Source organism: Fictibacillus gelatini DSM 15865 (assembly GCF_000430745.1).
In the GTDB taxonomy this organism is placed as follows: domain Bacteria; phylum Bacillota; class Bacilli; order Bacillales; family Fictibacillaceae; genus Fictibacillus_A; species Fictibacillus_A gelatini.
Genome location: NZ_KE387233.1, coordinates 31,870 through 89,540 on the forward strand (window position 1 = coordinate 31,870; position 57,671 = coordinate 89,540).

60 protein-coding genes, 1 pseudogene and 2 riboswitches (1 of these 63 running past the window's edge) are annotated in these 57,671 nt (G+C 42.4%); of the genes and pseudogenes, 46 read left to right on the top strand and 15 right to left on the bottom strand.

Features of this window, described 5'->3' with window-relative positions:
- Window positions 1-582 precede the first annotated feature (582 nt).
- A complete protein-coding gene (locus tag H538_RS0121200; protein WP_026679283.1) occupies window positions 583-2,721 on the top strand; it encodes an ATP-dependent Clp protease ATP-binding subunit in 2,139 nt (712 codons plus the stop codon).
- A gap of 89 nt (window positions 2,722-2,810) precedes the next feature.
- Window positions 2,811-4,073 (top strand): ATP-binding protein, encoded by a 1,263-nt coding sequence (locus H538_RS24730; RefSeq protein ID WP_051291611.1) that lies wholly within the window; start codon window positions 2,811-2,813, stop codon window positions 4,071-4,073.
- A 93-nt stretch (window positions 4,074-4,166) separates the two neighbouring features.
- Here H538_RS24730 and H538_RS27190 read toward each other — a convergent pair whose 3' ends face one another.
- Together H538_RS27190 and H538_RS0121210 are read right to left on the bottom strand one after the other, a co-directional pair.
- Window positions 4,167-4,250 (bottom strand): putative holin-like toxin, encoded by an 84-nt coding sequence (locus H538_RS27190; RefSeq protein WP_407636418.1) that lies wholly within the window; start codon window positions 4,248-4,250, stop codon window positions 4,167-4,169.
- A 270-nt stretch (window positions 4,251-4,520) separates the two neighbouring features.
- A complete protein-coding gene (locus tag H538_RS0121210) occupies window positions 4,521-5,336 on the bottom strand; it encodes a GDSL-type esterase/lipase family protein (RefSeq protein ID WP_161627226.1) in 816 nt (271 codons plus the stop codon).
- Window positions 5,337-5,544: 208 nt separating this feature from the next.
- On the opposite strand from H538_RS0121210, the gene H538_RS0121215 reads away from it, so the two are divergent.
- From H538_RS0121215 to H538_RS0121240, 6 genes are all read left to right on the top strand, one after another.
- On the top strand, window positions 5,545-5,847 hold the full coding sequence (locus tag H538_RS0121215) for an LSm family protein (protein WP_026679285.1): 303 nt from the start codon (window positions 5,545-5,547) through the stop codon (window positions 5,845-5,847).
- Between the two features lie 135 nt (window positions 5,848-5,982).
- Window positions 5,983-7,215 (top strand): GNAT family N-acetyltransferase, encoded by a 1,233-nt coding sequence (locus H538_RS0121220; RefSeq protein ID WP_026679286.1) that lies wholly within the window; start codon window positions 5,983-5,985, stop codon window positions 7,213-7,215.
- Between the two features lie 352 nt (window positions 7,216-7,567).
- Window positions 7,568-8,866, top strand: a complete 1,299-nt coding sequence (locus H538_RS0121225) for a histidine--tRNA ligase (RefSeq protein ID WP_026679287.1) — start codon at window positions 7,568-7,570, stop codon at window positions 8,864-8,866.
- A gap of 60 nt (window positions 8,867-8,926) precedes the next feature.
- Window positions 8,927-9,484 (top strand): biotin transporter BioY, encoded by a 558-nt coding sequence (locus H538_RS0121230; RefSeq protein ID WP_026679288.1) that lies wholly within the window; start codon window positions 8,927-8,929, stop codon window positions 9,482-9,484.
- 70 nt (window positions 9,485-9,554) lie between these two features.
- Window positions 9,555-11,048, top strand: coding sequence for an AMP-binding protein (locus H538_RS0121235; protein ID WP_051291612.1), 1,494 nt, complete (start codon window positions 9,555-9,557; stop codon window positions 11,046-11,048).
- Window positions 11,048-12,148 (top strand): acetyl-CoA C-acyltransferase, encoded by a 1,101-nt coding sequence (locus tag H538_RS0121240; protein ID WP_026679290.1) that lies wholly within the window; start codon window positions 11,048-11,050, stop codon window positions 12,146-12,148. The genes H538_RS0121235 and H538_RS0121240 overlap by 1 nt, the downstream gene beginning before the upstream one ends.
- A 72-nt stretch (window positions 12,149-12,220) precedes the next feature.
- Here H538_RS0121240 and H538_RS24735 read toward each other — a convergent pair.
- Both H538_RS24735 and H538_RS24740 read right to left on the bottom strand, forming a co-directional pair.
- Window positions 12,221-12,448, bottom strand: a pseudogene (locus tag H538_RS24735) (GNAT family N-acetyltransferase); the annotation flags it as partial.
- Between the two features lie 43 nt (window positions 12,449-12,491).
- Window positions 12,492-12,995: an MFS transporter gene (locus H538_RS24740; RefSeq protein WP_051291613.1), complete on the bottom strand. Its 504-nt coding sequence runs from the start codon at window positions 12,993-12,995 to the stop codon at window positions 12,492-12,494.
- A gap of 203 nt (window positions 12,996-13,198) precedes the next feature.
- Window positions 13,199-13,304, top strand: a riboswitch (TPP riboswitch).
- Between the two features lie 128 nt (window positions 13,305-13,432).
- On the opposite strand from H538_RS24740, the gene tenI reads away from it, so the two are divergent.
- The 18 genes from tenI to H538_RS0121340 all read left to right on the top strand — a co-directional run bounded on the left by tenI (window position 13,433) and on the right by H538_RS0121340 (window position 30,658).
- On the top strand, window positions 13,433-14,011 hold the full coding sequence (gene tenI / locus H538_RS0121255; protein ID WP_322786431.1) for a thiazole tautomerase TenI: 579 nt from the start codon (window positions 13,433-13,435) through the stop codon (window positions 14,009-14,011).
- On the top strand, window positions 14,012-15,142 hold the full coding sequence (thiO, locus tag H538_RS0121260; RefSeq protein ID WP_026679292.1) for a glycine oxidase ThiO: 1,131 nt from the start codon (window positions 14,012-14,014) through the stop codon (window positions 15,140-15,142).
- A 4-nt stretch (window positions 15,143-15,146) separates the two neighbouring features.
- On the top strand, window positions 15,147-15,350 hold the full coding sequence (gene thiS / locus H538_RS0121265; RefSeq protein WP_026679293.1) for a sulfur carrier protein ThiS: 204 nt from the start codon (window positions 15,147-15,149) through the stop codon (window positions 15,348-15,350).
- Window positions 15,351-15,352: 2 nt separating this feature from the next.
- Window positions 15,353-16,117 carry a thiazole synthase gene (locus H538_RS0121270; RefSeq protein ID WP_026679294.1) on the top strand — a complete coding sequence of 255 codons (765 nt, stop codon included), beginning with the start codon at window positions 15,353-15,355 and terminating at the stop codon, window positions 16,115-16,117.
- Window positions 16,117-17,139 carry a thiazole biosynthesis adenylyltransferase ThiF gene (locus H538_RS0121275; RefSeq protein WP_026679295.1) on the top strand — a complete coding sequence of 341 codons (1,023 nt, stop codon included), beginning with the start codon at window positions 16,117-16,119 and terminating at the stop codon, window positions 17,137-17,139. The genes H538_RS0121270 and H538_RS0121275 overlap by 1 nt, the downstream gene beginning before the upstream one ends.
- 162 nt (window positions 17,140-17,301) lie before the next feature.
- Window positions 17,302-17,407: riboswitch (TPP riboswitch) on the top strand.
- A gap of 341 nt (window positions 17,408-17,748) precedes the next feature.
- Window positions 17,749-19,041 carry an acetylornithine deacetylase gene (locus tag H538_RS0121280; RefSeq protein WP_026679296.1) on the top strand — a complete coding sequence of 431 codons (1,293 nt, stop codon included), beginning with the start codon at window positions 17,749-17,751 and terminating at the stop codon, window positions 19,039-19,041.
- The gene (gene tenA / locus H538_RS0121285; protein WP_026679297.1) at window positions 19,038-19,727 is read left to right on the top strand and encodes a thiaminase II; all 690 of its coding nucleotides are present in this window, start codon (window positions 19,038-19,040) and stop codon (window positions 19,725-19,727) included. The genes H538_RS0121280 and tenA overlap by 4 nt, the downstream gene beginning before the upstream one ends.
- Window positions 19,715-20,470, top strand: coding sequence for an ABC transporter ATP-binding protein (locus H538_RS0121290; protein WP_245595298.1), 756 nt, complete (start codon window positions 19,715-19,717; stop codon window positions 20,468-20,470). Before tenA ends, H538_RS0121290 begins: the two co-directional genes overlap by 13 nt.
- Window positions 20,463-21,236, top strand: a complete 774-nt coding sequence (locus H538_RS0121295) for an ABC transporter permease (protein ID WP_026679299.1) — start codon at window positions 20,463-20,465, stop codon at window positions 21,234-21,236. Before H538_RS0121290 ends, H538_RS0121295 begins: the two co-directional genes overlap by 8 nt.
- Window positions 21,237-21,241: 5 nt before the next feature.
- Window positions 21,242-22,249: an ABC transporter substrate-binding protein gene (locus H538_RS0121300; protein WP_026679300.1), complete on the top strand. Its 1,008-nt coding sequence runs from the start codon at window positions 21,242-21,244 to the stop codon at window positions 22,247-22,249.
- 198 nt (window positions 22,250-22,447) lie between these two features.
- The gene (gene murQ, locus H538_RS0121305; protein WP_026679301.1) at window positions 22,448-23,359 is read left to right on the top strand and encodes an N-acetylmuramic acid 6-phosphate etherase; all 912 of its coding nucleotides are present in this window, start codon (window positions 22,448-22,450) and stop codon (window positions 23,357-23,359) included.
- Between the two features lie 3 nt (window positions 23,360-23,362).
- Entirely contained in the window at window positions 23,363-24,217 is an 855-nt protein-coding gene (locus H538_RS0121310) for a MurR/RpiR family transcriptional regulator (RefSeq protein WP_026679302.1), read from the top strand.
- 40 nt (window positions 24,218-24,257) lie between these two features.
- On the top strand, window positions 24,258-25,619 hold the full coding sequence (locus tag H538_RS0121315; RefSeq protein ID WP_026679303.1) for a PTS transporter subunit EIIC: 1,362 nt from the start codon (window positions 24,258-24,260) through the stop codon (window positions 25,617-25,619).
- Window positions 25,619-26,635 (top strand): MupG family TIM beta-alpha barrel fold protein, encoded by a 1,017-nt coding sequence (locus H538_RS0121320; RefSeq protein WP_026679304.1) that lies wholly within the window; start codon window positions 25,619-25,621, stop codon window positions 26,633-26,635. The genes H538_RS0121315 and H538_RS0121320 overlap by 1 nt, the downstream gene beginning before the upstream one ends.
- A 116-nt stretch (window positions 26,636-26,751) precedes the next feature.
- On the top strand, window positions 26,752-28,020 hold the full coding sequence (gene pbp4b / locus H538_RS0121325) for a penicillin binding protein PBP4B (RefSeq protein WP_081412769.1): 1,269 nt from the start codon (window positions 26,752-26,754) through the stop codon (window positions 28,018-28,020).
- A gap of 59 nt (window positions 28,021-28,079) precedes the next feature.
- On the top strand, window positions 28,080-28,214 hold the full coding sequence (locus H538_RS27010; protein WP_281172211.1) for a hypothetical protein: 135 nt from the start codon (window positions 28,080-28,082) through the stop codon (window positions 28,212-28,214).
- Between the two features lie 120 nt (window positions 28,215-28,334).
- Window positions 28,335-29,126: an NUDIX domain-containing protein gene (locus H538_RS0121335; RefSeq protein ID WP_026679306.1), complete on the top strand. Its 792-nt coding sequence runs from the start codon at window positions 28,335-28,337 to the stop codon at window positions 29,124-29,126.
- 65 nt (window positions 29,127-29,191) lie between these two features.
- Window positions 29,192-30,658, top strand: coding sequence for a nicotinate phosphoribosyltransferase (locus H538_RS0121340; RefSeq protein WP_026679307.1), 1,467 nt, complete (start codon window positions 29,192-29,194; stop codon window positions 30,656-30,658).
- A 22-nt stretch (window positions 30,659-30,680) separates the two neighbouring features.
- Here the strand turns inward: H538_RS0121340 and H538_RS0121345 are convergent, their stop codons facing one another.
- A complete protein-coding gene (locus H538_RS0121345; RefSeq protein ID WP_026679308.1) occupies window positions 30,681-30,920 on the bottom strand; it encodes a hypothetical protein in 240 nt (79 codons plus the stop codon).
- Between the two features lie 175 nt (window positions 30,921-31,095).
- Between H538_RS0121345 and H538_RS0121350 the strand changes: the two genes are divergently transcribed.
- The 3 genes from H538_RS0121350 to H538_RS0121360 all read left to right on the top strand — a co-directional run bounded on the left by H538_RS0121350 (window position 31,096) and on the right by H538_RS0121360 (window position 34,212).
- The gene (locus H538_RS0121350) at window positions 31,096-31,350 is read left to right on the top strand and encodes an HPr family phosphocarrier protein (RefSeq protein ID WP_026679309.1); all 255 of its coding nucleotides are present in this window, start codon (window positions 31,096-31,098) and stop codon (window positions 31,348-31,350) included.
- Between the two features lie 621 nt (window positions 31,351-31,971).
- On the top strand, window positions 31,972-33,918 hold the full coding sequence (locus tag H538_RS0121355; protein ID WP_026679310.1) for an endonuclease MutS2: 1,947 nt from the start codon (window positions 31,972-31,974) through the stop codon (window positions 33,916-33,918).
- Between the two features lie 15 nt (window positions 33,919-33,933).
- The gene (locus H538_RS0121360; protein ID WP_026679311.1) at window positions 33,934-34,212 is read left to right on the top strand and encodes a hypothetical protein; all 279 of its coding nucleotides are present in this window, start codon (window positions 33,934-33,936) and stop codon (window positions 34,210-34,212) included.
- On the opposite strand, the gene corA is transcribed toward H538_RS0121360, so the two are convergent.
- Both corA and yjcZ read right to left on the bottom strand, forming a co-directional pair.
- The gene (corA, locus tag H538_RS0121365) at window positions 34,181-35,137 is read right to left on the bottom strand and encodes a magnesium/cobalt transporter CorA (protein WP_026679312.1); all 957 of its coding nucleotides are present in this window, start codon (window positions 35,135-35,137) and stop codon (window positions 34,181-34,183) included. The two genes, H538_RS0121360 and corA, sit on opposite strands and share 32 nt — an antisense overlap.
- Window positions 35,138-35,261: 124 nt before the next feature.
- Window positions 35,262-35,468, bottom strand: a complete 207-nt coding sequence (gene yjcZ, locus H538_RS0121370) for a sporulation protein YjcZ (protein WP_026679313.1) — start codon at window positions 35,466-35,468, stop codon at window positions 35,262-35,264.
- A 288-nt stretch (window positions 35,469-35,756) separates the two neighbouring features.
- Here yjcZ and H538_RS0121375 point away from each other — a divergent pair, with 288 nt between their 5' ends.
- Together H538_RS0121375 and H538_RS0121380 are read left to right on the top strand one after the other, a co-directional pair.
- Window positions 35,757-37,082: a S8 family peptidase gene (locus H538_RS0121375; protein ID WP_026679314.1), complete on the top strand. Its 1,326-nt coding sequence runs from the start codon at window positions 35,757-35,759 to the stop codon at window positions 37,080-37,082.
- A 133-nt stretch (window positions 37,083-37,215) separates the two neighbouring features.
- The gene (locus H538_RS0121380; RefSeq protein WP_026679315.1) at window positions 37,216-37,773 is read left to right on the top strand and encodes an NADPH-dependent FMN reductase; all 558 of its coding nucleotides are present in this window, start codon (window positions 37,216-37,218) and stop codon (window positions 37,771-37,773) included.
- 10 nt (window positions 37,774-37,783) lie between these two features.
- Here H538_RS0121380 and H538_RS0121385 read toward each other — a convergent pair whose 3' ends face one another.
- Window positions 37,784-39,226 carry an aminotransferase-like domain-containing protein gene (locus H538_RS0121385; protein WP_035351907.1) on the bottom strand — a complete coding sequence of 481 codons (1,443 nt, stop codon included), beginning with the start codon at window positions 39,224-39,226 and terminating at the stop codon, window positions 37,784-37,786.
- Window positions 39,227-39,340: 114 nt separating this feature from the next.
- Here H538_RS0121385 and H538_RS0121390 point away from each other — a divergent pair, with 114 nt between their 5' ends.
- Window positions 39,341-39,967 carry a LysE/ArgO family amino acid transporter gene (locus tag H538_RS0121390; protein ID WP_026679317.1) on the top strand — a complete coding sequence of 209 codons (627 nt, stop codon included), beginning with the start codon at window positions 39,341-39,343 and terminating at the stop codon, window positions 39,965-39,967.
- A 66-nt stretch (window positions 39,968-40,033) separates the two neighbouring features.
- Window positions 40,034-40,495 carry a GNAT family N-acetyltransferase gene (locus tag H538_RS0121395; RefSeq protein ID WP_026679318.1) on the top strand — a complete coding sequence of 154 codons (462 nt, stop codon included), beginning with the start codon at window positions 40,034-40,036 and terminating at the stop codon, window positions 40,493-40,495.
- 36 nt (window positions 40,496-40,531) lie between these two features.
- Here H538_RS0121395 and H538_RS0121400 read toward each other — a convergent pair whose 3' ends face one another.
- Entirely contained in the window at window positions 40,532-41,083 is a 552-nt protein-coding gene (locus H538_RS0121400; RefSeq protein ID WP_035351910.1) for a short-chain dehydrogenase, read from the bottom strand.
- A gap of 359 nt (window positions 41,084-41,442) precedes the next feature.
- Between H538_RS0121400 and H538_RS24745 the strand changes: the two genes are divergently transcribed.
- The 6 genes from H538_RS24745 (at window position 41,443) to H538_RS0121440 (ending at window position 47,540) form a co-directional block, all read left to right on the top strand.
- Window positions 41,443-41,640: a hypothetical protein gene (locus tag H538_RS24745; RefSeq protein WP_051291617.1), complete on the top strand. Its 198-nt coding sequence runs from the start codon at window positions 41,443-41,445 to the stop codon at window positions 41,638-41,640.
- Window positions 41,640-42,182, top strand: a complete 543-nt coding sequence (locus H538_RS0121410) for a GrpB family protein (protein ID WP_026679320.1) — start codon at window positions 41,640-41,642, stop codon at window positions 42,180-42,182. Before H538_RS24745 ends, H538_RS0121410 begins: the two co-directional genes overlap by 1 nt.
- Window positions 42,183-43,123: 941 nt before the next feature.
- Window positions 43,124-43,681, top strand: coding sequence for an isochorismatase family protein (locus tag H538_RS0121425; RefSeq protein WP_026679323.1), 558 nt, complete (start codon window positions 43,124-43,126; stop codon window positions 43,679-43,681).
- A gap of 443 nt (window positions 43,682-44,124) precedes the next feature.
- The gene (locus tag H538_RS0121430) at window positions 44,125-45,456 is read left to right on the top strand and encodes a hypothetical protein (RefSeq protein ID WP_026679324.1); all 1,332 of its coding nucleotides are present in this window, start codon (window positions 44,125-44,127) and stop codon (window positions 45,454-45,456) included.
- 108 nt (window positions 45,457-45,564) lie between these two features.
- Window positions 45,565-46,683 carry a mandelate racemase/muconate lactonizing enzyme family protein gene (locus H538_RS0121435; RefSeq protein WP_026679325.1) on the top strand — a complete coding sequence of 373 codons (1,119 nt, stop codon included), beginning with the start codon at window positions 45,565-45,567 and terminating at the stop codon, window positions 46,681-46,683.
- A gap of 41 nt (window positions 46,684-46,724) precedes the next feature.
- The gene (locus H538_RS0121440) at window positions 46,725-47,540 is read left to right on the top strand and encodes a GNAT family N-acetyltransferase (protein ID WP_026679326.1); all 816 of its coding nucleotides are present in this window, start codon (window positions 46,725-46,727) and stop codon (window positions 47,538-47,540) included.
- Here the strand turns inward: H538_RS0121440 and H538_RS0121445 are convergent.
- Together H538_RS0121445 and H538_RS0121450 are read right to left on the bottom strand one after the other, a co-directional pair.
- Window positions 47,531-48,946, bottom strand: a complete 1,416-nt coding sequence (locus tag H538_RS0121445; RefSeq protein WP_026679327.1) for a class III lanthionine synthetase LanKC N-terminal domain-containing protein — start codon at window positions 48,944-48,946, stop codon at window positions 47,531-47,533. The two genes, H538_RS0121440 and H538_RS0121445, sit on opposite strands and share 10 nt — an antisense overlap.
- A gap of 14 nt (window positions 48,947-48,960) precedes the next feature.
- Window positions 48,961-49,308, bottom strand: a complete 348-nt coding sequence (locus H538_RS0121450) for a hypothetical protein (RefSeq protein WP_026679328.1) — start codon at window positions 49,306-49,308, stop codon at window positions 48,961-48,963.
- A gap of 232 nt (window positions 49,309-49,540) precedes the next feature.
- On the opposite strand from H538_RS0121450, the gene H538_RS0121455 reads away from it, so the two are divergent.
- From H538_RS0121455 to H538_RS0121475, 4 genes are all read left to right on the top strand, one after another.
- Window positions 49,541-49,900: a hypothetical protein gene (locus tag H538_RS0121455; RefSeq protein WP_051291618.1), complete on the top strand. Its 360-nt coding sequence runs from the start codon at window positions 49,541-49,543 to the stop codon at window positions 49,898-49,900.
- A gap of 76 nt (window positions 49,901-49,976) precedes the next feature.
- Window positions 49,977-50,063 carry a putative holin-like toxin gene (locus H538_RS27195; protein ID WP_407636419.1) on the top strand — a complete coding sequence of 29 codons (87 nt, stop codon included), beginning with the start codon at window positions 49,977-49,979 and terminating at the stop codon, window positions 50,061-50,063.
- A gap of 230 nt (window positions 50,064-50,293) precedes the next feature.
- Window positions 50,294-51,031: an ATP-binding cassette domain-containing protein gene (locus tag H538_RS0121470; RefSeq protein ID WP_026679331.1), complete on the top strand. Its 738-nt coding sequence runs from the start codon at window positions 50,294-50,296 to the stop codon at window positions 51,029-51,031.
- A 3-nt stretch (window positions 51,032-51,034) separates the two neighbouring features.
- Window positions 51,035-52,201, top strand: a complete 1,167-nt coding sequence (locus tag H538_RS0121475) for an ABC transporter permease (RefSeq protein WP_026679332.1) — start codon at window positions 51,035-51,037, stop codon at window positions 52,199-52,201.
- 133 nt (window positions 52,202-52,334) lie between these two features.
- Here the strand turns inward: H538_RS0121475 and H538_RS0121480 are convergent, their stop codons facing one another.
- The 4 genes from H538_RS0121480 to H538_RS0121495 all read right to left on the bottom strand — a co-directional run bounded on the left by H538_RS0121480 (window position 52,335) and on the right by H538_RS0121495 (window position 56,266).
- Window positions 52,335-53,030 (bottom strand): ABC transporter ATP-binding protein, encoded by a 696-nt coding sequence (locus tag H538_RS0121480; protein ID WP_026679333.1) that lies wholly within the window; start codon window positions 53,028-53,030, stop codon window positions 52,335-52,337.
- A complete protein-coding gene (locus H538_RS0121485; RefSeq protein WP_026679334.1) occupies window positions 53,030-54,130 on the bottom strand; it encodes an ABC transporter permease in 1,101 nt (366 codons plus the stop codon). The genes H538_RS0121480 and H538_RS0121485 overlap by 1 nt, the downstream gene beginning before the upstream one ends.
- Before the next feature lie 79 nt (window positions 54,131-54,209).
- Window positions 54,210-55,592, bottom strand: coding sequence for a sensor histidine kinase (locus tag H538_RS0121490; RefSeq protein WP_026679335.1), 1,383 nt, complete (start codon window positions 55,590-55,592; stop codon window positions 54,210-54,212).
- Window positions 55,589-56,266 (bottom strand): response regulator transcription factor, encoded by a 678-nt coding sequence (locus H538_RS0121495; RefSeq protein ID WP_026679336.1) that lies wholly within the window; start codon window positions 56,264-56,266, stop codon window positions 55,589-55,591. Before H538_RS0121495 ends, H538_RS0121490 begins: the two co-directional genes overlap by 4 nt.
- Window positions 56,267-56,436: 170 nt before the next feature.
- Here H538_RS0121495 and H538_RS0121500 point away from each other — a divergent pair, with 170 nt between their 5' ends.
- From H538_RS0121500 to H538_RS24750, 3 genes are all read left to right on the top strand, one after another.
- Window positions 56,437-57,264: an aldo/keto reductase gene (locus tag H538_RS0121500; RefSeq protein WP_026679337.1), complete on the top strand. Its 828-nt coding sequence runs from the start codon at window positions 56,437-56,439 to the stop codon at window positions 57,262-57,264.
- A 68-nt stretch (window positions 57,265-57,332) separates the two neighbouring features.
- A complete protein-coding gene (locus H538_RS0121505; RefSeq protein WP_026679338.1) occupies window positions 57,333-57,548 on the top strand; it encodes a hypothetical protein in 216 nt (71 codons plus the stop codon).
- Between the two features lie 17 nt (window positions 57,549-57,565).
- Window positions 57,566-57,671, top strand: partial view of an MgtC/SapB family protein gene (locus tag H538_RS24750; RefSeq protein WP_081412770.1) — the 5' portion only. Its footprint extends 431 nt past the window's final position; only the first 106 of its 537 coding nucleotides appear in the window; its start codon is at window positions 57,566-57,568; the stop codon falls past the right edge of the window.

Here is a 57,671-nt window from a genome sequence, read left to right on the forward strand (position 1 = left end):
CATCGTGTTTACAATGCATTTCGCTTACCAAAGTGGGGATGTATTTTTTAGGAAAAAGCATTTTTGAAAATTTCTTGGACTTTTTCAGTGACCTCAGAGCGAGACCTGAAATTGTCCAGGAGAGGCGTTCTCAAGGACAAAAACACGAGAGCGAGACCTGAAATTGTCCAAGAGAGGCGTTCTCAAGGACAAAAACACGGGGAGCGAGGCCTATTTTTTCAAGAGACGGAATTCTCAAGGACAAATTTCATGTCGCGGACATTAATTTTCTTCAATAAAGTCTTGATTAAAGACATTCTTCCTAAAAAATCCGATGTGAAATGCATTTAACGGAGGGCTTCGCTACTAGAAAAGAAACAAAACAATTTCTTATCTATGTTTAGAGAGATCGATTAAACGGAAATAGTAATAGTAATCACAATTAAGCAGCTGTGCACTATTTCCAAAAAAAATTAAGGCAAAACACTTGAAAGTCAAAAAAGGTCAAAGTATAATGTAGTCAGAAGGTCAAAGAAAGTCAAAGTCAAAAACGACTATAAACTTTTGGCCTTTTATTTTCAGATAGAAAGAGGAGGAGTACTTATGCGTTGTGAACAATGTAAAGTAAATCCTGCTACAATTCACATGAACATCGTGATTAATAATGAAAGAAAAGAAATGACATTATGCTCAGATTGCTACAATAAAGTGAAACAATCAATGAAAATACCGGATGGTTTTAATCAATTTTCATCCTTTGATGATTTCTTTAAACAAATGATGGGAAACTCAATGAATGCTGGTTTCCACTCATCTCAAGCAAAAACCCAAACACAAACGAAGCATCGTGGCGGAGGCGGCTTCATAGACCAATTCGGCCGAAATTTAAGCGATGCAGCGAAATCAGGTTTGATTGATCCGGTCATCGGCCGTGAAGATGAAATTAACCGTGTTATTGAGATTTTAAACCGCCGCAATAAAAACAACCCTGTTTTAATTGGTGAACCGGGTGTCGGTAAAACGGCGATTGCCGAAGGACTAGCCTTGAAAATTGCAGAAGGCAGCGTGCCGGCGAAGCTTTTGAAAAAAGAAGTTTATCTTTTAGATGTCGCATCACTTGTTGCCAATACAGGCATTCGCGGCCAATTTGAAGAGCGGATGAAACAATTGATCAGCGAACTTCAAAACCGCAAAAACGTCATTCTATTTATTGATGAAATCCATCAATTAGTAGGTGCGGGTTCTGCGGAAGGTTCAATGGATGCAGGCAACATTTTAAAACCGGCGTTAGCCCGCGGCGAGCTTCAAGTCATTGGGGCAACGACTTTAAAAGAATACCGTCAAATTGAAAAAGACGCTGCTCTTGAACGTCGTTTCCAACCAATTATCGTCAATGAGCCAACGCCGGAAAAAACGCTCGAAATTCTTAAAGGGCTTGCAGCAAAATATGAAGACTTCCATGAAGTAAAATTCTCAGAAGATGCATTAAAAGCGTGCGTTACGTTATCTCACCGCTATATCCAGGACCGCTTTTTGCCTGATAAAGCGATTGACTTAATGGATGAAGCGGGATCCAAGCTCAACCTTCTTCACGTCAATGAAGAAAAAGGCGCAATTGAAGCACGTTTAGAAGAAATTGTCGGTGAAAAAGAAAAAGCGGCAATGGAAGAAAACTATGAGCTTGCAGCGAAACTTCGCCAGGAAGAATTGCAGCTCGAGGAAAAATTAAAAGAGAAAAGTGAAGCCAACAAGGCGGTTGTCACTGCAAGCGACATTCAAAAAATCGTTGAAGAAAAAACAGGCATCCCTGTCCGCAAACTTCAAATCGATGAACAATCAAAAATGAAAAATTTAGCAAAACATTTATCAAGCAGAGTGATCGGGCAGGATGAAGCGGTCGAAAAAGTGGCAAAAGCGATTCGCCGCAGCCGTGCAGGTCTAAAGAAAAAAGACCGTCCAATTGGATCATTCTTATTCGTTGGACCAACCGGCGTCGGTAAAACGGAGTTGACGAAAGCTCTTGCCGAAGAATTATTCGGTGATAAGGACGCAATGATACGTCTTGACATGAGCGAATATATGGAAAAACATGCGGTGTCTAAACTGATCGGTTCACCTCCAGGCTACGTTGGATTTGAAGAAGCCGGACAATTAACCGAACAAGTGCGCCGCAAGCCATACAGCATCATTTTATTGGACGAAATTGAAAAAGCGCACCCTGACGTCCAGCATATGTTCTTGCAAATTCTTGAAGACGGCCGTCTAACCGATAGCCAGGGACGTACGGTAAGCTTTAAGGATACAGTCATCATTATGACATCTAATGCAGGTTCCGGTATGAAACAAACGAAACCGCTTGGATTTAACCAGACGGAAAAAGAAAAAGAAACGAACATCTTAGATTCGCTTAAAATGTTCTTCAAACCGGAATTCTTAAACCGTTTTGACAGCATTGTCCAATTCCAATCTCTTAAAGAAGAGCATCTTCTTGCAATTGTGGATTTAATGCTGGAAGAACTTAATGAAAATCTTAAAGAACAAGATATCACAGTAACATTTACGGATGAAGCGAAAAAGAAAATCGCTGAACTTGGCTACCATCCAGCTTTTGGTGCACGACCATTGCGCCGTATCATTCAGGAAAAAGTGGAAGACCAAATCGCAGATCGATTGCTTGATGAAGAAAATGTTCACGAATTAAAAGTCGATGTTCATGACGATCAAATTGTAGTAGTAAAATAATTTCCCCAAACCCTGCAGAAGTATTTCTCCTGCAGGGTTTTTTGATTTACAATGATACATATAAGAAATTGATAAGGCTGGTAAGATCTATGACCATACAACTAATTAAGGATACATTATTACAAGTTCTAATGGTAGCCACACCGATATTTGTCTACCAGCATGTATATACAAGAAAAACACGGTGTATCGAACATACGCAAAATCGGACATTTTCGATCGGTATTCTTTGCAGTTTGCTTGTCATTTTATGCATGTCGCTTCCAATTATGGTGAAGGACGGTTTTGTCTTCGATTTTCGCATGCTTCCTGTCATCATCGGCATTTTATATGGGACTGCAAGCAGCGGATGGCTCGTTGCGGCAATTTACTTCATTTATCGTGTTACTCTTGGTGGACATGATTTAGCGATCATTTTAAGTATCGATTTATTGGTCATTTTAATTTCGTTTAGACTGGTGAATTATTATCACACGATGCGAGTCCGTGAAAAAATAATGATCGCTGGCTTCCTTGTGATTGTGTCGTCAATTTTGAAAACGGCATCTGTTACCGTTTTCCAGGACTCCTTTTATACGATTTTACCTTTTTTCGTTATTTTGTTCTTGATTCAATATTTCACCATGTTTTTTGCCGTTTATACGATTGAGAGCATTCGAAATACGGAAATCATGAGAGAGCGCATTCAACAAAGTGAAAAGACACAGGTAGTAAGCGAATTAGCAGCTTCCGTTGCCCACGAAATAAGAAACCCATTAACGACTACAAGAGGCTTTATTCAATTGATCTCAGAAAATGAATATTTACCAGCAAATGATAAGGAATTTATGAACCTTGCGATGGAAGAATTGGATCGAGCGGGCAGCATTATTAATGACTATTTGTCTCTCGCCAGGCCACAAGAGGAAAGGAAAGAAATTTTATCATTAAAGCAACAAGTCGAGAAATCAATTAATATTTTGCGTCCCTTTGCCACTCTTCACAATGTGAATTTGTACTTGACGGTTGTTCAAGATGTGATGGTGGAAGGAAACCCTGATCGTTTTCAACAGGCGCTTATCAATATGATTAAAAACGGGGTTGAATCGATTAAAGAAAAAGGGGATGTTCACCTTACTGTGAATAAAAGGAACTCAAAAGCGGTGTTAACGATTTGCGATACAGGTTCAGGAATGACAAAAGAAGAAATTTATCGTGCCGGCTCCCCGTTTTACTCAACGAAAGAAAAAGGAACCGGGCTCGGGTTAATGGTTACCTTCCGGATTATCGAATCGATGAAAGGGCGAATTCACATTCAAAGTGAACTCGGGAAGGGAACAGAATTTACCATCATTATCCCGGAGTTTCATTAATTCAGCACTTTATCACTGGAAGTGCTGTTCGTACAAAAAAAGGCCATGCTTGCGCATGGCGTTTTGTAGTATGTCTGGATGAAATTGCCCCTATTATTCCTTATTGTTGGAGCGAATAATGGTGACCACTAGTACTGAAAAGCTAATCATCAAAGACAATGCTTCAAATACTGTCATACCATTCCCCTCCCCAGTTTGGTAGTCGGGCAAGTCCGTTACAAGAAGTAGAGAAAAAAATTAGATTGTATGTTCCTATTTTATCCCGGTTGCAAAAATTGAACAAGAACCATTAAGACTATTTCCGAAGTTTTCCAATAGTTCGTAAGTATTATTTTGCTACAATAATTTTATGTTCGAAAAGTTAAATGGATGTTCCAATTTTTATGACCCGACAAAAGTCCTAGACTTATAAAAAGTGACCCATCTATTGGTAGTAGATGGGCCGTTTTATTGTTTTGAAAAAGGAATTTCTAAAATCTTGATCATCGCATTCGCGATTCGCCGGTGTCCGAGCTCGTTCGGGTGAATGGAATCATAGATCCACTTCTTTCGGTCTTCTGTTGTTAACACTTCACTGCTCGGAATGACGACAGTCGGCATATAGTCGGCAGCTGTTTCATAAGCGATTAAGTTCCAGTCACTTAAGAGCCGTTTGGTTGCTGGATAAAAAGATTCATCCGAATCAATTGCATTATACAACTCATTAGTAACAATAATTGCTTTTGGGTTTTCTTTCCGAATAAAATTAAAAATTTGATCCAAATGTTCAGCATAGTTTTCTTTAACAGTTTGATAATGTTGAATCGCTTCGACAGGTCCGTCCTTTAATGCCGTTTTCACAAGATCATTGCCGCCAATATTAATGGTTATTAAGTCAGCGTTTTGAATTTTCTCTTTTAATAATCTCCCTTGAATAAATTGGAGCAAATCCGCGCTCGTAAAACCGGAAACCCCTTGATTATCAACTAGAACTTTCTTGCCGGTCAAGTCGGCCAGTTGCCTGCTTGCAATAGCTGCAAATCCGCCATCGGTAGAACCCTTTCCTTTTGCGACGGAATCTCCAAGGATAAGGTGCCGGATTGTCGGTTTTTTAAGATTTTTTAGATGATCTATATAGGTGACGTTTGTCTTATCTTTTGTCGTAACAGGAGCGGCCGAGTGAGACTTTATCCAATAAATCTTCATTTGCGGATAAAAGAACCATGCAAAACCTGCGATGATAAGGCAGAGGAAACTAATAAGAAACCAATATCTTTTTTTCAACATCAATCCACCTTTCAGAATAATCATTGTAATACAATAATATTCCCGTTTCAACGATTGTTATGAGGAGATTGATGGATCGATTGGCAGGCAAGCCTGTTTATTCCTGATCCTTCCTTTCGTAATGACACTTGTCCATGCCGTCATTCTTCATTCGACATATAGTAAAGAGAGGGTATTCAAATTCCTTTGAAGGAGATGGTTTTTTTTGAAAGAATACTACTATCAGCTTTGCGTTCAACATATTGGTAAACCGGTTGAAATTAAGCTGCACGATGGGAATGTGCATACAGGCGTTATTAAAAGAGTAGATCCGGAGACGGTTTACTTGATGCCAATCCAGAGCGGAGAAGAGCGCATATTTCCATTTCTGGGTGGAACCCTTTTAGGTCTTGGATTAGGGTCAATTGCCGGATTTGGATTAGCTCCCGGATTTTATGGAGCTCCTTACTATGGATACGGATATGGCTATGGTTACGGCCTTCCTCCCTATGGCCCGGTCGTATGGTGAATTTCAGGATCCCGGAATCTCCGGGGTTCCTTTTTTATTTATGAAAAAGAAGGTTTATGGGGAAGGTTTATGCCACAACGTATGGAATAAATGAATGCTTGGAAAAGATAATAGTGGTTGCAAGGAGTGATGGAAGTGGAATTTCAAAAGCTTCATGACAAAACGCAGTTGGATGCCTATATGAAAATCATTTCAACGGCGTATCCCGGGTTTAAAACGCCACCTTCACAATTAAGGGGATGGCTGGATGAAATAAATGAATCAAATGATCAAGCATTATACGGCATCATGAAAGGTGATCGTTTGGCTGCAGGCGTCCGATTAATTGAGTTCGATTTAAACGTGGCCGGCACGATTGTGAAAGCCGGTGGAATTGGGCTTGTTGCAGTCGATATTTTGCAGCGCAAGCAAGGTGTTGCCAGAGAACTATTGCTTCAGTCGCTTTATTTTTTTAAGAAAAAAGGAATCTCAATCGTCACCCTTTATCCATTTGATACGGGATTTTATAAAAAGATGGGGTTCGGTCATGGGACACAAATCTCACAATATAAAATTAGACCGGGAAGCTTCCCGAGATATTGCGGGACCGAACATCTCGTTCTTCTTGAAGATACGGATGAAAATCGGAAAGAGGTAGCTGCCTGCTATAATCGAATGTTCAAAAAAACAAATGGGATGACCGGACGGATTGACGCTAACATGACTAGCTTATTTAGAGAAGGCAACCACATTATCGCCTATAAAGAGGGGAAAAATATTAAAGGATATATGGCGTTTACATACAAAAGCGAAGCAACATTTGTGAATGATCTTCTCGTGAAGGAATTCATTTATGAATCACCGCAAGTTCTTAATGAAATGATGGCTTTCTTCCATTCTCAAAAAGATCAAATAAAACGAGTGATCATTCAGACAACAGATGAACATTTTCGATATGTCGTCCCTGATGCGAGCAATGGAGAGAGTAGCGCGTTTGATTCCATTTACCTGGAATCGCACGTGACGGCAGGGGGGATGATGTATCGAATCATCGATATCGAACGGTTTTTTCAAACGATTCAGGAGAGAAACTTTAATAACATGAATGGCACACTGAAATTAACAGTAAAAGACCCGTTCCTTGCAGAAAATTCACAGAGCATCATTATTACATTTTCTGACGGGAAGCCTATAGTAGATGCAAATGCCGAATATAAAGTAGAGCTTCGAATCAATATAGATGATTTCTCTTCCTTGCTCATGGGGGCAATAGATGTTAAAGCATTGCTACGGTATGGACTTGCCACCATTTCTGATGAGCGCTTTTCCGATAGTTTGAACGACCTGTTTAAAGTGGAGCAAAAGCCAATATGTACAACAAGTTTTTAAAATCGTCTTTCAATTTTAGATGAATTAGTGTATGATAAGTTCAATTCAGTGGGAGGTATTCGAAATGAATAACATCATAACCCTCATGCAACTTCATCATCACACGTAACCCTTGGACCCGGGAAAAATTTTTCTCGCAGGTACAAGGGTTATTCCCGTTGTACCTGCGAGCTTAGCGCCCTGCAGGTATTTTTATACTTGCAGGGCTTTTTTAATTGGGCTCTTTCTACTCAAAACGGCGTATTATTGTCTGAATTTCAAGATTTATTATCTAAACCGTCGGCGATATTGTCTAAAATGAGCCATTTATTGTCCGTAGTTCTACATTTATTTTCTAGAGGAGGATGTACGAATGGAAACCGTTTTAAAAAATGTAAAGGGAACAGTAGATTATTTGCCTCAAGAGCAGGCTCTGCGAAACCGCATCAAACGGGTGTTGGAAGATGTTTTTCAAATATATGGCGCAAGGCCATTGGAGACACCGATATTAAATTATTTTGATATAATGGCGTCAAAATACGGGGGCGGGGCAGAAATTTTAAAAGAAGTGTACCAACTGACTGACCAGGGGGAGCGCCGACTGGCATTGCGATATGATTTAACCATTCCGTTTGCGAAGGTGATTGGAATGAATCCCGAAATGCGTTTTCCGCTCAAACGGTATGAGATGGGAAAAGTCTTTCGCGATGGTCCGGTGAAAAAAGGGCGATTCCGCGAGTTTGAACAGTGTGACGTTGATGTGGTCGGCATCCAATCAATGGCGGCCGAAGCAGACCTTATGATGATGGCGTTGGATGTCTTTAATGAACTTGACCTTGATGTAACCATTCAATTTAACAACCGTAAGCTTCTTTCTGGATGGCTAGAAAGCTTGAATGTGAATGAGGAGCAAACGAGCGATGTCATTTTAACCCTTGATAAGCTTGAAAAAATTGGAGCGGACGGAGTGAAGGAAGAATTAATGGAAAAGCAAATTGAGGCTGAAACGGTAAAAACGCTTGAAACATTTATAGAAGATGCTGCTGAACAAAATATAAATTCCTTTCGACGTATAGCATCCAATGAGTTAATGAAAGAAGGGCTGGCTGAAATTGAAGAATTAACAGCTTATTTAGAGGCACTCGGAATAGCAGAAAAAGCCGTCTTTAACCCGTTTTTGGCACGAGGGTTGGACATTTACACAGGAACGGTTTACGAAATCTTTTTATCGGATGGAGCCATTACATCAAGTATTGGGAGCGGCGGAAGGTATGATTCGATTATCGGCAACTTCCTGCAAAACGGAAAAGTCTACCCGACAGTCGGCATTTCGTTTGGCCTGGATGTCATATACACCGCTTTAAAGGACAAAAAGAAAGATGCCCCTGTCTCGCTATTTGATGTGTATATCATTCCAATGGATACAACGACAGAATGTTTAAAGATCGCACGGCGGTTACGCCAAAAAGGAATAAAAACAGAAGTTGATTTAACAGGCAGACGATTAAAGAAGTCACTTGATTATGCCAATAAAGAAAACATCCCGTTTGTCCTTCTGTTCGGCGAAAATGAGCGAACAGAAAATAAAGTGATGGTAAAACAAATGAAAACTGGCATACAAGAAAAGGTGCCACTGGACCAACTTGAAAATTATTTTGTAAACCTAATATAAAATGAAGTTGACAATGTGTAAGTTCCTTTTATAATAAAAACTAATAGGGGGAATTTATACATGAAATTACGAGACATGATGTTTATCGCTTTATTTGCCGCATTGATGTGCGTGTTAAGTTTTATCCCGCCAATTCCATTGCCTTTTACGCCGGTGCCCATTACACTACAAACAATCGGGGTCATGCTATCTGGTGCAGTGCTCGGAGCCCGATTAGGTGCGTTGAGTCAAGTTTTATTTTTGCTTATCGTAGCAGTCGGGGCGCCTGTACTTGCGGGTGGACGTGGCGGTATTTCCGTCTTTGTTGGGCCGAGTGCCGGCTATTTATTCGGTTTCCCGATTGCGGCGCTGCTGATCGGATTAATGGCCCGCACGGGAAAGAATCTTGCAGTCTGGAAATTGTTTATCATTAATTTTTTAGGTGGTGCGTTATTTTTATACTTATGCGGGGTCCCCGTAACGGCATTTGTGGCAGATATCGGACTCAAAGCGGCTGCCATTAGCGCAATTACTTATCTTCCGGGGGATTTGGCGAAAGCGATTATTGCGGCCTACCTGTCTGCAAAAATAAGAAAATCATGGTCGATCGATCAAAAACGCCCTTCAAGCGCGGCTTAGGTTTGTCAAATGACAAACCTTTTCTTCTTTTCATTGATACTATGATATGCTGAAAGTGAGGTGACATCTTATGCTCATAAGCGATATGTATTTACATGCTAAACCCGATCATTACGCAGTGGTTACAGATAAAAAAAGGATTACATATGCGGAATGGAAAAAACTTGTGGCGAAAATAGAGGTGGCGCTCCGTTCTGTCCATGCTGATAAACAGGAGCGGAAGATCGCCATACTATTACATAATTCAGTTGAGTTTTTGCAGCTTTTTGTTGGAGCGGCTCAAGCGGGCTGGATAGCAGTTCCGTTCGATTATAAATGGAGTTCAGGTGAAATTCAAAGTAACCTTAAGCTGGCGAAACCCGATATTCTTATTGTTGATCACATGTTGCAAAAGAAACTAGAGAAAGTGCCGGAACCTACACAGGTTATAGTATTGGGCGGAAAGGCCGACGAATTCCAGAAGTGGCTCAACAACCGAGAAACGGAATCAAAATCATACGAAGACGTTCCGGATACTGCACCGTTCTATATGGGATTTACTTCGGGAACAACAGGAACGCCGAAAGCATTCATCCGCTCCCACCGCTCGTGGGTAAAAAGCTTTGATTGCAGCATGAAGGAATTCGGGATTTCGGACAAAGATCATGTTCTTGTCCCTGGCCCGCTTGTTCATTCCCATTTTTTATATGCCGTCATCAGTACGTTGTTTATCGGCGGAACGGTTTATTTACTGAAAAAGTTTTCTCCGGCAAGCGTTTTTTCATTTTTATCAACGTATCCAATTACGACGATGTACATGGTTCCGACGATGTTCGAGGCATTGATTAAACATCGTCCGGATGGGATCGCGACCAATACGTTAACGAAGATCTTATCATCAGGGGCGAAATGGGAAAAAGATTCCAAACGAAAAATGAAGATGATGTTTCCATCGTCAGACTTATACGAGTTTTATGGCGCTTCAGAACTCAGTTTTGTCACTTTTTCAGGCCCGGAAGATACGAGAAGGAAGCCTGATTCAGTCGGTCGGCCGTTTCATAATGTCACCCTTTCGATTCAAAATAATGGACGCGAAGTCGGAATTGGTGAAATTGGGAAGCTGTATGTGCAAAGTGAGCAGCTCTTTATGGGCTACTATGAAAATGAAGAGGAAACGAACAAAGTCCTGCAACATGGCTGGGCAACCGTCGGCGATATGGCAAAGCGCGACGAAGATGGCTATATTTATTTAGTCGGCAGGGAAAAAAACATGATGATCTACGGTGGATTAAACGTTTATCCGGAAGAGATCGAAAAGACGATATTGCGACTTCCCGAAATTGAGGAAGCAGTTGTCCTTGGGATCGACGATAACTATTGGGGAGAAATCATTACCGCAGTGATCGTCGTAAAAAAGGGCTATACGATCGATCAGCGAACAATTAAAGCGCATTGCCGGACGCAGCTTGCCAATTATAAAGTGCCAAGAAACATTGTTTTTGTTGATTCGATTCCTTATACGACGAGCGGAAAGGCCGCTAGAGCAAAATTGAAAGAAGATTTACTGAAAAAGGAATTGGTTTGATGGATCATGCTGTAATTATCGGGGGAAAACGAACCGTTATCGGAAAAAAAGGCGGCATTTTAAAAAACGTGCCTCCAGAGAATCTTGCCGCTACCGTTATGAAAGAACTGGTAAAGCAATATTCGATCTCTCCTGAAGTAGTTTCTGATGTGATTCTTGGCAATGTTGTCGGCCCTGGAGGGAATATGGCAAGGTTATCAGCTTTGACGGCCGGCTTCCCGTTCTCCGTTCCCGGAGTAACGATCGACCGGCAATGTGGGTCGGGTCTTGAGGCAATTAACATCGCCTGCCGGTTGGTGCGATCAGGTGCGGGAGAGATTTATCTTGCCGGCGGTGTTGAAAGTTCAAGCCTTTCGCCATTTTCGAAGAGAGCCCGTTTTTCCCCAGATTCCATTGGAGATCCCGATATGGGGGCGGCTGCGGAAAACGTTGCCGAAAAATATAACGTATCAAGGGAAGAACAGGACGATTTTGCCCTCTTAAGCTACCAAAAGGCCATTGATTCGATTCAAAAAGGCCGGTTTATCAATGAGATTGTTCCAATGAACGGTATTCTCCATGACGAAGGGATCAATCTTCGCACCAATTATAAAAAACTGATCGGCCGGGCACGTCCTGTTTTTAAAGAAGGAGGAACGGTAACAGCAGCAAACTCGTGCGGCGTGAATGATGGAGCTGCGGTTGTTCTTGTTATGTCAGAAAAAAAGGCGGAGAGTCTTGGATTAACGCCTGCATTACGGTTTATCGATTCAGTCGTTGCCGGAGTCGACCCGAACTATCCCGGAGTCGGTCCGGTGCCAGCAGTTAAACAGCTGCTTACGCGAAATGGGCTTTCAGTTGATGACATTGATCTCGTAGAGCTCAACGAAGCATTCGCCGCTCAGGTGCTCGCTTCCATCAAGGAGTTAAACATCCCGATTGAAAAATTAAATAGGGGCGGAGGCGCGATTGCGTTCGGCCATCCGTATGGGGCTTCCGGTGCGATACTTGTTACCAGGCTTTGCTCCGAAATGAAACGAATGGGCGGAAAGTTCGGACTTGCAACGTTAGGAATCGGAGGCGGGATGGGACTGGCCACGTTATTTGAAAATATGCAGTAAGAGGTAGAGTTCGATACGATCTAAAAAATAAAAGAGCCCGGGATGTTCCCTGGCTCTTTGCAGCGTGGACATTTAGTCTTTAGGATTAATGATCGCAAGCACTTGATGGTCTTCCCACTTTCCGTTGATTTTAACATTTTTCAAGGCAATCCCTTCTTTATGGAACCCTGCTTTTTCCAATACCCTGATCGAAGCGATATTGTGGGGCATGACACCGGCCTCGATTCGATGCAGGTTTAACTCATTAAAGGCGTAATCTACGATCAGTTTGACAGTTTCTGTAGTATAGTCTTTGCTGTTTACCATGGATCATAGTGATTTCCTCAATAAAAGATAAATGTTTCTACAGTGAATGATAGTAACTGTTTTCTTTATTTTTCGTTTTTAGCAAAACAAAAGATAGCCCGGTGGAGAGGCAAATAAGACCGGCGCCGAACAAATAGACCATTCGGATCCCTGCGTACTCGGATATTGCCCCAACAATAATAATAGAAAGGCTCGATATCGTTGATAATAGGACATTGCGGCTGGCATAAACTTTGGGGAGCAATGTTGCATCGATATTCGTTTGAAATGCCGTTTGCTGGGCGACATCCCGAACCTGGTAGGCCGGCCCCATTAACACGCACAGTATAAGTGAAAGGCCAGGAATGCTGCTCATCCCATAAAGAAAAGTAAAAGCGCTAAAAAAAACTGAGCCCGTTGCCATGCTGAGAATAAGATTTTTTTGAATCGTTTTCGCCATATACAATGTTATCAATCCGCCTGCAATCGTTCCAATATAATAGCTTGCATTAATGTAACCCCACCATTCGTCGCCTTTATGAAGCAAAAATATCATGAACATTGCACTGTTCTTTCATGTTTATTGTAAGATCAAGTTGATAGAATCAGGCTCTAATGCATTTTCACATGAACCCCTTCCAATTTTGGTTCTTAGGATAAGAGCGACTTGAGTTTTGATACATTAACTTCAAATGTTTTAAGACGAAAGGGTTTCCTAATCTTGAGTTTCGTGTTATGATAGAGGGCAATAATCGAATAATTCAAACGCAACACTGGGGGGGCCTTTTTTGGCTGAGACTGAACGTTTCGTTCTAGACCCTTTGAACCTGATCTGGATTATGCCAGCGTAGGGAAGTGGGAAGCAGCCTTTACGGCTCTATTACATGTATTTTCAACCACTCCTTTATGCTGGAGTGGTTTTTTTGTGTATTGCTAGATTTCATAGTTTAAAAGGGGGAGATTCAAATCGATAGAGAGATTCACATCATATCAAATGGAATCGATGATCCGCTTGAATTCGCGAAAACGGCGGCCGAGATTCACTCTTTCATTACGGCGTTACATATTCGTGAAAAATCTAAGAGTGCCAGTGAAATTTACCTGTGTCTAAAAGCGCTTAAAGATTGTAATGTCCCATTGTCGAAAATGTATGTTAACGACCGTGCGGATATTGCATTAGCTGCCGGCGCAAAAGGGGTTCAACTCACCTATCAAAGTTTAGATGTCGCGCTTGTCAAATCTAGTTTCCCAGGTTTAAGAATTGGAAAATCCGTCCATTCAATTGAGGAAGCGCTGGAGGCAGAACGCCAGGGGGCCGATTATCTTATATACGGGCATATTTTCCCGACGGCTTCTAAACAGGGGCTGAACGCGAGAGGCTTACAGTCGCTGAACGAAATTACAAAAGCGGTGTCGATTCCGGTTGTTGCAATTGGCGGAATCACACCGGAGAGAACAAAAGACGTCCTTGCTGCAGGAGCTTCTGGAATCGCCGTTATGTCAGGTATTTGGGCGGCAGCTTCCCCAATTGAGGCGGCGGAACAATTTTACACGAAGGTCAGGAAAGAAGGAGAATAGATGACAACCAGCTATGATGTAATTGTTATAGGCGGAGGAGTGATCGGCAGCTCCATTGCCTTCCATTTAGCGAAAAGTAAAAGAAGCGTATTGCTTGTTGAAAAAGACCGAATCGGTAGCCAGGCATCAAAAGCGGCGGCCGGAATGCTCGGTGCCCAGGCGGAAATCCATGAGGCGGGACCTTTTTATGAAATGGCGAACGAGAGCAGAACTTTATTCCCATCAATAGCCGAAGAATTAAAAGAATATAGCGGCATTGATATTGGACTTGTGAATAAAGGCCTGTATAAAACGGCGCAAATGGAAGAAGAAGAGGCAGAGCTGAAACGGTTAATCGCTTTTCACAATCATGAAGGGCAGCAGGCAGAGTGGCTAGAGGCTGAAGACCTGCTCAAACGCGAACCGAACCTTTCCAAAAATGTGAGAGGGGCGATGTATCTGCCAAATGACGGTCATGTATTGCCGGCAGAATTAACGGCCGCTTTTGCCCGATCGGCTGCTGCATTAGGGACGGAAATAAAAGAGTTTACGGAAGTGACCCGTTTTCTTCAAGAAAACGGCAGAATCGCCGGAATTGAAACGAATCACGGCGTTTTTTATAGCGAGAACGTAGTTGCCACGTCAGGTGTCTGGACAGGAAAGTTACTGGAGCAAACAGGACTCGATGTTCCTCTATATCCGGTCAAAGGGGAATGTTTTTCAGTATGTTTTCCGATCGCCCCGATTACAGCAACAATTATTTCAAATGGCTGCTATATCGTTCCGAAACAGCGGAGCCGGTTAATTGTCGGGGCAACGATGCTTAACGGCCAGTATGATACAACCGTTTCATTCAAAGGGATTGCCGGACTTATGGATGCGGCAAAGGCAATTTTGCCTTCGATCGAAAGCGGAATCTGGGAAAAAGCGTGGGCCGGGCTTCGTCCGCAGACCCCCGATGGACTCCCGATTTTAGGTGAACATCCTGAGATAAAAGGGTTATATATTGCGGCCGGCCATTTCCGCAACGGTATCGTCCTCAGTCCGATCACAGGAAAATGGGTGGCGGAATTGATTGATGGCAAGCGGTCAAAAGAAACATTGCGGCTATTTCGAGTGGACCGTTTTTCAAAACAACCGGAATTGAGGTGATAACATGAAGTTGATGATTAACGGCGACCAGGTTGAGGTTCCCGATAATGTGCAAAGCGTTCATGATTTATTGGCACATTTTCAATTGGTGGATAAAGGGGCCATCGTCGAACTGAATCGGGAAATTCTCGAAAAGAGTTCGCATGCTGAAACTCGTTTAGCTGATGGAGATAAAGTTGAAATCGTTCATTTTGTAGGAGGAGGATAATCATGTTAAAAATAGGACCTTATGAATTTCAATCAAGATTGCTTCTCGGAACGGGAAAATTCCCGGATTTCGATGTTCAAAAAGAGGCGGTCGACGTATCAGGAACTGAAATTTTAACGTTTGCCGTAAGACGGATGAACATTTTCGAGCCGAACCAGCCAAACTTTCTAGAAAAATTGGAAGTGGAGAAATTTAAGATGCTTCCAAACACGGCGGGAGCTAGCACGGCCGAAGAGGCTGTTCGCATCGCGAAGCTCGCGAAAGCATCCGGGCTCTGTGATATGATTAAAGTCGAAGTGATCGGTGACGATAAAACGTTGCTTCCTGATCCGATCGAAACGTTAAAAGCATCGGAAATGCTGTTGGAAGAAGGATTTATCGTTCTTCCGTATACTTCCGATGATGTCGTTTTAGCAAAAAAATTACAGGAGCTTGGCGTGCATGCGATCATGCCGGGAGCTTCCCCGATTGGTTCTGGACAGGGAATCGTCAATCCGCTTAACTTAAGCCTCATCATCGAACAAGCGACGGTTCCGGTCATTGTTGATGCAGGAATTGGTTCACCTGCGGATTGCGCTATTGCCATGGAAATGGGTGCGGATGGCGTGTTATTGAACACCGCCGTATCCGGGGCACAAGATCCAGTCAAAATGGCCCGCGCGATGAAACTGGCGATTGAAGCCGGCCGGTTAGGATTTGAAGCGGGAAGAATTCCGAAAAAACGCTATGCAACAGCATCAAGCCCTCTGGAGGGAATGAGCGTATAATGAGCGATCGTTATTCCAGGCAAGAATTGTTTGCCGGAATTGGAAAGAGCGGGCAAGAAAAGCTTGCTTCAAAACATGTTCTGATTATCGGAGCCGGTGCACTCGGCACTGGAAATGCCGAAATTCTCACCCGGGCGGGAATCGGCAAATTGACGATTGTCGACCGCGATTATGTCGAATGGAGCAATCTCCAGCGGCAGCAATTGTTTAGCGAAGAAGATGCGGGAAACCGCCTCCCAAAGGCAATTGCCGCCAAAAAGCGTCTCCGCGCAATTAATTCCGATATTGATATTCGTGCTTTTATTATGGATGTCGGCATTCAAGAAATCGAAGAGCTTTCTGCTGGCGTTGATCTTATCATCGATGCCACCGACAACTTTGATACCCGTCTTTTAATTAACGATCTTTCGCAAAAAAAGAAGATTCCATGGATCTATGGCGCGTGTGTCGGAAGCTATGGTTTAAGCTATACGATTTTTCCAGGAAAAACGCCTTGTTTAAGCTGCCTTTTAGAAACCGTTCCATTGGGGGGCGCAACGTGCGATACGGCGGGGATTATTGCCCCGGCTGTGCAAATGGTTGTCGCCTATCAAACGTCCGAAGCATTAAAGCTGCTTGTTGAGGATATGGATGCGCTAAGAAATAAGCTCGTCTCTTTTGATTTATGGAAAAATCAATATGTCGCAATGAATGTGGACCGGATGAAAAAGGACGATTGTCCGTCATGCGGCGTAAATCCGACGCACCCATTTTTGCAGCCGGAAAATCAGATGAAAACCGCTGTGCTTTGTGGGAGAAACACTGTGCAAATTCGTCCGCCGAAACGATCTGAAAGAAATCTTGATGAACTGGCGAGCAAATTGTCCAAATTAGGCGGCGCCCTGCAACAAAATCCGTATCTCGTCTCATATACGGTCGATGATACCCGCCGTCTCGTCATTTTTAAAGACGGAAGGGTGCTCGTGCACGGGACAAAAGACATTCATGAAGCGAAAAGCCTGTATCACCGTTATGTCGGATAATTACGTGTTCAAAAAGGAGGACAAAAAGAGCCGAGAAGTTCAAGGAAGCGCAGACTGCGAGCACCGGAGCGTATGCCTTTAATACGTGAGGAGCGGAGAGGCAAGCTGACGCAGAAATTCGACAGCTATTTTTCCCGGACTTTTTGAACATCCTTAATTGAATAGAAATGCTAGGGGGGCCAATTACCGGCTGAGAATAAACGTATGTTTTAAACCCTTTGAACCTGATCTGGATCATGCCAGCGTAGGGAAGCGGATCATATCTACACATGTAATATAGATGTAGTGTATCGCCGCCTCTCTTTAGGGGCGGTTTTTTAAATTTCGTTCATTAACTGCCCGAAATGTCAGTTTTTTTGTTAAAACTTACAATAATATCGCCTAAACTTGGCCAACACTCGATAAGTTAGCTCCAAAACTAAATAATAAGCCTGTTTATTTTCTGTACAGGACAGTTTATTTTCCAAACTAGAGATTTTATTTTCTGAATTTCAATTTTTATTTTCCAAACATCGGATTTTATTTTCCAAACTAGCAATTTTATTTTCCAAAGCCAGATCAACGTGCAATCATGCAAATTTACGATAGCAAAAAAGGAGGGAGAAAACATTGCTGACAGAAACATTCAATAAAAAAATCGAACAATTAGTAGAAGAAAGGCAGGATGAATTGCTGCAATTACTCGGTGAGCTCATCCGTTTTCCAACGGTAAGCCCTCCGGCCCGCAATTCGTCGGAAGCTCAGCAGTTTATTGAACAGCAGTTACAGCAATTGGGCTTTACAACAGACAAATGGGACGTATTCCCGAATGACCCGAATGTCGTTGGTGTAAAGAAAGGCACGGATCCAGAGCGATTCAACAGTTTGATCATCAACGGCCATATCGATGTCGCCGAAGTAGGAGACGATTCAGAGTGGACGGCGTCCCCGTTTGAAATAAAAGTAGAGAATGGATATGTCTTTGGCCGCGGCACATCAGACATGAAAGGCGGGATCGCCGGGGCATTATTTGCTATTCAATTATTACATGAACTTGGCGTGGAATTGAAAGGAGATTTGCAATTTCAATCCGTCATCGGTGAGGAAGTAGGAGAGGCCGGCACGAAGTCATGCTTAGATAGAGGGTATACCGGTGATTTTGCCCTCGTTGTCGATACGAGCGATCTACGGATTCAAGGGCAGGGCGGCGTTATTACCGGTTGGATTACGGTGAAAAGCAAAGAAACGTTTCATGACGGGCTGCGTTCGAAAATGATTCATGCCGGCGGCGGATTGAGAGGCGCAAGCGCTATTGAGAAGATGATGAAGATCATTAGCGGTCTTCAAGAATTGGAACGCCACTGGGCTGTAACAAAAAGCTACCCTGGTTTTCCGGCAGGGACAAATACGATCAATCCTGCTGTGATCGAAGGCGGACGTCATGCCGCTTTTATCGCCGATGAATGCCGGTTATGGATTACCGTCCACTTTTATCCGAATGAAACGTTTGAACAGGTCGCAAAGGAAATCGAAGAACACATCAATCGTGTTGCGATGGCCGATCCATGGCTGAAAGAAAATCCGCCACAGTTTCGCTGGGGCGGAAAATCAATGATCGAAGACCGCGGTGAAATTTTTCCTTCGTTAGAAATTGATCCCGGGCATCCGGCAATTGTCCAGTTAAAAAATCATCACGGACTCGTCACGAAGAGGGAAGCGGAAGTCACCATGTCCACATCGGTTACCGATGGCGGATGGTTTGGCTGGGCAGGCATTCCCGCGGCGATTTACGGTCCGGGAGAGTTAAAAGAGGCTCACTCGGTGAATGAAAAAGTGAAGATTAAGCAACTGTTGGACTATACGAAAACGATTGCTTGCTTTATCGCCGAGTGGTGCAACACGGAAAGGGGAGAACAAAAATGACGAAAACGAAGCAGCAGCTATTTACCGACCGGCTATTTGAAAACGTTAAGCCGATTTGGACGAAAATTCACGCCCATCCGTTTGTCCGGGGAATTGGAAGCGGTACCCTCGATAAAGAGACCTTTGCCTATTACATGAAACAAGATTATGTGTTTTTGATCGATTATGCGAAATTGTTCGCGATTGGTTCGATGAAAGCGGAGGACCTTGAAACGATGGGGAAATTTGCCGGGCTTCTCCACGAAACGCTTCATACGGAAATGGATTTGCACCGGCAATACGCGGCTGAATTTGGCATCAGCCATGTTGACCTGGAACAAACCGAAGCGACGCCGGTGAACCTTGCTTACACCCGGTATATGCTCAATGTGGCACATAATGGGGGGCTTGCCGAGTTGATCTCATGCCTTCTTCCATGTATGTGGAGCTATTGGGAAATAGGAAAAGATTTAAAACAGCAAAACGGCAACATGTTATCAGCAAATCCGTATGCAAGCTGGATTGAGATGTACGCTTCCGCTGAATTTGGCGCACTCAGCGAGTGGCTCATTGAACTTCTGAACAACCTGACAAACGGAAAAACGGAACGGGAGCTCTCCATACTAGAAAAACATTTTATAACGACGTCACGCTATGAATATCTCTTTTGGGATATGGTATATGGCAAGCACGAATGGCCGATTTGACTATGGCACTGGTGATGAAGAATGTTTCGTACTTGGTGAGACCCGAAAAACGGCATAAAAAGAAAATCATTTCGAATGTAAACATCACACTCAAAAAAGGAGAGTTCGTATCGTTAATCGGGAAAAGCGGAACAGGAAAAAGCACAATATTAAAGTTATGTGCCGGGCTCCTGAAACCCGATGAAGGGGAAATTCGCGTCTATGGCAAAGCGACTGAACCGGGAAGTGTCGGGTATATGCCTCAAAAAGATTTGCTTTTGCCGTGGCGAACGGTTCTTGAAAACATCATGCTCGCTTCTGAATTTCAAAAAGGCGCAAAAGTAACGAAACACGAGGCAAGAAATTGGCTTAAACGAGTCGGCCTTAAAGATTATGAAAATGCGTTGCCACGGGAGCTTTCGGGCGGCATGAGGCAGCGGGCCGCTTTTTTAAGAACAATTTTGACCGAAAAAGAAGTTCTTTTATTGGACGAGCCATTTGGGGCACTCGATGCCTTGACGAAAAAAGAGATGCATAGCTGGCTTCTATCCATATGGGAAGAGTTGAATAAAACGATTCTTTTTATTACCCACGACCTGGAAGAAGCCATCCTTCTAAGCGACAGGATTATTTTGCTGCATTTGGATCAGACGACAGAAGAAATTCCGGTTGATCTTCCACGCCCGCGCCATTCGGAAATGGTTCATACAATGGACATGGTGAACTACAAAAAAATGATAGAGAAGAAGATTGCTGATGGCTAAACTGAAATCATTTTTCAAAGATTACTTGTTATTTATCTTGTTTTTATGCGTCATCATTGTCATCTGGGAATGGCTCGTTCAGTCAGGGAAAGTCCCTTCATTCATATTACCTTCCCCATCTTCGGTTATCCGTTCCATTGTTGAAAACCGGGAGTCGCTTTTTCAGGAGCATCTTCTTGCGACCGTTAAGGAAGTGGCGATTGGATTTTTTATTGCGGCGGCAGGGGGAATCGCCTTATCGATCCTAATGTATTTCTCAAAAGCGCTTGAGAAAATGATTTATCCCGTCGTTTTGATTTCGCAAACGATTCCGATTATCGCGCTGTCTCCGGTTTTTGTTCTCTGGTTTGGTTATACGATATGGAGCAAAGTGGCGGTCACTGTATTAATCGCCTTTTTTCCAATCGTTGTCGGGATGTATGACGGGCTAAAAAATAGCGACCCGGAATATGATGAACTCCTTCAGTCAATGGGGGCGAACAAATGGCAGCGGTTTATGAAAGTGAAACTGCCGATGGCATTGCCTTCTCTCTTCTCCGGATTAAAGCTTGCGATTGTGTTTTCCGTCGTCGGTGCGACAATCGGTGAATGGCTTGGGGCTAGCGTTGGCCTTGGCTATTATAGCAGAAGAATGTCAGGGAACTTGAATGCGGAAGGTGTATTTGCGGCCGTCTTTCTTTTATCTGTACTCGGAATGGTTTTATTTTTCGTTGTTACCTTATTGCAAAAATGGATGTTGAAATGGAATGAAGAAAAGAAAAGGTGATGAAATTGAAACGTAAATGGTTAACGATAGGGATCGCCCTCTGTTTGGCGATCGTCCTTTCAGGTTGTTCACAGTCACAAGAAGCGAGCGGAACGAAAAACAAAAACGGGCTTCAAAAGGTCAGCATCATGCTTGACTGGTATCCGAATGCCGTTCATTCCGCGATTTATACGGCAGTAAAAGAAGGCTATTTTAAAAAAGAAGGGCTTGATGTTGATATAAAAATGCCGGCTGAAACGAATGACCCGCTAAAATTGGTTGCGGCAGGCAAAATCGATCTTGCCCTCAGCTATCAGCCGCAAGTCGTCATTTCAAGGGCGGAAGACATTCCTGTTGTTTCGCTCGCTGCTCTCGTACGCCATCCGCTCAATTATTTAATGGTACCTGAGAAAAGCAAGATAAAAACGCCAAAAGATCTTGCCGGCAAAAACATTGGCTACCCATCCATTCCGACCGATGAAGCGATTGTAAAAACAATGGTGGATCATGATGGTGGAAGCATAAAGAACGTAAAGATGACAGATGTCGGATTCGATTTAATGCCGGCTGTCTCAACGAACAAAGTCGACGGTATTATCGGAGGATATATTAATCATGAAAAGATTTTGCTCGGTAAGGAAGGGCACCCGATGCGTGCGATTAATCCGGCAAAGTATGGCGTCCCTGATTACTATGAATTAGTACTTGTTGCCAGCAGCCAGGGATTGAAAGAAAAGAAAGGAGTTTACAAAAAGTTCTGGAAAGCGGTATCAGAAGGACAGCAATATGTCCAAAAAAATCCGGAACAAGGATTGCAAATTTTATTGGATCATGAAAATCAAGATTTTAAACTGGACAAACAAGTCGAAAAAGAAAGCTTGAATATTTTGCTGCCGTTAATGGATGCAAAAGACGAGCCGTTCGGCACCCAGGATGAAAAAACGTGGCAAGATGTCGCCGATTGGCTATATAAAACAGACGTGGTGAAGAAAAAAGTTAATATCAAAGATGCGTTTGTCAATATCGCTGAATAATTTTACAGAAAAGGACTGCTGTTCAACAGCGGTCCTTTTCCTATTGAAGTCATATTATTTTAATTTAGAACATAAACTAAATCTGAAACTAATTTTTATAATAAAAATATATTTATTGAAATTATATTTCAAACCAATTATAATAAAAGTAAAGAAAATTTCGACGACCATTCGCAATACGAATTTGGAGGCTTAAAAATGGAAGAACATCTAAGCTCATTAACGACCGAAATGCGTAATCAAAATACAACACATATTGATACAGCTGATACTATCGATATTTTAACAGTAATGAACGAAGAAGATCAAAAGGTCGCCCTGGCAGTAAAAAAAGTGTTGCCCAAGGTCAAAGTGGCAGTTGAATATGCCTTCGAGTCATTAAAAAAAGGCGGGAGGCTCATCTACATTGGAGCTGGCACGAGTGGCCGCCTCGGTGTTCTCGATGCTGTTGAATGTCCTCCGACGTTTAGCACATCTCCAGAAACCGTACTCGGAATCATGGCCGGGGGTGAAAAGGCATTTGTCAAAGCGGTTGAAGGGGCAGAGGATAATGCCGAGTTAGGCAAAACAGATTTAGAAGCGGTCCATCTCACGTCAAATGATACGGTCATTGGCATTGCGGCAAGCGGCCGGACGCCATATGTTGTCGGAGCCCTTCAATATGCAAGAAGCATCGGTGCAAAGGCGGTAGCGCTATCATGTAATGAAAACGCCAGAATCAGCCAGGTTGCCGATCACGCGATTGAAGTCATTGTCGGTCCCGAAGTATTGACAGGCTCAACGCGAATGAAAGCAGCAACTGCCCATAAAATGATTTTAAATATGATCTCAACTACGACGATGATCCGTCTTGGGAAAGCATATGAAAATTTAATGGTCGATGTTCATGTCAGTAACCATAAATTAAAAGAACGAGCGATTAACATTATTAAAACGGTTACGGGCACCTCTTACGACGTTGCAAAAGAAACATTGGAGAAGGCGAATCATGAGGTGAAAACGGCGATCGTGATGATTAAGACGGAAAAAACGTATGACGAAGCGAAAGCATTACTTGCTGAGGCCGGTGGCTATGTCAGCAAGGCCATTTCATTAAATAAAGGAGAGTAAATCGTGGCATCAGGCGGATTAAAGATGGTTCAAAAAATGCTCGACAAACTTCCGGCTTCCGAGCAAAAGATTGCAGAATATATTTTAGAACATCCCCATGAAGTCGTAAATAGTACAGTCAGCCAGCTGGCTAACGTTTCGAACACGAGCGGCGCGGCCGTCATACGGCTTTGCAAATCACTTGGCTTAAAAGGTTTTCAAGATTTGAAAATTAGGGTTGCGGGTGATTTGGTGAAACCGGCCGAACAGGGCTACCGGGATATCGAACCTTCAGAATCGATGTATCAAGTCGCTCACAAAACGGCAAGCAATGCCATTCAAAGCTTGAAAGAGACAGCGGAATTGATCAACTATGATGAATTGCAAAAAGCGATAGAGGCATTGTTAAAAGCAAAAAACGTTCATTTTTTCGGAATTGGGGCATCTAGTATTATCGCTCTGGACGCGCAGCAAAAGTTTTTACGCATTAATAAAGGGGCAACGGCCTTTACAGATGTTCATCTTGTCGCCACATTGATTGCGAATGCGGATCAAGATGATGTTGTCTTCGGCATTTCATTTTCGGGAGAGACGCCGGAAGTGATTAATGTCCTGTCACTTGCGAAAGACCGGGGGGTTCAAACGATCAGTCTGACAAAATTTGATCAGACGACACTCTCTTCGATTGCGGACATCAGCTTATTTACTTCTTATTCAAATGAGGCCCCTTTTCGAAGCGCCGCGACCTCTTCAAGATTGGCCCAGCTTTATATCATCGATGTTTTGTTCCTATGCATCGCGGCCAGGCAGTATGAGGAAACGGTCAAACATATCGATAAGACGCGGGAAGCCATTCACTTTATTACAAAGAAAAAGTAAACGTTGTTTTGAAAGCGTTTTTATGGGGGAGGAATGAAAGATGGGAGAAAACAAACATCAAGTCCTTGCGAGAAAAATCCTTGAGTACATTGGGGGACCGGGAAACATTGATTCCTATACACATTGCATGACTCGCCTCCGCGTCACCCCTTTAGAAGATTCTCTTATTAACAAAGAAGCGTTAAAGAACATTGAAGGCGTACTTGGAGTCGTTGAAGCAGAAACGTTGCAAATTATTCTTGGGCCTGGTGTCGTCAACAAAGTGACGGAAGAGTTTGGCAAACTGATCGACGCATCAGAGAATGCTGAGTTTGAGAATTTAGGAGCGCAAAAGAAATCGGAAATAAAGAAAAAGAATGCTACCCCATTTAAGTTGTTTTTGCGTCGGATTGCCAGCATCTTCATTCCGCTCATTCCGGCGTTGGTTGCGTCGGGCCTCGTTAATGGGATCACAAAAACCCTCGTTCAAGCAAAATGGCTTGATGAAAAATCACAACTGGCCATCATTTTAATGGTGATCGGTTCAGGATTGTTTGCCTATCTTGGAATTTTGGTCGGGATTAATGCGGCAAAAGAATTCGGAGGATCGCCGGCTCTCGGCGCATTAGCCGGTATTCTTGTCATCAACCCGGAAGTGGCAAAAATCAGTTTGTTTGGCGAGAATCTCTTGCCGGGGCGTGGAGGACTAATTGGCATCCTGTTCGCTGCCATTTTTATTGCGATCGTTGAAAAAAATGTCCGCACGGTTGTTCCGAAAAGCCTTGACATTATAGTGACGCCAACCGTGGCGCTCCTCGTAACAGGAATTGTAACGTACGTTGTCTTCATGCCGTTAGGTGGATTTATTTCTGATGGAATTACAAAAGGCCTGTTAGCCATCCTTGATTTCGGCGGCATCGTTAGTGGCTTTGTTTTAGGTGCAACATTCTTGCCATTAGTCGTCACCGGACTTCACCAGGGGTTGACTCCAATTCATATGGAGTTGATCAATAAAATTGGCAACGACCCGCTTCTGCCGATTTTGGCAATGGGCGGCGCGGGTCAGGTCGGTGCAGCGTTTGCCATTTATTTTAAAACAAAGAAGACCAGGTTGAAACGCGCGATCGGGGGCGCCCTTCCTTCAGGACTTCTTGGCATTGGCGAGCCGCTTATTTTTGGTGTAACCTTGCCGCTTGGCCGTCCGTTTTTAACAGCTTGCCTCGGGGCAGGTGTCGGAGGGGCATTCCAGGCACTTTTTAAAGTAGCGACGACCACCATCGGGGTATCGGGATTGCCGCTAACGTTTCTTGTTGTTGGCGGCCAGGCTTTTCTCTATTTATTCGGTCTTGTCATTGCTTATGTAGCAGGCTTCCTCTTTACTTATTTCTTTGGATTTAAAGATGAAATGGCGAGTGAATTTTAATGATCGGCATATCGTTTTATTTAAATGACCCATTGGCGGAAAAACGGATTAAAGAAGCGAGTGAAATTGGCGTGAAGCGGGCTTTCACCTCTCTTCACATTCCTGAAGAAACGGGGGATCTGGCAAACCGGGCAAAAAATCTTTTGTGTGTTGCGAAAGAATTAGGAATGGAAGTGTATGCTGATATTTCCGCAAGGACCCCGGAGCATTTAGGCATTGATTGTTTTGAAGATTTGACGGATTTAGGTGTTGTCGGGATCCGGTTGGATGACTTTTTTGACCAACAAACGATCATGAGGCTGTCTGAGAGTTTTCAAATTGCTTTAAATGCGAGCATTATTTTGGAAGATGAATTGTTTGAACTTTTGAATAGCGGAATTGAGAAAATCCGGCTTATCGCCTGGCATAATTATTATCCACGGAGAGAAACGGGCCTGGATGAAAACTTTTTTCGAAAGCAAATGAAATTGTATCAAGATTATAACATTCCTTCCTGCGCCTTTGTGCCAGGGCGGGGAGAAAAACGGGGTCCGCTGTTTGAAGGATTGCCGACGCTGGAGAAACATCGGTGGATAGATCCTTTTGCAGCAGCCGTTGAATTGTTTGATGATGGTGTTGAAGAAGTGTACATTGGTGACCCTGAACCAGGGGCCATGCTTTTGGAACAACTGATAAAATATGATTCAAACAAGGTCATTCCTATACGGGTAAAAACAGCATCGTTCAAAGGCGGAAAGTATCGGCCGCGTCCGGATTTTGCGCGTGATGTCCTTCGTTTAATGAACACGCGCACGACGGAGTCCGTCCCACCAGACAATACTGTAGAGCGACCACGTGGAACGGTAACGGTCGATAATGATTTGTATGGAAGGTATCGCGGCGAAATCCACATTACCCTTCAAAATCTGCCTGCTGATCAACGGGTGAACGTCATTGGAAGCGTGGTTCCCGAAGACCTTCCGCTTCTGTCTCTCATTCAGCCGGGTCAGTACATTGAATTATGTTGTCTTAGTTAGATATCGATAGGAGATTAAAATTGACTGATATCCTCTCCAAATGAATGGATAATTGTTTAAAAATCATTGAAAAGCTTCAGCGAAATATTATTACGGAATAGTATAGGAGTTAAGAAATGAAAACATATCCGGTCCTAACGAATGCGGGAGATCCGGAAGAAGCGGGATTCTCAGCGGAAAGATTACGAAAAGTTGATAGCTTGATTGAATGTGATGTTCAGGCCGGGTTTCCGGGTGCCGTTCTTCTCGTTGTGAAAGATGCAAAAGTGGTGAAACATTCGGCCTACGGATATAAAAAGAAGTATGAAGGGCTGAGCAAGTTAGAGCATCCGTTTACAATGGAAAAAGACACGATGTTTGACCTGGCCTCGAATACGAAAATGTATGCTCTTAATTTCGCCTTGCAGCATCTCTCAAGCATTGGAAAGGTTGACTTAAATGCGCGTGTGCAGGATTTCATTCCAGAGTTTAAAGACCAACCATCGGACGATATAAAAGGCAAAAATGTGATAAGAATAGTTGATCTCCTGACGCATTGCGCAGGCTTTCCCGCCGACCCGGGGTATTATGACCCGAAAAAGGCAGGCAGTCTCTATTCTCAAGACCGCGAGAGAACATTAACAATGCTATGTCAAACGCCTCTACAGTATAAGCCGGGCTCACTGCATCTATATAGTGATGTCGATTATATGCTGTTAGGATATATTATTGAAAAGATAACTGACAAGCGGCTTGATCACTATGTAGAAAATGAAATTTACAAACCTTTAGGACTTAAACGAACTGTATTTAATCCGCTTCAAAAAAGATTCAAACAAAATGAATTCGCCGCAACCGAGCTGTTGGGAAACACGCGAGACGGCATCGTCCATTTTCCTAACATCCGAACAGATACGCTTCAAGGGGAAGTTCACGATGAGAAAGCGTTTTATTCCATGGGAGGCGTTTCGGGTCACGCCGGCCTTTTTTCTACTGCAAATGATTTAGCTGTCCTGCTTCAAGTAATGTTAAACGGCGGCGGGTATGGCGATGTGAAATTATTTGATCAACAAACGATCAACACGTTTATTGCCCCTTCCCATGATCCAACCTTTGGGCTTGGATGGAGGCGAAATGGTGATTCAGGCATGGTATGGATGTTTGGAAGCTTTGCCAGCCCGAAAGCGATCGGACATACTGGATGGACGGGAACACTAACCATTATCGATGTTGAATATCAGTTAGGCATTGTTTTATTGACGAATAAAAAACATTCTCCTGTTCTTGAACCGGAAAACAATCCAAATTTATTTTTGGGAGACACATTTGAAACAGCAAAATACGGAAAAATTATAACCGCTATTTATGAAGCTCTGCTTAGAAAATCATATCGCCCTGGAGGATAAATCTTCCAGGGCTTTTTTTATGGATACTGGTTACCGTAAATAGCAGGAGGTGTTATATAATGCCAGGCAACAATAATGAAAAAACAATTAAACAGCATGATAAACAAAATCATAATAAGGGAATCCCGAAAGGCACATTTGCTGAACCCATCTCAAATGCTGCCGACCAACTAAAAACGAGAGGCCAAAAATAATCATGTTCAACACGCTCATCGGTATACCGGTGAGTGTTTTTTATGAAAACTGTTGCAAATTAAAAAAGATGAATGTATAATGTAATTATTAATTAACAAATTGCTAATTAGGTGATCGAAATGACAAAGAATGAAGAAGCATTAAAGCATTATGATTCCAGTAAATATGTAACACCTGATGGGTATACAAGCGATATTGCGGTGTTTACGATTGTAACTGAGCCCGTGAAAGAGGAAGGAAAAGCTCCGCCAAAGCGAACGTTGAAATTGATGCTGATTCAGCGTTCTGAGCTGAATAGTGAAGGGGAGCCAAATATTGAAGGCGGTAAGTGGGCATTGCCCGGCGGTTTTGTCCAGCCGGATGAAACAGCATATGAGGCGGCCATTCGCGAACTTTCGGAAGAAACCGGAATTGACCAAATTCATTTAAAGCATTACGGTGTTTATGACAAACCCGGCCGCGATCCGCGCGGATGGATCATTACGAATGCGCACTATGCGATTGTAACGGAAGATTTCCTTGGAAAAAGAAAAGCAGCTGATGATGCAAACGATGTCAATTTATTTACATTGGAAGAGGTTTTTCAATTAGAACTAGCTTTTGATCACAGAGAAGTGATCCATGATGCGATTGAGATGATTAAAAAAGACATGGTTCAAACGACGATCGCGAAAGGCTTTTTGCCTGAAGAATTTACATTATCCGAATTAAGGGACGTGCTGTTAACCGTTAGTGATGAGCCGTATATAAAAGAAAAATCGATCTTTTTTAGAAAAACGCCGACGTTGCCGTTTATTGAACTTGCGGTAGACCGTGAAGGAAATCCAAAGACGACAAGACGGAATTCATACCGGCCATCGAAGCTTTACCGGTTTACTGATAGCGAACCGATCGCATCCATCTACACGTAAAGGCAGGAAAATTTACCGGGCGGTAGTTAAATACTAGGGGAGAGAATCATTGGAGGATGATAGACATGAATCATAAATACAATGATGACAGTTATGCACTTCATACGGATCTTTATCAAATTAATATGGCGGAAACTTACTGGGCGGATAATTTTCACAACCGGAAAGCTGTATTCGACCTTTATTTTAGAAAGCTTCCGTTTGGGAACGGGTACGCGGTGTTTGCCGGGCTCGAGCGGATTATCGAATATTTGAATGGATTTCGCTTCAGTGAAAGCGACATTAACTATTTGCGCGATCTAGGGTTTAAAGAAGACTATCTCGCTTACTTAAAGGCGTTGAAGTTCACGGGCAATGTGCGGGGAATGCAAGAAGGAGAACTTGTTTTTAACAATGAGCCCATTCTCCGGATAGAGGCTCCTCTCGCAGAAGCGCAGCTCATTGAGACAGCTCTTCTTAATATTGTCAACTACCAGACGCTGATTGCAACAAAAGCTTCCAGGATTAAGCATGTTGCCAAGGATGAAGTCGTCATGGAATTTGGAACACGGAGGGCCCATGAATTTGATGCCGCCATCTGGGGTGCGAGGGCCGCTTTTATCGGCGGATTCGATGCAACGAGCAATGTAAGGGCTGGTAAAAAATTCGGTATTCCAGTTTCAGGAACGCATGCCCATGCGATGGTCCAGGCGTATCAAGATGAGTATACCGCGTTTCATAAGTACGCCGAGCGGCATAAAGACTGCGTATTTTTAGTGGATACGTATGATACGCTCCGTTCAGGTGTTCCAAACGCTATTCGCGTGGCGAAAGAGTTAGGCGATAAAATTAATTTTATCGGCATTCGCTTAGATAGCGGAGACCTTGCGTATCTTTCAAAAGCCGCCAGGAAAATGCTCGATGAAGCCGGTTTCACAAAAGCAAAAATTATTGCATCAAGCGATCTCGATGAAACGACGATTATGAACTTAAAATCCCAGGGAGCTAAAATCGATAGCTGGGGAATCGGCACAAAACTTATCACTGCATACGATCAACCTGCACTTGGTGCAGTCTATAAATTGGCGGCAATTGAAGACGAGGATGGAAACATGATTGACACGATTAAGCTTTCTTCTAATCCAGAAAAAGTGACGACACCGGGTCAAAAGAAAATTTACCGGATCATCAATTTGATCAATCATCGCTCAGAAGGGGACTATATTACGCTTGAAGATGAAGACCCGCAAAAGGAAGAAAAGTTAAAAATGTTCCATCCGATCCATACGTACATTAGTAAATTCGTAACGAATTTTGAAGCGAAAGAGCTGCATAAAGACATCTATGTCAATGGCGAATTAGTTTATGAATTGCCTGAGATTCACGAAATCCAGCAGTATGCAAACGACAACCTGGCACTTCTCTGGGATGAATACAAACGCTATCTCCATCCAGAAGAATATCCCGTCGACCTCAGTCAAAAATGCTGGGATCATAAGATGGCAAACATTAAAAAAGTGAGGGAGAAAGTAGAGGAAATGCAAAAAGGATAAAAGGCGGGGGGAGCCCGCCTTTTTACCATTGGCTCATTTCATTGCTGCCGTGGTATTTGTTTATAAAAGCAGTTACACTTTCATTTTCGAAAAAGAAGGGTTCGTTTTCATATAACCATACCTGGTACGTGCGGTAATCTTCATCAAAGTTCCCGGAGTAGAAACGCTTTACGACTTCGTTCGTATCCGTGTCGATCAGTACAATGCCACGATAAGAAGTTAAATCAGGCTTATCATAATCACACGCTACATAAAATGGCATGTTACAAAACCTCCTTTAAAAGATTTTCAAAAAAACAATCATATTATGGAACTTCCAGCATAAAAATGTTAGTTGTGTAAGCGATGACGACAGTTTATAAAATTACTCATATTTACTATGCCCTTAAACTGGAGTTGCTAGACTAACAATAGAAAATCGAAGGAGTGTCGCACGAATGAAGACCTATTTTCTTGTATTCAACAAAATGAATGCAAAAAAATTGCGAGAAATTGTCAAAGCGGCGAATGAATTTGACCAATGCCAAATTTATATCGAATATAAACAAATGAAGATGAATGCGAAAAGTTTGTTAAGTGTAAGTTTGTTGCTAGGGAAACAAGGATTGTATTGTATATATGCGACAGGAAAGAATTGTAGAACGGCCCTGGAATCGTTAAGGGCAATCTGTACAGAAGAATATGCTTTATGAATTCGACTATAAAACAAGAATTCCTGCAAATAATTTAAAAAAAATGTCACCTTTTTTTCTTTTTTGATCAACCGCTTTTGACGATATGGGCGGATGTTCAATTATAGTATGAAATGAGACCCAGGTTGGTGAATGGCCGGGGTCTCATTTGTTTATTTTCAATCGACAGTTGACGTAAATGCATTCTTAGCATATAATGGTAAAAAATGAAAGGATGGTGTGTTTGTGAGCGTTGTCGTTCTTAACTAACCGAATTGGATAGCAGTAACAAAAAGTCAAGGATCATTCATTTCCGTGCAAAAAACCGTCGTTTTTCGGGTTTGTTTGTCATGCGCTTTTTGTTACACCAACTAGTTAAGAACAGCGGTCAGCATACAAAGCCATCATTATTGATTTCTCTTGATGAAACCGTGCTCTTGGAGTGCGTTTTTTTATTGCTTTAAAAGAGGCGGATTTTTCAGGGAAAGTGTGGTCTTTCGGGCAGGGATGACGATGTTCATCTTTGCCCTTTTTGCATTGTATGCCCTGGCCTCTGTTGAAAGAGGGAGGGGATAGTATGTCCAGATGATTCAATGTCATTGAACATCAATCAAACACGATCAAACTGAGGAGGAGACCACATTGAACGAACATACATTAAAGATGCTTGAATTTGATAAAGTGATTGAACATTTAAAGAGTTTCGCGCAAAATGAAATGACAAAACAAAAAATTGAAAAGTTAGTGCCGCACACGGATCTTTCGGTCATCGAAACATGGCTGAATGAAACGTCAGAAGCAAAAGCGATTATTGAAAAAAGCTCAAGTGTGCCGATCGCCAATTTGAACGGAATGGAGCATGTGCTCAAACTTGCCGAAAAGGGAATCAGCCTTTCACCTGAACAGTTGTCTTTCATTTTTGATTTGCTTGAAAATGTGGAGCGGCTGCAACGGTTTATGAAAGATAAAGCGTTTCTTGCCCCGAATGTATCATCATATGCTTATTCGATGTTCCCTCTTCCTGAGGTCAAAGAGGAGATTCATAAATGCATCCGGAATGGACAGGTGGACGATAATGCAAGCAAGTCGCTCTCTAAAATCCGGAAAAAAGCGGGGATCGTTGAAGAACGGATTAAATCAAAGCTTGAGAGTATTTTAAAATCATCTTCTTATCGCAATATGATGCAAGAACCGCTCATCTCGATGAGAGACGGGCGTTACGTCATCCCGGTAAAAAATGAATATAAGCGCAACATAGACGGACATATTCTCGATCGGTCCTCAAGTGGGGCGACTGTATATATGGAACCGCAGGAAGTGAGAAAGCTGCAAACGGAATTAAATATGTTAAAAGCGGAAGAGGAAATCGAAGTAGAAAAGATATTAAGCGGGCTGACAGCTATGGTTGCGACTTATCATCGGGAACTTACGATCACGATGGAAGCGATGGTCCATTATGATTTTATTTTCGCAAAGGGGAAATATAGCAGGGCCATCCATGCGAACCCGGTAACCCTCAACCATCAACACAAAATTGAAATCCGGGCTGGCAAACATCCTTTATTAGTGGAGAAAGCCGTGCCGCTGGATTTCTCATTAGGGAAAGACTATCAGGCGCTCATCATTACGGGGCCGAACACCGGAGGAAAGACAGTCGCCATTAAAACGGTCGGACTTCTTGCATTGATGGTACAGTCTGGATTGCATGTTCCCGCAAGCAAAGGAAGCGAATTCAATGTGTTTTCATCGGTTCTTGTCGACATCGGCGATTTGCAGAGCATTGAACAGTCCTTGAGCACCTTTTCGGCCCACATGACCAACGTCATTTCGATAATAGATGAAGCGGGACCGAATACGTTAGTCATTATGGATGAGCTAGGGGCGGGAACTGATCCGGCAGAAGGAATGGGGCTTGCGATCTCCATTTTAGAGGAACTTTACCGCAGTGGCGCCATCATTTTGGCAACGACTCATTATAGCGAAATGAAAGAATTTGCCAAAAATACGCCAGGGTTTGAAAATGGATCAATGGAATTTGACGTAGAAACGCTGCGGCCGACGTATCGATTAATCATCGGAAAAGCCGGGCAAAGCCAGGCCTTTTCAATTGCCTTAAAGCTTGGGATGGAATCAAAAATTATCGAGCGTGCCCACGAAATAACGTATAAAGAAGTGAAGGGCTATCCAACTGAAACGCCGCGTCAACTTCCCATTCGAACAGGTAATCTGCAACAAGTGAGGGAGGACGCCATAAAAAAGGCAGCCCCAGTTCGGAAAAAGAAGCCTCAAAAGAAGCAAGACGAAACTTCCTTTGCCATAGGGGACCGGGTCTATGTGCCGAGTTTAAAAACAGGCGGCATCATCTGTGAACCCGAAAACCAAAAAGGGGAATTAGGCGTTTTGATCAAAGGGAAGAAGCTGATCGTCCATAAAAAACGGTTAAAGCTTCAGATTGAAAGCAAAGAATTGTACCCGGACAATTATGATATGAGCATCGTTTTTGAAACGAAAGAAAATCGGAAGAAAGCGAAGCTCATGAACAAACGGCATGTCGAAGGGCTGACGATTGACCGCCCAACCGACGAGTAAAATAAGCTACCCGAAATGGCGGATAGAGCACCTGAATTGGCGGATAGAGCACCTGAAATGGCGGATAGAGCGCCCGAAATGGCGGATAGAGCGCCTGAAATGGCGGATAGAGCAGCTGAAATGGCGGATAGAGCACCTGAATTGGCGGATAGAGCATCTGAAATGGCGGATAGAGCACCTGAATTGGCGGACAGAACATCAAATTGGCAGCAAGAAGCCATGAGGAGATCAAGCACCTCATGGCTTTTTGCTAAACATCATATTAATCTTTGCCGAACCATCCTTTTGCCTTAAACCATGCATACATCAAAAAGCCGATGATGAGCATGACCCCCAGGATGATAAAGTAACCATAATGCCAGTTCAATTCCGGCATATTTTTGAAATTCATGCCGTAAACGCCGGCAATGAACGTGAGCGGCATAAAAATAGTCGTAATGACCGTTAACGTTTTCATAATGCTATTCATCCGGTAAGACGTCAGCGATATATAACTGTCCCGAAAATCGGCGGTTACCTCTCTGTTTGAATCCACCATATCGGCTAATTTAATCAGATGGTCATATATATCCTGGAAGTACGCCCGTTTTTCATCTTGAATGATAAAGCGTTTTGACTCTAATATCCGATAGAGTAAATCCCTCATTGGGACGACGGAATGCCTTAATTGCAACAAGTCGCTTCTAATTTCAAACACTTCTTTGATTAACGCATCTAATGATTGGTTTTTTGATTTTTTTTCGATTTCATCAAGCCGGTCTTCAATGTCATGAACGATCGGGAAGTACGTATCGACTAATTTGTCCATGATTTTATAAACGACTTCCATTGGACTTGTTTCAACCGGGTTGGGATCATGCGAAAAAAAGTCCCATGCTGCATTGATCTCGGATAAATCGTCAAAATGAAACGATACGACATAATTTTCTCCAATAAAGACATCCACTTCGCGAAGTTCGAGCGTTTCGGGATGTATAGAGTGAATGACAAGAAAATTATGATTGCCATAGTATTCAACTTTCGGCCGTTGAAGAAAGTGGAGACAATCTTCAATTGCTAAAGGATGAAAATGGAAATGGCTCTTTAACAGTAAAGCTTCTTTCTCATTGGATTGATGAAAATCAACCCAATACCACGCAATGCGTTCATCATCAAGAGAATTCAGCGGAACATCGGTCAATATTTCATGATCTGTTGTTACAGCAAGTGTACGAATCATAGTTCTCCTCCTACCTAAAAGTATAGACGCAGTCTGACTAAAATAACAGCATGAATAAAATTATGTAAGCAAAAAAGGTTTAAGCTAACAGCTTAAACCTTAATTGATCTGTCCAGGATTAGTATTAGCAGCTGGACTCGGTACCGTCAACTGCACATCCTCCCCAGTTCACGCACCAGCAAGAACATCCGATGATGATTAAGAGGATGAAGAGTACTACGATTAATGCAAATCCGCCAATTCCTCCTCTACCGTAACCATAACCAAACCCGCCGTAACCTAATCCCCCATAACCTACTGGTCCTCCATATAAAGGTGCATTCGCGTACATACTATATCTTTCCTCCTTCTGAATACTTTGAATAACTTTACTTGACTACGCTACAGTATATGTATTTGTCTTGGGTGAGTCTGGACGTTTACCCAATTTGGGTAGATTTGGGCTATATGAACGTCCCGACTTTTTGCGACAATCGTCCACTTATCCGATATAAAGCGCATCGGCTTGTCACTTTCAGAATAAAGAAAAACTTTTTTAGTAAGGGCATAGTCAATCACCGTTTCTATTAACCTATCAACCCATAAACTGTAGAAACCGATAAAAAAGGAGTTGATAGGATTGTTTCACTTTTCATTAATTCAAATGGCAAGACGAATGAGGCATAAGCTGGATGATCATTTAAGAAAACAGTTTATCGATTTTTACCGGCCATTTAAATGGGTTCCCCGTTTTATCCATCGTTCTATTGAAAATCTATTAAAAAGTGTGAAAACGTACCCCGTCATCATCGAGTTCGATGAAAAAGAGGAGTTGACGATTTTAGGAAAAACAGAAGTAAAAAACAAAATCAAAAAGCACTTTCGCTGCCGGGTACGCCACGAATTTGAAAATATGTCAAGCTGCTCTGCAAGACTGAATGGAAAATTGATCGAAAAACTATTAACAAATGAAGCGTTTTGTGTGAAAAAGATTTATCATGATCGAAAGGTGCACGCGCTGTTGGATGTCGCTTCCCCTGCTTTAGGCGTGCCAGAGCTTCAGGAAGATGGGTACACAGGTAAAGGAATTACGATTGCGATTGTAGATACTGGCATTTATCCGCATCATGATTTGACACTTCCATTAGACCGCATTGTAGGGTTTAAAGATTTCATCAATCATAAAAAAACTCCATATGATGATAACGGACATGGCACCCATTGTGCCGGCTGTGCCGCAGGAAATGGCTGTTCATCACAAGAAAAATATAAAGGGCCTGCCTACGAGGCCAATCTTATCGGTGTAAAAGTTTTAGATAAAAATGGATCTGGCCGTATTTCTACGATTATTGCAGGGATTGATTGGTGCATCTCAAATCGGCCGACCATCAATATTATATCGATGTCGCTTGGTGGACAGGCTACAGTCCCAGCAAAGGAGGATCCGCTCGTAAAAGCTGTTGAGTCGGCGTGGGATAACGGGATTGTAGTTGTTGTGGCGGCGGGCAATGAAGGGCCTGCCGAACGAACGATTTCAAGCCCCGGAATAAGCCCGAAAGTGATTACGGTTGGGGCTCTTGATGATGCGAATACCATTGGCCGTTCCGATGATGCGGTTGCTTCCTTTTCAAGCCGGGGGCCAACAGTAGACGGGGAGGTAAAACCTGATCTTGTCGTTCCAGGTGTCAATATCATTTCTCTCCGATCACCTGGATCTACCATTGATTGTTCGGAACCTGACAGTCAAGTCAATCAATACTATACTTCTTTATCCGGAACATCAATGGCAACGCCATTATGTGCAGGCGTCATTGCATTATTGCTTCAGAAGGAACCCGATCTCACGCCAGATGAAGTAAAAGACCGGTTGACTGGCGTTTGTGAAGATCTCGGGGTCGATAAGAACGTTCAAGGACATGGCTATTTAAATGCCGCGAAGCTTTTTGATCAAAGAATTGATAACTAAACGGCTGCTTATATCGATTTTTCCGTAAAGGGAAGAATCGTTTTTTTTATTATAAAAGGCTACATAGTATGTTTTTTAGGGTGAAATTGATAAGATAAAGGTGATGACTTTAACCAGTAGGAGATGATGAATGATGAAGATCATGGTCATTAACGGAGGGCCACGTGCGGTTTCAAGAACAAGAGGGTTAGCGTTGAAGGCAAAGGAACTTTTGCAACAGCATAACATTGAAATTTCCTATTTTGACTGTGGAACAGATCAGCTTCCCTTGTATAACGGAGAGGAGTCGCAACGTGAACACCCTGTCGTTAAAAAGCTCTCGGATGAAGCGAAGGAAGCGGACGGCTTCTTTATCTGTACCCCTGAGTATCATAGCGGAATGAGCGGTGCGTTAAAAAACGCCTTCGATTTTCTTGGAGGGGATCATTTTTCCAAAAAACCGGTCGCTATTGCTGCAGCCGCTGGGGGAGGCAAAGGCGGAATCAATGCGCTAAGTAATTTAAGAACTGTCATTCGCGGCGTCTACGGTCTCGTTATCCCGGAACAATTTGTTGCCGATCCAATTTGCTTTAACGAGTCGAAAGAAATTGAAGATGAAGGAACGATCGCCCGCATTGACGTGATCGTCAAAAGTTTAATTGAATACGTGCAGTTACTTACTGTACAAAAGGAAAATAAAAAGCTTGGGTAATCCCAGGCTTTTACCGTTTTTTTATGATGGTTGACAATAGTTGCAGCCCTTTTTCTAAATCAGAAGCGGAAGCATACGAATACGATATTCTTAAAAATTGGCTGGCATGAACATCGTATACATTGCCCGGATTGAGCAAAATTCCGTGTTCCATTGCTTTTTTAAATAGTTCACGTGTGTTTATTTTCGGCAAGATGCGCAGCCATATATAAAATCCGCCTTTTGGTTCATTCCATTCCGCTATTTCCGAAAAGTGGCGGTTTAATGTCTGTAATGCGATTTGCCGGCGCTCCTTTAACTGTTCGCGCACTTGCGTAAGGTGTTCTTCATATAAACCGGTAGAAAACCATTCGGCCGCCACCCATTGGGAGAGGGAGCTCGAGCCGTAATCCGTTTGCATTTTTATATCCGCCAAACGGCTAATGACTGCTTCCGGACCTACGACCCAGCCAATTCTTAACCCGGGGCTCACTGTTTTGCTTAAGCTTCCTAAATATAAAACTGAACCGCTTTGGTCAGAAGCCTTTAACGGCTCTGGCCCTTTTTCATCCAGCCATAAGTCCCCATATACATCATCTTCAATGATCGGAAGCTGTTCGTTCCGGCATACTTCCAAAAGTTGCATTCTTCTTTCTAGTGACATAACGGCGCCGGTCGGATTATGAAAGGACGGTATGGTGTAAAGGAGCGCCCCTGCATGCGATTTTTTATAGTGAGGGATGAGGCTTGCCTTAATCCCGTCCTCATCCATCGGAACCCCCTCTAAGTTCATCCCGGCGGATTGAAAAACATGAAGCGAGTTCAAATAAGAAGGTTTTTCTAGCAAAATGGTTGAGCCTTTATGCAGGATGCCGAGGCTGATCAGCTGCAATGCCTGCAGGGCGCCGGAGACGATGAGAATCGATGAAGGGGAAGCATAGATCCCTTTTGCTCTCAAATAAGAGCTAAGCTGTTCCCTGAGACGGATGGATCCTTTTGGCTCCTCGTAGCCGAGCTGCGGCAGGCGATTATACGATTGCCCGATGATTTGCCCCATGAATGCCACAGGAATCAATTCAGGGGCGAGCTCTCCTGTTCCTAAACGAATGAATGCCGGGTCAAACTCGGCGCGGTTGATTTCCTGGATGGTCGGCAAATTCGGCGGATGGATCCCGGCTTCGACATAGGCGTTCCAATTGGGTGGCGGTGCCAGAGTCATGAGGCTCCATGTATTGTTGATGACTTTCGTCCCGCCGCCGCTCCTTCCTTCAATTAACCCTTCCGCTTTTAATTCTTCCAGCGCCGTCACGACGGTGCTCCGATTGACATTAAAGGCGGCCGCTAGTTTGCGCTGTGTGGGGATTTTGCATCCAACCGTCCATTCGCCCATCATAATTTTTTCTTTCATGTAATCAACAATTTGCTTATGCAGGGGTATGGATGAATGTTTATCAGGTTTCCAATTCAACATCATAGAGCACCACATCCTTTTCCTTATTCTATAACTTGGTTGGTTGAAAATCCATCCAATTGGTTGGAGACTATTTTATTTTCAGGACTTAGAATGGGTGAAGAAGGGGGAGAGAGAATGGAAGCTTTTATACATGGAATGATTTTAGCGTTTGGCTTAATTTTGCCGCTCGGTGTTCAAAACGTATTTGTCTTTAATCAGGGAGCAAGACAGCGTAAATTCTTTTTAGCTTTGCCGGTTGTCGTTACAGCTTCGATTTGTGACACGCTGCTTATCCTTTTAGCCGTATTCGGGGTTTCCGTCGTCGTCTTAACGGTTGATTGGCTGAAAATGGTTTTATTCGCGGTCGGATTTATTTTTCTTCTGTACATGGGGCTTGCGATTTGGCGCAGTTCTTCTGAAGGAACGGATTCGGGGACGGAGGCGGGGTTACCGCCAAAAAAACAAATCATTTTCGCGGCATCAGTCTCCTTGCTGAACCCGCATGCGATTTTGGACACCATAGGAGTCATCGGCACGAACTCGCTACAATATGCGGGATATGAAAAAGCGTTGTACACGCTTGCCACGATCATTGTTTCCTGGGTCTGGTTTTTCGGGCTGGCCATTGCGGGAAGAATGCTAGGGAAAATCGATCAAAACGGCATCGTGTTGCGAGTCATGAATAAACTTTCGGCACTTATTATATGGGGAGTGGCGCTTTATATGGCATGGCAATTGATTTCTGAAATGGGAGGCAAGTAGTTGATTTTTACGAACGTATATTCTTTGGTGTATAATATCACCAAATATATAACATGGAGGTTTTGTATGGTAGAGTTGCAGTTTTATAAACCTGACTATTTCGAGTCGCTTAAAGCGTTTAAACTGCCGGAGGAACAAGAACAATTTACGGCTATGCCGACTTCAACGTTGGAAAAAGCGGAGGGGAAGCACCCTGTCGTCATCGTAAATGAAAATAAACCGGTTGGCTTTTTTGTCCTCCATTCAAGCAGCAGAGTAAGAGAGTATACATACAATCCTCAAGCGATGCTATTAACGGCATTTTCCATCAATCACGCCGAGCAAGGCAAAGGATATGCGAAAAAAGGCCTTGAACTTCTTAGGAGTTTTATTAGTGAACAATTTCCCGGATGCAATGAGGTCGTTTTAGCCGTTAACAAACGAAATATCCCGGCGCAAAAACTATATGAAAAAGTTGGATATCAAGATACTGGCAGGAGAAAGATGGGGAGAATTGGAGAGCAATTGATTTTAAGTTTAGCTGTTTAAGAGTGTGGAGAAGCTCCACACTCTAAATTTCGAACCTTATGGACGCTTGTCCCACGGTTCGACCACGCCGACAATATGGAGCTTTTCTTTGCGGCTTATCGCTCTGATCACGCCTTCTGCGATTTCGTTATTCGTTAGCCAGCGTGAACTATCCCCATCAAGAATGAAACCGAGAATGATTTGACGATAATCACAATTTTGGGAAGTTGACAAATCAGTTCTAGGGATGCGGCTTGCGGCGCTTCCTTTAATATGAAACAGCTCCCACTTTTTTGCGGCATGACTGGAGATCGTCGTTTCAAGAATGTTCATTCCTTCAGGCGCCGTAGAATGGATCCAGGCAACCGCAATATCTACCGGGCCATTTTTCTCAATCGTTTTATTTAATTCTGCCTTGAATTTTTCTCCATCATGATAGTCAACGGAAATCGGTGTTATCTTTTCACGACATCCTGCCTTTTCGGCTAACGCTTCTAATCGGTCTTTACTTCGTCCGATCACTGATACGTGATAATCTTTTTTCTCCAGCCAGAGGCAAACCTTTTGCAGCATTCCCGTCCCGCCGACAACAAGCGCATGTTTTCTCATAAAATACCTTCTTTCTTTTATTCATTTAGAAAATAATTCTTGAAAAAACGCAAAAATCCTCCAATTAAAGGAGAACGGTTACAACGTGGAGAATTAACCAGAAGTACTTTTATATTTACTATTATTCGTGGGAGATGTTGAAAAAAATGATTTTCTCTTCATGATATGAGGTGTTTGAAGATGAAAATAACCGATACAACGAAATCGTTTTTGGAACTTTTTCATTCTAATAAATCAGCTACGATCGTTGAATTGCAACAGTACCACGCAGAGTATCCGGAAATCTTTCAAACTTATTTTAATGGCTATTGCCAATGGAGCGAAGAGAGGCTAATCGAGAAGACCTGGGAGAATGGTCAATGGAAAAGGAACGTGAATGGTTTCGCTTAAGTGGCGGGAAGCATTTTGGTTATAATCGTCTCGGTTACTTCATTGGGAACGAGTACATCAAAACGCGAAACCGATCGATCAAGGAAACGATGACGTTCTGGGTGGAAGAGAGTTTGCAGAAGGACATCCAAAATTGGCTGAGATTATGTCGGAAAGGGGCAGGTTAATGACAAATAAACGTAAAGTTGAAGTTGTTTCGTACAATCCGGAATGGAGAGAGAAGTTTGAGATCGAGGCGGAACTGCTCAATGGAGTCTTTCAAGAGGAGTTTATTCGTGCCCACCATATCGGGAGCACATCTATCTCTGGAATGAGCGCGAAACCAATTATCGATCTATTAATAGAGGTTCAAAATATCGAGCAGGTAGATTCGTACAATACGTTAATGAAAAACATCGGATATGAGCCAAAAGGGGAAAACGGAATACCGGGTAGACGATATTTTCAAAAAGGCGGAAACAACCGAACGCATCATGTCCATATTTACAAGCATGGCCATCCCGAGGTCCAGCGGCATTTGCTCTTCCGCGATTATATGATTGCACATCCTGAAGAAGCTGCTGCTTATGGAGATTTAAAAAGCAATTTGGCAAAAAAATATTCGTATGATGTTGAAAGCTATATTTCCGGGAAGGATGCTTTTGTAAAAGAAATGGATGAAAGAGCGAAAAAATGGAAAGAAAGGATTGGAAGCTGTAAGACGAAATAAATCGTTACAAAGTTGAACGGTGTTATCGCTGTCCGTCTTTCAATACGTTTTCCTTCAGTTTTGGCAATCTTCTTACTGTTATAATGACGAGCTCTCTAGGACAAATTTTCACCTTTGGTCGAGGCCACTGAAAAAGTCCAAGAAATTTTCAAAAATGCTTTTTCCTAAAAAATACATCCCCACTTTGGTAAGCGAAATGCATTGTAAACATGATGCTATCCCCCACTTCCTAAGTGAAAAATACTGTTTTTTTGGGTTTTGGTTTTTCAAAAATTTTAGTTTTTTATTAAAAGGAACTTTTTCAGTGGCTTCCCTTTGGTCCTCATTTTTGTCCTTGAGGCGGGTTCTATTGGACATAATTTCATCTCAGGGGGAGGTCACTGAAAAAGTCCAAGAAATTTTCAAAAATGCTTTTTCCTAAAAAATACATCCCCACTTTGGTAAGCGAAATGCATTGTAAACACGATGCTATCCCCCACTTCCTAAGTGAAAAATACTGTTTTTTTGGGTTTTGGTTTTTCAAAAATTTTAGTTTTTTATTAAAAGGAACTTTTTCAGTGGCTTCTCTCAGGGGCTCATTTTTGTCCTTGAGACAGATTCTATTGGACATAATTTCACCTCAGGGCCACATTTTTGTCCTTGAGGAGGATTCTATTGGACATAAATTCACCTTAGGGGCTCATTTTTGTCCTTGAGACAGGTTCTATTGGACATAAATTCATCTCAGGGGCTTATTTTTGTCCTTGAGACAGGTTCTATTGGACATAATTCCGCCTACACTCCTTATTTTGTCGTATCTGTTTTCAAACCCCGGATGCCTTTTTCCTGCCGGGCTTTCGGGTAATTTTGATTAAATGAAAGGGGGCGATATGTATGGTCAATCAATTCGAAAAAAGGTTTAGAGGACAGAATACAAATTTTATAGAAAAGAGGTTTTTCTATTGAAACAAGCGTTGCTTATTATTGATGCCCAACAAGAATTAGTTGATGGGAATCATGAAGAGAAAAGTGTGTTTAATAAAGAATTATTGCTGGATAACGTGAATTTGGTCATTAATAAAGCGATTGAATCAGATGCTTTCATCGTCTTTATAAGAGATCAAGATGTTGCTGGCGGCAAAGGAGAGGGGTTTCAAATTCATCCAAAAATAAAAGTGCCGAAAGCAACAAAAATATTTGATAAGGCGGCTACAAATTCGTTTTACGGAACGCCGCTATTGAGCTTTTTAAAGGATAACAAGATTGAACATCTTGTTGTCATGGGATGTAAAACGGAACAATGTATTGACACAGCGGTTCGAACGGCGACAGTCAATCACTTTGATGTTACTTTAGTAGGCGATGGACATTCAACGACAGATTCTGTTATACTACCGGCCGAAAAAATAATAAGTCATCATAATAAAATCCTTCATGGTCATTACAATGTTGACCATTTTTCCGTTGTTCGCCTTGCACAAGAAGATTTATTTCAACCCATCCACGACAATTACCGATAATAAGCCATTTTGTCTGGTCGGAAGTTCTGGGAAGAATTAGTGGTTTCAGGCAATTAAGCGATATTATATAGCCGCATTTTCATCGAAAAAGTGCGGCTATTATTTATGAAATAGAAAACCCTTCAGACTAAGGGTTTCAAAAAGCTTTCAGTGAAAAAACTCCCCCGAGAAACTGAATATTTCTGGCTCGCCAACCTAAATATCAGCATACGGAGGATACTCATAGTTTTGCACGTACGACTGGGAAATGTAAGAATCACATCGTATTTACCATTAAGTACAAAAGACATATCATTTATGGGAAATCACAAAGGCATTAGGCACCTTCATAAGAGCACAAAAACTTTGTACTACTTGACAGAAATGTTACTATGAATTTGCAAATAAGAAAAAAAGTATTCTAAAAAGATCATTAATAGTTTAACATTATGAGGTGCAAAGAAATGATTGTCGTTGGTGTATTAGGGTCAAATCTTTTTATCGAGGCGGTTTCGAAACATTATTCTTTATTTCCTGAGGTTTCGTTTGTCTCCTATACCTATGAATCCCCACGAGAAATTAATCACTTGATCGAGAAGGCAGGAAGAGAGGTCGACTTTTTACTGTTTTCCGGAATCATCGCCTTTTATTACGGACAAAAGAAACGAGCCGAATACCCGTTAAAAGCAACCTACATCCCATTCAATGAGCTTATGGTCACCATGTCGCTATTATCCGTTTCGTATCGCGAAAAAATTCCGTTAAAAGAGATGTCGATTGATTTGCCGAATCATGATCTTTTGCACCACGTTTTAACTGAAACCGAAATTTCTGACCGGCCGCTTTTCGTAAAAGACTATCCGTGGATATATAAGATGGAGGAAGACATCCAACCATTAAATATACCCGAATTTGTCCGCTTTCACACAACGTTATATCAGGAGAAAAAAACGGCGTTTGCCTTGACGAGCATTCATGCCGTATATGAGGAGCTTCAAAAGTTGGGAATCCCATCAACCTATATGATTCAGCCGGAACGATCACTGAAAGAAGGATTGGAAAAAGCTGTTACACTGGCGAAGTTAAACAAAACGAAAGAATCGCAAATCGCCGTTATTTCGATAAAAATACGTGATTATCCAACTTCTAATGATCAAGTGTTTCGCCTTCAATTGCTGCAACATTTACACGAGATTGGAAAACGGCTAAACGCAAGGGTGTCGATGGAGCACTATCAACCGTTTCTCGTTTACACAAATCGCGGCTCACTAGAAGCAGTGCAAAACGATAGGAATTTACAGTTCATCCTGGCACTTGAGGAAAAAATAAAAGGTCCGCTCGAAATGGGTATCGGTTTCGGTTATACAATGAATGATGCCGAAAACCACGCAGCACAAGCGCTACAATTTGCAGAAAAGCATTGTGCCGAAAAAACAACCATTTTTGTTCTAGATGAAAATAAAAAGCTAATCGGACCTCTGTTTGAAAATGAAAAACAGTATGTGTTGAAAAACGAAAATCAAAACATTCAAAAGTTAGCTGAAGAGCTTAAAATGAACGCTAAAAATTTGAACCGTTTTATTGAATTTATCCGCGTTCATCAATTCCGATCGTTTTCGGCACAGGATTTGGCGGGTTACTTTGAAATAAGCAGACGTTCTGCGGAAAGATTAATCAAACGCTTTCTTGATCAAGAGTTGCTGGTGATTGCTGGAGAGGAGCAGCCTTATGATCAGGGACGGCCACGCGCTCTTTACAATATTACAGGGAAGCTAAAAGAATATACCTCCATTTAGTTTCCTGCTTGATTTTTTAGAATTTACTGTCTAATATAAAACTAAGCAATTAACGACATATAAACGACATTTAGCTTGATTGACGTTAAATTTTGAGGAGGAATTAAATTGAACATTATAAAAGCAGAAATTATTGGTATTCATTTGCCTTTAAAATCGCCTTTTATTATTTCGTATGGAACATATGAGCATATGCCATCGATCATCGTCAAACTTGAAACAGATGACGGCGTGGTCGGGTACGGAGAGGCTGTTCCTGATGAACATGTAACAGGGGAATCGTTTTTAAGCGCATTTGAAGTGTTAAAACATCAATTGCTTCCTTCCGTTATGGGAGAGAATCCTTTTGCAATTGAAAAAATCCATCAAGTGATGGACGAGCGAATCGCTGCCAATCCGGCTGCAAAAGCTGCGATTGATATTGCTTGCTACGATTTGATGGGGAAATACTCCAAACAACCCGTATACAACTTGATCGGCGGAAAGTTCCATGAAAAGCTTTCATATGCCAGAGTGTTAAGCATCGAGGAGCCGGAAGTGATGGCAGAGAAGGCAAAACAAGCGTTAGCTGACGGTTATCAATCGCTAAAGTTAAAAGTAGGGGAAGCGAATTTCCTAAAAGATATTGACCGGATAAGAAGCGTCCGGGAGGCAGTAGGAGAAGCCGTGCAAATTCGCGTCGATGTGAACCAGGGATGGGTGAACTATTCCACTGCTGTGCAGGCTATTCGGTTGCTTGAGCCTCTTCACATTTCGTGGGTGGAACAGCCAATCAAAATGGGCGACATTGACGGACTTGCTGAACTAAAAAAGAAATCTGTCATTCCGATTATGGCGGATGAAACAATACATCACGGAGGCCATCTTACTGAAATCATCAAGAAAAATGCCGCCGATAAAATCAACATTAAATTGATGAAGTGCGGCGGAATTTATCCGGCCATTCATTTGGCCAAACAGGCAGAATTTGCAGGAATCACCAGCCAGATCGGATCGATGGTCGAATCGTCCATCGGCTCAGCTGCCGGCTATCATGCGGCGATGTCAAGAAAAAATATAGAGAGCACGGAATTAACAGGACCGCTTTTATTCATTAAAGATATTGGGGACTTGCACTATTCAATTCCATTGGTCCATTTAAGCGAAAAACCGGGACTGGGTGTTCATGTCGACGAAGTAGCACTCAATGAACTAACAGTTAAAAAGGAGATTGTCCATTTGAAGTAGAAAGGATGATAAGAGAACGATTAATACGAGGGGGTATTTTTATGGGCAGAGCAGACAACATTATGATTCGTTCCCTTGAATCGGTTAAAGAGCTTGAGAAAGTAAGAGAATTAGAGTCTCTCATCTGGAGTTCTTCTGAATCGACTCCTAGCCATCAGACACTGACGGCTGTTAAAAATGGCGGCATGGTCATTGGCGCTTTTTCGGAGGGTGGCGAGCTAATCGGATTTCAGTATAGTTTCCCTGGCTTTGACGGGGAAAATGTCTACTTATGTTCGCACATTTTAGGCATTCACCCCGAGTTTCAAAAATTAGGCATTGGGGAAAAACTTAAAACCCGCCAAAAAGAAGTTGCGATTGAAAAGGGATATGAACGCATCGTCTGGACATATGATCCGCTGGAAACTGTCAATGGGCATTTGAATTTGCACAAATTAGGCGCCGTTTGTTCGACATACATTGAAAATTGTTATGGCGAAATGGATGATGCTTTGAATCAAGGGATGCCTTCTGATCGCTTTTTAGTAGAGTGGAGAATAAAGGATGAACGCAATAGAAGGAACATTAAACATGATGACCATCCTTATTTAATTCGAGTGGAAAAAGATGCAGAAGGCTTCCTTGTACCTGTCGATATGGATGTAACAAGACATGAAGAAAAAGGCTTGCTCCTTGTGCCCGTGCCGAGCAATTTTCAGCAACTGAAAAAAATGAATGCAGATCTAGCCTTATCATGGAGAATGAATTCGCGGCACGTGTTTTTACATTATTTTCATCATGGCTGGTCAGCTGTTGACCTTATTCGAAGTCCGGTCGACTCTGCTTTATGTTTTTATATTTTGGAGTGTCAAAAATAGTCTTCTTTATTGGGGGCAGAAGTTGATGTGATCGTTTCTAATCGACGAAATACTGTATGAGCTGAAGGTCTGGAATGAGGGTCAGCGGAAAGCAAACCGGCTATAATTTCTCCGGCCAAAGAGGGGATTGCTGGATTAAGCTTTTCAATTGGCTCAAGAGGGGGAGCTTTCGGCATTTGCCCGCTAAAAAGTTGGTGCATCGTAGCGCCGAGGGCATACAGATCTTCTGGCAATTGAGACTTCCCATCAAAAGGCCTTCCGTATTCCGGGGGCACATATCCTTGTGTTCCCCATTCCAAGCTGTCCGGTGATTCAACCGGGCAAGCCCCTTCAAAATCGATGGGACGAAGATAATGGTCTTTCGTTACAATGACATTCATTGGTTTGCAGTCCCTCCATACCCATCCGGCGGAGTGGATATCGTCTAACAGTTTCGCTAATTGAATGCTGTAATTAAGGGCTTTCTCAGTGGGGAGTTTCTCATCTAACAAGGATTGAAGATTAGTGCCTTCAACTTCCTCCATCGCCAAATAGTAATTACCACCTTCTTCGAACGTTGTATATACTTGAGGGACATTTACGCTGTTATAAGCCAGGGACTGAAGAACTTCGGTTTCATGCTTTACTCTCCAGTAGCCATCCCGGTTATCAAATTCGGTTTCGCCGTATTTTCGTCCCTCTTTTAAGATGCAAAGCCGGGCCGGGCTCACACTTAGATCAAGGGCGCGATAAACTCCGCCTTTTCCCCTTTGCGAGATCGCTTCATATACTAACGTCATCGTTTGAAGCGGGCTTAACGGTCTTCGTAGGTTCTCTTTCGGTTCTTTTTGAAAAGGATTTTTTACCCATGAAGGAACGGCTGCCCCGGGCCCGCGAAGGTCGGGAACAAATTGGCCTTCAGGAGTTCGTAAAGCGGGAATGAGGTTGCCATCTATGTCCTCCATTTCCATATTCCGAAATGCTCCATACCGGTAATGGACCCGGCTGCCTTCTATAAATGGGATATCGTATGGGACGGCAGGGCCGGGAAATGAGTTTGTCATGATATGCAGCTCATTCGCAAGCCAAACCGCTTCTTGATCCGTTCGAGGATAAATGGTGAGAAACTTTCCTACTTGATTAAACCCATAATATAAACCGCTGTTTAACCTTTTTAATTCTAACATTGAATGGGGAGCTTTAAAAAGAACGCCTAGATCTGATAAAAATGGGGCTACTTTTTCAAATAGATGGCATGCTGAGAGGACTGTTGCGGAAAGATGGAGCTTCCATCCCTGATCGGGTTCCTCCGGTGTAATCAGCCGGTTTTGTCTCCATATTGAATTTTCATGATGAAGGGGAAGGTATTGCTTGCAAAGGCCTTTCCACTTTTTTTCTAACTGATCATATAATAAATGCGGATTCATTATTCCATCCTCAATTAATACGTGGTCGTCGTAAATGGACCAATTGTTGTCGTTGCCGCTGTTGTGAATGGAACAGTAGCTGTTGTCGTAATCGTAACCGCCGTAACTGTTGTAGCTGTTGTAACTATCGCACTAGTTGTAACGACTCCAGCGGTTGTTATCACTGTAAACCTTCCATCTCCTGAACTATCAGGGCCTCCTAAACTGGCGAGATCTTCCGGGCTTGAACGAAAGCAATTCAAAACCTCCGACCATTCCTGATCCTCGTTCCTATTTTTGGCGTTTTCAATCACCATGGCTTTCATTTTCTCGGCAAATTCTTTATCGGTTGTCGCACGCTGTAAAATTTCATTTATATTCATTTTATTAAAAACCTCCATAACTGCAGGGCAGTTTATATAGACGAAACAGCAAAAGATGCTGCCAATTCACATCTCTTTCTAAATAGTATAATCATGGAAGGTTATCGTTGTCCGGGGGTTTGGCCAAAAAAATGCGTGTACAACTTTTGTTTACTAAAACATCCGTACTTGTCCGATTCATTTCTTATGCGAATCTCATAATCTATTAATAAAAAGTAATGAGGTGAGGGAAATGATAAGGCGAATTAACGCATGTATTGGAGATAAATTGGCTTATTGGCTCTCAACGATGGCCTGCTTTTACGTGGTTGCTGCACTTGTGATTATACCGCTTTTTTTCCAGCATCCGGACACTCTCGTAGGATGGGTTCAATATATTGTACAAAGCATCTTTCAAGGGGTGGCATTGCCTGTCCTGGGATATGTCGCAAGAATCGCCGGGGAAAACCAGGAAAAGATCATTAACGAAACGCATGATGCGGTGATGGAAGAGCTTACCCTTGTAAAGGAAGAGTTGGCTCTTGCACGTGAACACCGCGATGCATTGCAAAAACTGGCCGAAGAGTTAAAGCAACAGTTAAATAAAACGTAATTTAAAAATTATTTTATAAAATTTTGAATAGGACAAACTCTGGAGCGGACACACTAGGGGAAAGGAGGGAATTGGCATGACAGTATTTGAAACCATTTCATTAATGATTAACTTTTCAATGCTCGTTATCGCACTCCTTCACTCCAACAATAAGTCGCTCTAGGGGATCCGGTTACTTGACAAAGTGCCCCCGGGAAACAATATTCCCGGGGGCACTTTGCTGTCATTTGCTCAAGAAATGGCATTTCGAACCATAAAGGAAATTCACAGGATGGGATGGAAGAATTTACACGTCATTTCCAATAGGATACAATTAAATAAACGGCAACAACTATTGAAAGACGATAATTTTATAGATTATCAAAACATGAAAATTTGAAAGGAAGGGTTAACGTGATCGAGGTTGAACATCTGACAAAAGCGTTCAAAGACAAAAAAAAGACGATAACGGCAGTAAATGACGTTTCTTTTTCCATCCAAAAAGGAGAAGTTGTTGGATTATTAGGTGAAAATGGGGCGGGGAAAACGACAATGCTGCGAATGATTGCTACGGTCTTGCATCCTTCGTGCGGGTCTATCCTTATTGACGGTATAGATATTTTAAAAGATCCGATGAAAATTAAGCGGAAGATCGGTGTATTATTCGGCAGTGAGACAGGGCTTTATGAACGGCTTACAGCCAGAGAAAACTTGCTCTATTTTGCAAAGCTTTACGGAATCAACAATCATGAGGCAAAAGGGAAAGTGGAGCAATTGTCCGTCCGTTTTGGAATGAAAGAATACTTGGATCGAAGAGTAGCAGGATTCTCAAAAGGAATGAGGCAAAAAGTGGCGATAGCCCGAACGCTAATTCATGATCCTGAAGTGATTTTGTTCGATGAGCCCACAACAGGATTAGACATCACATCAGCCAATATGTTTCGCCAGCTGATCCATGAGCTTCGAACAGAAGGAAAAACGATTATCTTCTCAAGCCACATCATGGAAGAAGTGAAGCTCCTTTGCGAGTCTGTCATTATGATCCATAAAGGTGAATTAGTGTATCATGGGAAGCTTAGAGACCTATATGCCGAAGAGAAAAGCGAAGATTTGAATGATATCTTTATGTCTCGATTAGTGGAAGGAGCGTAACGGATGGTCTGGGGAATTTTTAAAAAGGAATTGATCGATTCATTGCGGGATCGGAAAACGATTGTTTTAAGCGTATTAATTCCGATTATTTTAAATGCAGGACTAATGCTACTATTTGATCGTGTAGTGCTGAATAAATCAGAAGACACGATGACAATTGCAGTGAATCAAAATAGCCAATCTACCATTTATAAGTGGCTGTACGATATGAAAAATACGAAAATTAAGGAACTTTCTGATCCAATGGAAGCAGTGAAGGACGGAGACGCGCAAGTCGGCATTAAGGTTGGAAGTGACTTTGACCAAAAACTAAAAAATGGAGGCTCTCCCGAGTTAACCATTTATTCAGATTCTGGAAGCTCAAAAAGCTCGGCAGCAGTTGAAACAGTAAAAAATATAATTTCAATGCACGAGCAAACCATTGTGAATGAAAAACTCCAATCGGCGCATATTGATCCGAAAGTGCTTAACCCGTTTCAAATGAAAGTGAAAAATGTGGCCAAAGATGACGATGGCGGAATGTATTTGGTTTCTCTGTTTGCGCAAATCATCATCGTACTCGGGGTGATGATGGGCGGTGTTTCGGCGGCTAATGATTTGTTTGCCGGAGAGAAAGAGCGGAAAACGATGGAGGCTTTGTTGATCACACCAGTCAAACGGAGTCATTTAATTACGGGAAAATGGTTAACGATTTCAGTGCTGGGGGCCATTACCGGTATATTTTCAACTGTAACATTAGTTGTCTTTATAAAATTTTTTACGACGAATCTGCCAAATGTGTTTGATCTAGAACACGGAGGCGGAAAGCTCATCGCAGCATTGTTGATTGCAATTATTTTATTCGCTTTTTTAGTCGCAAGCATCCAGGTCATTTTCAGCTTGTTTGCCAATACGATGAAAGAAGCGCAAAACTACATTTCTCCTCTTATGTTGCTTGGAATGCTTCCTTATTATTTTTTAATTACGGTTTCCGTCAACGAAATGACGACGATGCATTTCATCATTCCGTTTTTAAACATTTATGCGCTGATTAAGCAATTAATTTACGGTGTTTATTCACTGCAAAATGTTCTGCTAACGATCGGAAGCACACTTGTTTGTATCGTCATATTCTTTACGATTGCCCGGGTGATGTTCGGGAAAGATCGCTGGGTGCTTGAGAAATCTTAGAATAAGAGAAAGCTTGTAGAAAGCCTGAAGATTGGCGGATAGTACACCTGAAAAAATCCTTGTTAGAAACATGACCGATAGGAAATTACAAGAAAGCACATCTTAGAATGAATCTAAAATGTGCTTCTTTATATTAAAGAGACATTCGCTTTGTTTGTTCTAAGAGCTTTCCATCCTCAATAAATACGACACGGTCGCATAAATCGAGCATTCGCCTGTCATGCGTGACCATAATGGCCGCTTTATCTCTTAATTTCACTTCATCGGCAAGCATTTGGACGACCGCGCGTCCCCGTTCTGAATCAAGGCTTGCTGTCGGTTCATCAGCTAAAATGATTTCCGGGTCATTCATCCATGCTCTGGCGATGGCCACCCGCTGGCGTTCGCCACCCGATAAACTCTCTGGATAGTTGTTTTTCCGGTGGGCGAGCCCGAGCCGCTTGAGAAGATCGTCCGCTCTCTTTTCCGCTTTTTCATTAAGAGTGCCCGCCAATTCCGGGATGAGCAGCAATTGATCACGAACTGTTAAATACGGGATTAAATTGGAACTTTGAAAAATGAACCCGATTTTTTCCATCCGGATCCGATTCATTTGTTTTGGCGAAAGATCGTTAATTTCTTCACCGCCAAGGATAATGCGTCCGCTCGAAGGTGAAAGCAAAGCGCCGGCGATCGAAAGAAACGTGCTTTTACCGGAACCGGATGGGCCAACTAATGCGACAAACTCACCAGCTTTCACATGAAGCGAAACATGGTCAAGCACTTTCACAGACGTATCCCCATCACCGAAAACTTTGCTTATGTTATCAAGTACAAGTTTATATTCCATTAGACAGCCCTCCCAATCGCCTCAATCGCATCAATTTTAACGACGCGGTAGAGTGATAACAATGAACCCGCCACAGATACCGCTAAAAATAGACCCGAACAGCCGAACGCCAATAGTGGGCTGAGGTCAAACGGCATGCTGTTTGGCAGAACGGCCGAAATGCCATAAGTCAATGCCATACTGATAACCAGGCTGACAATGGAAAGCATCAGCACCTGAAAAAGAATCGTCCGCGCCAATTGGCTTGATTTTGCCCCGATTGCTTTTAAGACACCAAATTGATTCATTTTTTGAATCGTGATGACATAAAAGAAGACGGCCAATACAAAAGCGGCAATAATGAATAAAAAAACAATCATCATCATAAGTGAGCCTTGCTCTTCTTTGTATCCGGGAATGCCTTCTAACGCCTTGCCCTTAGCTAAAACGTCCACTTCTTTAACATTTTTCTCAATGTTGTCAGCTTTGCCCTGATCGGCTTTCAAGGCTAGAGCGTTGAAGGATAATTTATTTTGGGCATTGGATGGTTGGATAGAAGCCCACTCTTTAAAGTTCATATGGATAACGGGCGTGTGGCTAAACGACTGATTTTTCGTAAAGCCAACAATTTTAAATTCTTTTCCGGATAGTTGATCCTTTATTCGGCTGCCTATACTTAAGCCTTCATTTTTAAACGACTGATCGACAATGATTTCATTTTTAGTTGAATTGTTGATCAAATTGCCTTCCGCAAGTTCCGGCGCCAGCATCCCATTCATATCGATGGCGAAAAACGTGGCATCGATTTTTTTCGATGATCCTTTTTTCGTAACAGTCGTCATTTGCACGCCTAGAGGAGTCGAGGCATTGTTCCCGACAAATTGACGGACGTCTTGTAATTGATCTTCAGATAATAATGACCGGTTGAATCGGTGATCTGAGTCTTTTTGAAGTACGAAATAGTCCGCCTTCATGGTTTGGATCGAAGAAGCATTGTCAGACGATAATCCTTTAGCCAGACCCGAAACAAAAAAGACTAACCAGGCAATGAGGACCATAATCAAACCAATTAGAAGGTAGCGCAATTTGGCATATTGAAATTCGCGCAATGCGAGAAACATGATTCGCTCATCTCCATTCATTAAAAATTAATTCCCTGATTGAAAGTATAGGAATGAAATATGAACGGAAGATGAACGGTTAATTACAATTTGGCAGATTCACGATAAAGGTTGTTCCTTTTCCTAATTGGCTTTCAACATGAATGTGTCCACCATGTAATTCAACAATTTTTTTCGTAATGGCAAGGCCTAAACCGCTCGAGCCTTCTTTTCGGCTTCTCGCTTTGTCCGCTTTATAAAAACGATTGAAAATATGAGGAAGATCCTTTTCTGAAATGCCGATTCCCGTATCTTTAATCTCAATCTGGCATTCCCCGTCATTCTTTCTCAGCCGAAGTGAAATAGATCCGCCATTTTCAGTGAATTTAATGCTGTTTGTAATCAAGTTTGTCCATACCTGGTGAAGCAACTTTTCATCAGCCCGAATGAAGGCCGATGGAAGTTCCATATCAATAGCCAGCTCTTTTTCGCGCCAGCTCCATTCCGTCATCATTAACACTTGTTTCATTTGAGCGGCTACGTCAAACGTGCTTTTCTCCAGAATGTTTTCTTCTTTATCAAGGGAAGCAAGAGTCAATAATTGTTTGCTCAATTGAGACATTCTGCGGCTTTCGTTTTCAATAATGGAAAGATACGTCTGGCGCTCGTCTTCGGATAGATTTTCAGTTTGCAGTGTTTGTGAAAACCCCTGGATGGAGGCAAGCGGCGATTGGATTTCATGCGAAACATTTGAAACAAATTCCTGGCGCATTTCTTCAAGCTGCTCCAAACTTCTTGCCATTTGTGAAAAATGGCTGGCCAGTTTGCCGATTTCATCCCGCCGCTTCACATTCAATTTAATGTTATATTTCCCCTGTGCGAGTTGTTTTGTGGCATCCGTCAATTTAATGATGGGTTTCACGATATAACGGGTGCTGACCAAAACGAAAAGAATACTCAATACGATGGTGAAAAGAAGGATAATTGCAAAAAAGATGCGCAATTCCCCAAATTGAACTTCAACGTTCGGACGGATGAAAAGGGCATACGTTTGATCGTTTACCTTAATGGGAACCCCGATCGTATTGGCAAGAACGTTGTCAAAAAAACCAGTGATAAACAATTTGGAAGGAAAATGAGAAATTCCGTGGTAAACGTGTCCGTTCAAAACGTCTTTAACAATATCGGGATTTAATCCCCTTTCTCTGAACGTCCCCCCATAAAACACACCCCGCTCCTTCTCATCCACAAGGTAAAGCTGATAGCCCAATTGGCCGATGCTCTTCAAATAATCATCCTTGTTTACTTCCGGATGGTTTTCATAAAATGTTTTAACGTCTCTTGCCATCTTTGTCACTTTTGCATCATTGAACGGTTTTAAACTGTATTGGTAATATACATTTGAAATAATAAAGGCGAGGATGCTACTTAAAATCATTACAAAGATGGTCGTTGCGACAATCCGTAAATATAATGTTTTCACTTCTTTAAGACCTCCAGTTTATAGCCGACTCCCCGAACCGTTTTAATGGTGAAATCATCGGTTCGGCCTGCAAAACGCTCCCGCAGCCGCTTAATATGGACATCCACGGTCCGGTCATCCCCGTTAAAATCTGGCCCCCAGATAAGCTGTATTAATTCATCACGCGAAAAAATGCGCTCCGGGTAACTGGCTAACTGAAAGAGCAATTCAAACTCTTTTAATGGAAGCATCAATAGTTTTCCATCACAATGCACTTCATAGCTTTTTCGGTCAATGATAGTATCGTTTAGAGCAATTCTTTCTGCGCTCACCAGTTGATAACGCCGGAGCAGCGCTTTGATACGGAATAGCAGCTCTTTCGGCTCAAATGGTTTGGTCAAATAATCATCTGTTCCGACTGAAAACCCTTTTTCTTTATCAACCAGCTGATCTTTCGCTGTAAGTAATATGACCGGGAAATCATAATCGTTTCTAATTTCCGCACACAGCTGATATCCGTCTTTATTTGGCATCATTACATCGACAATGGCCAAATGGATGTGCTCTTTTGCAATTAAAGTGGCGGCTTCTTCCCCGTCTGCCGCCTCAAAGACAATGTAACCTTCCGTCTGCAGATAGTGTCTGACCAATTCACGAATGTGGGCATCATCATCAGCAATTAAAATATGAATCATCGAACTGACAGCTCCTTACAATATGTTCTGTTGACTCAAGTGTACTCGATTTTATTTTTGAATGAAAATAAATGGAGGAGAAAAATAAGTAAGCAAATCAATTTTTATTTGTTCCTCGATGTGTCATTATAATAGTAGGTTAGATGATTAAAGAAACTGGAGGCGATAGAATGAAAAGCTTACAGGACACAACAACATTACATAATGGAGTGAAAATGCCATGGGTCGGTCTTGGCGTATGGCGGGTTAATGAAGGGGAAGAGGTCGTTCAATCGGTTAAATGGGCGATCGAGGCAGGATATCGCAGCATCGATACGGCAGCAGTTTACAAAAACGAAGAAGGCGTCGGAAAAGCGATCAAAGAAACCGGTGTTCCGAGAGAAGAGTTATTTATTACGACAAAAGTGTGGAACGACGATCAAGGCTATGAATCTACGCTTTCCGCTTTTGAAGAAAGCCTAAAAAAGCTCGATCTTGATTATGTCGACCTCTATTTGATTCACTGGCCTGTCAAAGGAAAGTATAAAGAAACATGGCGAGCGCTTGAAAAATTATATAAAGACGGCCGCGTAAAGGCGATTGGTGTCAGCAACTTCCATATTCACCATTTAAAAGATTTGATGGAAGACGCTGAAATTGTCCCTATGGTCAACCAGGTCGAAACCCATCCACGCCTTTCCCAAAAAGAGCTTCTTCAATTCTGTAAGGAAAATAACATCCAAATGGAAGCGTGGAGCCCGCTCATGCAAGGAGAATTGCTTGGCGATCCAACATTAGTCGAAATCGCCAATAAATATAACAAAACTCCGGCTCAAGTCATCTTGCGCTGGGATCTGCAAAACGGTGTTGTCGTCATCCCGAAATCAGTCAAGGAACATCGGATTAAAGAAAACGCCGATCTGTTTGATTTTGAACTTTCCCGTGAAGACATGGAGAAAATCGACGGCTTAAACCTTAATAAGCGAGTCGGTCCGGATCCAGACAATTTTAATTTCTAAACAAATAAGTGCCGAAGTTGAATGGCACCCTCATGGTTAGATAGTTTCTAACCATGAGAGGTGCTTTTTTGTCTTTAAAAGCATTGCTTCCGTATCGCTATCAGCCAGCCTTCATTACTCCGTTTTATTATCTGGAAAATAAAGAATTTAAAATTGAGCCATTTTATACTAAACTAAAACAAATATCAGATAAGGATTGCCCGGTGGAATGGAAACTTGAGTTAGATCGTAAAAATGTAACATGGCTAAAGCGAATAGCGAATCATAATAGCCATCATTCATAGGAAGGTGGTGGTTACCATTGGAAACATTGCACAGCCTTTATGTCCATCAAGTGTTAGACCATATGGAAATGTATATACGGATTATCATTAGTGCGTTTTTAGGACTTTTTATAGGCTGGGATC

Coding starts and splice junctions, on each gene's coding strand:
- H538_RS0121395 (WP_026679318.1), top strand. CDS start 40,034: ATGGTAGAGTTGCAGTTTTATAAACCTGACTATTTCGAGTCGCTTAAA.
- H538_RS0121230 (WP_026679288.1), top strand. CDS start 8,927: ATGAAATTACGAGACATGATGTTTATCGCTTTATTTGCCGCATTGATG.
- H538_RS0121240 (WP_026679290.1), top strand. CDS start 11,048: ATGGATCATGCTGTAATTATCGGGGGAAAACGAACCGTTATCGGAAAA.
- H538_RS0121430 (WP_026679324.1), top strand. CDS start 44,125: ATGATTGTCGTTGGTGTATTAGGGTCAAATCTTTTTATCGAGGCGGTT.
- thiO (WP_026679292.1), top strand. CDS start 14,012: ATGACAACCAGCTATGATGTAATTGTTATAGGCGGAGGAGTGATCGGC.
- H538_RS0121400 (WP_035351910.1), bottom strand. CDS start 41,083: ATGAGAAAACATGCGCTTGTTGTCGGCGGGACGGGAATGCTGCAAAAG.
- H538_RS0121315 (WP_026679303.1), top strand. CDS start 24,258: ATGGGAGAAAACAAACATCAAGTCCTTGCGAGAAAAATCCTTGAGTAC.
- H538_RS0121455 (WP_051291618.1), top strand. CDS start 49,541: ATGATAAGGCGAATTAACGCATGTATTGGAGATAAATTGGCTTATTGG.
- H538_RS0121480 (WP_026679333.1), bottom strand. CDS start 53,030: ATGGAATATAAACTTGTACTTGATAACATAAGCAAAGTTTTCGGTGAT.
- H538_RS27190 (WP_407636418.1), bottom strand. CDS start 4,250: ATGACAGTATTTGAAGCATTGTCTTTGATGATTAGCTTTTCAGTACTA.
- murQ (WP_026679301.1), top strand. CDS start 22,448: ATGGAAGAACATCTAAGCTCATTAACGACCGAAATGCGTAATCAAAAT.
- H538_RS0121410 (WP_026679320.1), top strand. CDS start 41,640: ATGACAAATAAACGTAAAGTTGAAGTTGTTTCGTACAATCCGGAATGG.
- H538_RS0121385 (WP_035351907.1), bottom strand. CDS start 39,226: ATGATGTTGAATTGGAAACCTGATAAACATTCATCCATACCCCTGCAT.
- H538_RS0121450 (WP_026679328.1), bottom strand. CDS start 49,308: ATGAATATAAATGAAATTTTACAGCGTGCGACAACCGATAAAGAATTT.
- H538_RS27195 (WP_407636419.1), top strand. CDS start 49,977: ATGACAGTATTTGAAACCATTTCATTAATGATTAACTTTTCAATGCTC.
- yjcZ (WP_026679313.1), bottom strand. CDS start 35,468: ATGTACGCGAATGCACCTTTATATGGAGGACCAGTAGGTTATGGGGGA.
- H538_RS0121445 (WP_026679327.1), bottom strand. CDS start 48,946: ATGAATCCGCATTTATTATATGATCAGTTAGAAAAAAAGTGGAAAGGC.
- H538_RS0121270 (WP_026679294.1), top strand. CDS start 15,353: ATGTTAAAAATAGGACCTTATGAATTTCAATCAAGATTGCTTCTCGGA.
- H538_RS0121390 (WP_026679317.1), top strand. CDS start 39,341: ATGGAAGCTTTTATACATGGAATGATTTTAGCGTTTGGCTTAATTTTG.
- H538_RS0121290 (WP_245595298.1), top strand. CDS start 19,715: ATGGCCGATTTGACTATGGCACTGGTGATGAAGAATGTTTCGTACTTG.
- H538_RS0121200 (WP_026679283.1), top strand. CDS start 583: ATGCGTTGTGAACAATGTAAAGTAAATCCTGCTACAATTCACATGAAC.
- H538_RS0121345 (WP_026679308.1), bottom strand. CDS start 30,920: ATGCCATTTTATGTAGCGTGTGATTATGATAAGCCTGATTTAACTTCT.
- H538_RS0121495 (WP_026679336.1), bottom strand. CDS start 56,266: ATGATTCATATTTTAATTGCTGATGATGATGCCCACATTCGTGAATTG.
- H538_RS0121380 (WP_026679315.1), top strand. CDS start 37,216: ATGAAGATCATGGTCATTAACGGAGGGCCACGTGCGGTTTCAAGAACA.
- H538_RS24745 (WP_051291617.1), top strand. CDS start 41,443: ATGGAAAAGGAACGTGAATGGTTTCGCTTAAGTGGCGGGAAGCATTTT.
- H538_RS0121275 (WP_026679295.1), top strand. CDS start 16,117: ATGAGCGATCGTTATTCCAGGCAAGAATTGTTTGCCGGAATTGGAAAG.
- H538_RS0121225 (WP_026679287.1), top strand. CDS start 7,568: ATGGAAACCGTTTTAAAAAATGTAAAGGGAACAGTAGATTATTTGCCT.
- H538_RS0121475 (WP_026679332.1), top strand. CDS start 51,035: ATGGTCTGGGGAATTTTTAAAAAGGAATTGATCGATTCATTGCGGGAT.
- H538_RS0121500 (WP_026679337.1), top strand. CDS start 56,437: ATGAAAAGCTTACAGGACACAACAACATTACATAATGGAGTGAAAATG.
- H538_RS0121485 (WP_026679334.1), bottom strand. CDS start 54,130: ATGTTTCTCGCATTGCGCGAATTTCAATATGCCAAATTGCGCTACCTT.
- H538_RS0121440 (WP_026679326.1), top strand. CDS start 46,725: ATGGGCAGAGCAGACAACATTATGATTCGTTCCCTTGAATCGGTTAAA.
- H538_RS0121295 (WP_026679299.1), top strand. CDS start 20,463: ATGGCTAAACTGAAATCATTTTTCAAAGATTACTTGTTATTTATCTTG.
- H538_RS0121235 (WP_051291612.1), top strand. CDS start 9,555: ATGCTCATAAGCGATATGTATTTACATGCTAAACCCGATCATTACGCA.
- H538_RS0121340 (WP_026679307.1), top strand. CDS start 29,192: ATGAATCATAAATACAATGATGACAGTTATGCACTTCATACGGATCTT.
- H538_RS0121350 (WP_026679309.1), top strand. CDS start 31,096: ATGAAGACCTATTTTCTTGTATTCAACAAAATGAATGCAAAAAAATTG.
- thiS (WP_026679293.1), top strand. CDS start 15,147: ATGAAGTTGATGATTAACGGCGACCAGGTTGAGGTTCCCGATAATGTG.
- tenA (WP_026679297.1), top strand. CDS start 19,038: ATGACGAAAACGAAGCAGCAGCTATTTACCGACCGGCTATTTGAAAAC.
- H538_RS0121360 (WP_026679311.1), top strand. CDS start 33,934: ATGGCGGATAGAGCACCTGAATTGGCGGATAGAGCACCTGAAATGGCG.
- H538_RS27010 (WP_281172211.1), top strand. CDS start 28,080: ATGCCAGGCAACAATAATGAAAAAACAATTAAACAGCATGATAAACAA.
- pbp4b (WP_081412769.1), top strand. CDS start 26,752: ATGAAAACATATCCGGTCCTAACGAATGCGGGAGATCCGGAAGAAGCG.
- corA (WP_026679312.1), bottom strand. CDS start 35,137: ATGATTCGTACACTTGCTGTAACAACAGATCATGAAATATTGACCGAT.
- H538_RS24730 (WP_051291611.1), top strand. CDS start 2,811: ATGACCATACAACTAATTAAGGATACATTATTACAAGTTCTAATGGTA.
- H538_RS0121320 (WP_026679304.1), top strand. CDS start 25,619: ATGATCGGCATATCGTTTTATTTAAATGACCCATTGGCGGAAAAACGG.
- H538_RS24740 (WP_051291613.1), bottom strand. CDS start 12,995: ATGTTCATGATATTTTTGCTTCATAAAGGCGACGAATGGTGGGGTTAC.
- H538_RS0121335 (WP_026679306.1), top strand. CDS start 28,335: ATGACAAAGAATGAAGAAGCATTAAAGCATTATGATTCCAGTAAATAT.